The sequence below is a fragment of the Rhizobium sp. 'Codium 1' genome (assembly GCF_020889605.1).
GTDB classification, from domain to species: Bacteria; Pseudomonadota; Alphaproteobacteria; order Rhizobiales; family Rhizobiaceae; genus Allorhizobium; species Allorhizobium algae.
In genome coordinates this window covers 1-56424 of the sequence record NZ_JAJGPW010000003.1, presented here as the reverse complement: position 1 = coordinate 56424, position 56424 = coordinate 1, and the positions used below count along the sequence as shown (strand labels likewise).

General features: G+C 62.8%; 53 protein-coding genes and 1 tRNA gene (1 of these 54 only partly in view). 27 read left to right on the top strand and 27 right to left on the bottom strand.

Translation table 11 applies throughout. The features are described from left to right. A protein-coding gene (hpt, locus tag LJE98_RS09710; RefSeq protein ID WP_229575022.1) for a hypoxanthine phosphoribosyltransferase crosses the window boundary here: on the top strand, positions 1-350 show its 3' portion. Its footprint begins 193 nt before the window's first position; 350 of the gene's 543 nt are visible here — the last part of the coding sequence; its start codon lies off the left edge, out of view; its stop codon occupies positions 348-350. Positions 351-500: 150 nt separating this feature from the next. Continuing rightward, complete coding sequence (locus LJE98_RS09705; RefSeq protein ID WP_229575021.1) at positions 501-860, top strand: response regulator; 360 nt, start codon at positions 501-503, stop codon at positions 858-860. An 11-nt stretch (positions 861-871) separates the two neighbouring features. Here LJE98_RS09705 and LJE98_RS09700 read toward each other — a convergent pair whose 3' ends face one another. Further along, positions 872-1507, bottom strand: a complete 636-nt coding sequence (locus LJE98_RS09700; RefSeq protein WP_229575020.1) for a TetR/AcrR family transcriptional regulator — start codon at positions 1505-1507, stop codon at positions 872-874. Positions 1508-1576: 69 nt separating this feature from the next. Here LJE98_RS09700 and LJE98_RS09695 point away from each other — a divergent pair, with 69 nt between their 5' ends. Then, positions 1577-2299, top strand: coding sequence for an SDR family oxidoreductase (locus LJE98_RS09695; protein ID WP_229575019.1), 723 nt, complete (start codon positions 1577-1579; stop codon positions 2297-2299). A gap of 33 nt (positions 2300-2332) precedes the next feature. Here LJE98_RS09695 and LJE98_RS09690 read toward each other — a convergent pair whose 3' ends face one another. The 4 genes from LJE98_RS09690 to argH all read right to left on the bottom strand — a co-directional run bounded on the left by LJE98_RS09690 (position 2333) and on the right by argH (position 8111). Further along, complete coding sequence (locus tag LJE98_RS09690) at positions 2333-5005, bottom strand: TIGR02302 family protein (protein ID WP_229575018.1); 2673 nt, start codon at positions 5003-5005, stop codon at positions 2333-2335. Positions 5006-5139: 134 nt separating this feature from the next. Then, on the bottom strand, positions 5140-6408 hold the full coding sequence (lysA, locus tag LJE98_RS09685) for a diaminopimelate decarboxylase (RefSeq protein ID WP_229575017.1): 1269 nt from the start codon (positions 6406-6408) through the stop codon (positions 5140-5142). 13 nt (positions 6409-6421) lie between these two features. After that, a complete protein-coding gene (gene lptM / locus LJE98_RS09680; RefSeq protein WP_229575016.1) occupies positions 6422-6610 on the bottom strand; it encodes an LPS translocon maturation chaperone LptM in 189 nt (62 codons plus the stop codon). 97 nt (positions 6611-6707) lie between these two features. Beyond that, complete coding sequence (gene argH / locus LJE98_RS09675) at positions 6708-8111, bottom strand: argininosuccinate lyase (protein ID WP_229575015.1); 1404 nt, start codon at positions 8109-8111, stop codon at positions 6708-6710. Between the two features lie 24 nt (positions 8112-8135). Here argH and tlpA point away from each other — a divergent pair, with 24 nt between their 5' ends. After that, positions 8136-8801, top strand: a complete 666-nt coding sequence (gene tlpA / locus LJE98_RS09670; protein WP_229575014.1) for a thiol:disulfide interchange protein TlpA — start codon at positions 8136-8138, stop codon at positions 8799-8801. 23 nt (positions 8802-8824) lie between these two features. Here tlpA and LJE98_RS09665 read toward each other — a convergent pair whose 3' ends face one another. The 11 genes from LJE98_RS09665 to LJE98_RS09615 form a co-directional block, all read right to left on the bottom strand. Continuing rightward, positions 8825-9847 (bottom strand): sulfate/molybdate ABC transporter ATP-binding protein, encoded by a 1023-nt coding sequence (locus tag LJE98_RS09665; RefSeq protein WP_229575013.1) that lies wholly within the window; start codon positions 9845-9847, stop codon positions 8825-8827. Next, positions 9844-10734, bottom strand: coding sequence for a sulfate ABC transporter permease subunit CysW (gene cysW, locus LJE98_RS09660; protein ID WP_229575012.1), 891 nt, complete (start codon positions 10732-10734; stop codon positions 9844-9846). The genes LJE98_RS09665 and cysW overlap by 4 nt, the downstream gene beginning before the upstream one ends. Positions 10735-10737: 3 nt before the next feature. Continuing rightward, on the bottom strand, positions 10738-11559 hold the full coding sequence (cysT, locus tag LJE98_RS09655) for a sulfate ABC transporter permease subunit CysT (RefSeq protein WP_229575011.1): 822 nt from the start codon (positions 11557-11559) through the stop codon (positions 10738-10740). A gap of 68 nt (positions 11560-11627) precedes the next feature. Further along, a complete protein-coding gene (gene cysP, locus LJE98_RS09650) occupies positions 11628-12611 on the bottom strand; it encodes a thiosulfate ABC transporter substrate-binding protein CysP (RefSeq protein ID WP_229575010.1) in 984 nt (327 codons plus the stop codon). A 142-nt stretch (positions 12612-12753) separates the two neighbouring features. Next, on the bottom strand, positions 12754-13635 hold the full coding sequence (locus LJE98_RS09645) for a 3-hydroxybutyryl-CoA dehydrogenase (RefSeq protein WP_229575009.1): 882 nt from the start codon (positions 13633-13635) through the stop codon (positions 12754-12756). A 126-nt stretch (positions 13636-13761) separates the two neighbouring features. Further along, complete coding sequence (locus LJE98_RS09640; RefSeq protein ID WP_229575008.1) at positions 13762-14691, bottom strand: electron transfer flavoprotein subunit alpha/FixB family protein; 930 nt, start codon at positions 14689-14691, stop codon at positions 13762-13764. 148 nt (positions 14692-14839) lie between these two features. Continuing rightward, positions 14840-15589: an electron transfer flavoprotein subunit beta/FixA family protein gene (locus LJE98_RS09635; RefSeq protein ID WP_229575007.1), complete on the bottom strand. Its 750-nt coding sequence runs from the start codon at positions 15587-15589 to the stop codon at positions 14840-14842. A gap of 174 nt (positions 15590-15763) precedes the next feature. Then, positions 15764-16609, bottom strand: coding sequence for a rhomboid family intramembrane serine protease (locus LJE98_RS09630; RefSeq protein ID WP_229575006.1), 846 nt, complete (start codon positions 16607-16609; stop codon positions 15764-15766). Between the two features lie 1552 nt (positions 16610-18161). After that, the gene (locus tag LJE98_RS09625; RefSeq protein WP_229575005.1) at positions 18162-18740 is read right to left on the bottom strand and encodes a cob(I)yrinic acid a,c-diamide adenosyltransferase; all 579 of its coding nucleotides are present in this window, start codon (positions 18738-18740) and stop codon (positions 18162-18164) included. A gap of 4 nt (positions 18741-18744) precedes the next feature. Then, positions 18745-18942 (bottom strand): twin transmembrane helix small protein, encoded by a 198-nt coding sequence (locus LJE98_RS09620; RefSeq protein ID WP_229575004.1) that lies wholly within the window; start codon positions 18940-18942, stop codon positions 18745-18747. Positions 18943-18972: 30 nt separating this feature from the next. After that, positions 18973-19797, bottom strand: a complete 825-nt coding sequence (locus LJE98_RS09615) for an SDR family oxidoreductase (protein ID WP_229575003.1) — start codon at positions 19795-19797, stop codon at positions 18973-18975. 91 nt (positions 19798-19888) lie between these two features. On the opposite strand from LJE98_RS09615, the gene LJE98_RS09610 reads away from it, so the two are divergent. Next, positions 19889-20782 carry a YihY/virulence factor BrkB family protein gene (locus LJE98_RS09610; RefSeq protein WP_229575002.1) on the top strand — a complete coding sequence of 298 codons (894 nt, stop codon included), beginning with the start codon at positions 19889-19891 and terminating at the stop codon, positions 20780-20782. Here LJE98_RS09610 and gluQRS read toward each other — a convergent pair. Beyond that, a complete protein-coding gene (gene gluQRS, locus LJE98_RS09605) occupies positions 20753-21664 on the bottom strand; it encodes a tRNA glutamyl-Q(34) synthetase GluQRS (protein WP_229575001.1) in 912 nt (303 codons plus the stop codon). The two genes, LJE98_RS09610 and gluQRS, sit on opposite strands and share 30 nt — an antisense overlap. A 29-nt stretch (positions 21665-21693) precedes the next feature. Here gluQRS and LJE98_RS09600 point away from each other — a divergent pair, with 29 nt between their 5' ends. Both LJE98_RS09600 and LJE98_RS09595 read left to right on the top strand, forming a co-directional pair. Further along, positions 21694-22338 (top strand): DNA-3-methyladenine glycosylase family protein, encoded by a 645-nt coding sequence (locus LJE98_RS09600; protein WP_229575000.1) that lies wholly within the window; start codon positions 21694-21696, stop codon positions 22336-22338. 107 nt (positions 22339-22445) lie between these two features. After that, complete coding sequence (locus LJE98_RS09595) at positions 22446-23003, top strand: HNH endonuclease (protein ID WP_229574999.1); 558 nt, start codon at positions 22446-22448, stop codon at positions 23001-23003. A 16-nt stretch (positions 23004-23019) separates the two neighbouring features. Here the strand turns inward: LJE98_RS09595 and LJE98_RS09590 are convergent, their stop codons facing one another. The 3 genes from LJE98_RS09590 to LJE98_RS09580 all read right to left on the bottom strand — a co-directional run bounded on the left by LJE98_RS09590 (position 23020) and on the right by LJE98_RS09580 (position 25771). Next, entirely contained in the window at positions 23020-23532 is a 513-nt protein-coding gene (locus LJE98_RS09590; protein ID WP_229574998.1) for a disulfide bond formation protein B, read from the bottom strand. A 231-nt stretch (positions 23533-23763) separates the two neighbouring features. Then, the gene (locus tag LJE98_RS09585) at positions 23764-25296 is read right to left on the bottom strand and encodes a sensor histidine kinase (protein ID WP_229574997.1); all 1533 of its coding nucleotides are present in this window, start codon (positions 25294-25296) and stop codon (positions 23764-23766) included. Between the two features lie 390 nt (positions 25297-25686). Then, positions 25687-25771: transfer RNA gene (locus tag LJE98_RS09580), tRNA-Leu, on the bottom strand. Between the two features lie 236 nt (positions 25772-26007). Between LJE98_RS09580 and LJE98_RS09575 the strand changes: the two genes are divergently transcribed. Both LJE98_RS09575 and LJE98_RS09570 read left to right on the top strand, forming a co-directional pair. Further along, complete coding sequence (locus tag LJE98_RS09575) at positions 26008-26499, top strand: MbcA/ParS/Xre antitoxin family protein (protein WP_229574996.1); 492 nt, start codon at positions 26008-26010, stop codon at positions 26497-26499. A 192-nt stretch (positions 26500-26691) separates the two neighbouring features. Then, a complete protein-coding gene (locus tag LJE98_RS09570) occupies positions 26692-28326 on the top strand; it encodes an AMP-binding protein (protein WP_229574995.1) in 1635 nt (544 codons plus the stop codon). Positions 28327-28361: 35 nt separating this feature from the next. On the opposite strand, the gene LJE98_RS09565 is transcribed toward LJE98_RS09570, so the two are convergent. The 3 genes from LJE98_RS09565 to secA form a co-directional block, all read right to left on the bottom strand. Beyond that, positions 28362-29633: a GNAT family N-acetyltransferase gene (locus LJE98_RS09565; protein WP_229574994.1), complete on the bottom strand. Its 1272-nt coding sequence runs from the start codon at positions 29631-29633 to the stop codon at positions 28362-28364. A gap of 219 nt (positions 29634-29852) precedes the next feature. Then, complete coding sequence (locus tag LJE98_RS09560; RefSeq protein WP_229574993.1) at positions 29853-31052, bottom strand: acyltransferase family protein; 1200 nt, start codon at positions 31050-31052, stop codon at positions 29853-29855. Between the two features lie 101 nt (positions 31053-31153). Further along, positions 31154-33850 carry a preprotein translocase subunit SecA gene (gene secA, locus LJE98_RS09555; protein ID WP_229574992.1) on the bottom strand — a complete coding sequence of 899 codons (2697 nt, stop codon included), beginning with the start codon at positions 33848-33850 and terminating at the stop codon, positions 31154-31156. Between the two features lie 245 nt (positions 33851-34095). Here secA and LJE98_RS09550 point away from each other — a divergent pair, with 245 nt between their 5' ends. The 6 genes from LJE98_RS09550 to LJE98_RS09525 all read left to right on the top strand — a co-directional run bounded on the left by LJE98_RS09550 (position 34096) and on the right by LJE98_RS09525 (position 38119). Beyond that, positions 34096-34959: a peptidylprolyl isomerase gene (locus LJE98_RS09550; protein ID WP_229574991.1), complete on the top strand. Its 864-nt coding sequence runs from the start codon at positions 34096-34098 to the stop codon at positions 34957-34959. A gap of 64 nt (positions 34960-35023) precedes the next feature. Further along, entirely contained in the window at positions 35024-36265 is a 1242-nt protein-coding gene (argJ, locus tag LJE98_RS09545) for a bifunctional glutamate N-acetyltransferase/amino-acid acetyltransferase ArgJ (RefSeq protein ID WP_229574990.1), read from the top strand. Beyond that, complete coding sequence (locus LJE98_RS09540; protein WP_420710128.1) at positions 36234-37049, top strand: GNAT family N-acetyltransferase; 816 nt, start codon at positions 36234-36236, stop codon at positions 37047-37049. Before argJ ends, LJE98_RS09540 begins: the two co-directional genes overlap by 32 nt. Next, positions 37046-37459 carry an 8-oxo-dGTP diphosphatase MutT gene (gene mutT / locus LJE98_RS09535; RefSeq protein WP_229574988.1) on the top strand — a complete coding sequence of 138 codons (414 nt, stop codon included), beginning with the start codon at positions 37046-37048 and terminating at the stop codon, positions 37457-37459. Before LJE98_RS09540 ends, mutT begins: the two co-directional genes overlap by 4 nt. A gap of 98 nt (positions 37460-37557) precedes the next feature. Next, on the top strand, positions 37558-37878 hold the full coding sequence (locus tag LJE98_RS09530; RefSeq protein WP_229574987.1) for a hypothetical protein: 321 nt from the start codon (positions 37558-37560) through the stop codon (positions 37876-37878). Between the two features lie 67 nt (positions 37879-37945). Continuing rightward, on the top strand, positions 37946-38119 hold the full coding sequence (locus LJE98_RS09525; protein WP_229574986.1) for a Flp family type IVb pilin: 174 nt from the start codon (positions 37946-37948) through the stop codon (positions 38117-38119). A gap of 16 nt (positions 38120-38135) precedes the next feature. On the opposite strand, the gene LJE98_RS09520 is transcribed toward LJE98_RS09525, so the two are convergent. Beyond that, a complete protein-coding gene (locus LJE98_RS09520; protein WP_229574985.1) occupies positions 38136-39014 on the bottom strand; it encodes a methyltransferase domain-containing protein in 879 nt (292 codons plus the stop codon). Between the two features lie 81 nt (positions 39015-39095). Between LJE98_RS09520 and LJE98_RS09515 the strand changes: the two genes are divergently transcribed. From LJE98_RS09515 to LJE98_RS09495, 5 genes are read left to right on the top strand one after another with little or no spacing between them, the layout of a single operon-like run. Then, positions 39096-39872: a ComF family protein gene (locus LJE98_RS09515; protein WP_229574984.1), complete on the top strand. Its 777-nt coding sequence runs from the start codon at positions 39096-39098 to the stop codon at positions 39870-39872. 46 nt (positions 39873-39918) lie between these two features. Then, on the top strand, positions 39919-40173 hold the full coding sequence (grxC, locus tag LJE98_RS09510; RefSeq protein WP_229574983.1) for a glutaredoxin 3: 255 nt from the start codon (positions 39919-39921) through the stop codon (positions 40171-40173). A gap of 13 nt (positions 40174-40186) precedes the next feature. Then, positions 40187-41044, top strand: a complete 858-nt coding sequence (locus LJE98_RS09505; protein WP_229574982.1) for a carbon-nitrogen hydrolase family protein — start codon at positions 40187-40189, stop codon at positions 41042-41044. After that, entirely contained in the window at positions 41041-41469 is a 429-nt protein-coding gene (locus tag LJE98_RS09500; RefSeq protein ID WP_229574981.1) for a DUF1178 family protein, read from the top strand. The genes LJE98_RS09505 and LJE98_RS09500 overlap by 4 nt, the downstream gene beginning before the upstream one ends. Continuing rightward, positions 41466-42050 carry a DUF3291 domain-containing protein gene (locus tag LJE98_RS09495; RefSeq protein ID WP_229574980.1) on the top strand — a complete coding sequence of 195 codons (585 nt, stop codon included), beginning with the start codon at positions 41466-41468 and terminating at the stop codon, positions 42048-42050. Before LJE98_RS09500 ends, LJE98_RS09495 begins: the two co-directional genes overlap by 4 nt. Before the next feature lie 6 nt (positions 42051-42056). Here LJE98_RS09495 and LJE98_RS09490 read toward each other — a convergent pair whose 3' ends face one another. Both LJE98_RS09490 and ubiG read right to left on the bottom strand, forming a co-directional pair. Next, positions 42057-42608 carry a DUF924 family protein gene (locus LJE98_RS09490; protein WP_229574979.1) on the bottom strand — a complete coding sequence of 184 codons (552 nt, stop codon included), beginning with the start codon at positions 42606-42608 and terminating at the stop codon, positions 42057-42059. Continuing rightward, positions 42605-43360: a bifunctional 2-polyprenyl-6-hydroxyphenol methylase/3-demethylubiquinol 3-O-methyltransferase UbiG gene (ubiG, locus tag LJE98_RS09485; RefSeq protein WP_229574978.1), complete on the bottom strand. Its 756-nt coding sequence runs from the start codon at positions 43358-43360 to the stop codon at positions 42605-42607. Before ubiG ends, LJE98_RS09490 begins: the two co-directional genes overlap by 4 nt. A gap of 165 nt (positions 43361-43525) precedes the next feature. Between ubiG and LJE98_RS09480 the strand changes: the two genes are divergently transcribed. The 7 genes from LJE98_RS09480 to clpB all read left to right on the top strand — a co-directional run bounded on the left by LJE98_RS09480 (position 43526) and on the right by clpB (position 53889). Continuing rightward, positions 43526-44101 (top strand): SH3 domain-containing protein, encoded by a 576-nt coding sequence (locus LJE98_RS09480; protein WP_229574977.1) that lies wholly within the window; start codon positions 43526-43528, stop codon positions 44099-44101. Positions 44102-44358: 257 nt separating this feature from the next. Continuing rightward, on the top strand, positions 44359-45633 hold the full coding sequence (locus LJE98_RS09475) for an aspartate kinase (protein WP_229574976.1): 1275 nt from the start codon (positions 44359-44361) through the stop codon (positions 45631-45633). A gap of 87 nt (positions 45634-45720) precedes the next feature. Next, on the top strand, positions 45721-47988 hold the full coding sequence (ptsP, locus tag LJE98_RS09470) for a phosphoenolpyruvate--protein phosphotransferase (RefSeq protein ID WP_229574975.1): 2268 nt from the start codon (positions 45721-45723) through the stop codon (positions 47986-47988). Positions 47989-48014: 26 nt separating this feature from the next. After that, complete coding sequence (gene prfA / locus LJE98_RS09465; RefSeq protein WP_229574974.1) at positions 48015-49094, top strand: peptide chain release factor 1; 1080 nt, start codon at positions 48015-48017, stop codon at positions 49092-49094. After that, complete coding sequence (prmC, locus tag LJE98_RS09460; RefSeq protein ID WP_229574973.1) at positions 49091-49966, top strand: peptide chain release factor N(5)-glutamine methyltransferase; 876 nt, start codon at positions 49091-49093, stop codon at positions 49964-49966. The genes prfA and prmC overlap by 4 nt, the downstream gene beginning before the upstream one ends. Positions 49967-50297: 331 nt before the next feature. Then, positions 50298-51077 (top strand): DUF4167 domain-containing protein, encoded by a 780-nt coding sequence (locus LJE98_RS09455; protein ID WP_229574972.1) that lies wholly within the window; start codon positions 50298-50300, stop codon positions 51075-51077. A 208-nt stretch (positions 51078-51285) separates the two neighbouring features. After that, positions 51286-53889, top strand: coding sequence for an ATP-dependent chaperone ClpB (gene clpB, locus LJE98_RS09450; protein ID WP_229574971.1), 2604 nt, complete (start codon positions 51286-51288; stop codon positions 53887-53889). An 80-nt stretch (positions 53890-53969) separates the two neighbouring features. Here the strand turns inward: clpB and LJE98_RS09445 are convergent, their stop codons facing one another. Next, on the bottom strand, positions 53970-55913 hold the full coding sequence (locus LJE98_RS09445; protein ID WP_229574970.1) for a M23 family metallopeptidase: 1944 nt from the start codon (positions 55911-55913) through the stop codon (positions 53970-53972). Between the last annotated feature and the right edge of the window lie 511 nt (positions 55914-56424).

The window sequence follows — 56424 nt, the reverse complement described above, 5'->3', positions numbered from 1 at the left end:
AAGTCGAGTTCATCACCCTGTCCAGCTATGGCACAGGCACGGTCTCCCAGGGCGTGAAGATCATCAAGGACATCGACAGTGACGTGAAGGGGCGCAATATCCTCCTCATCGACGATATTCTCGAGTCCGGTCGCACCCTGCTATTCGCCAAGGAACTGATGTATGAGCGCGGCGCCGCCAGTGTCACGATCGCCGTTCTTCTCGACAAGAAAGTGAAGCGGAAAGAAGTATTTGAGGCCGATTACGTCGGTTTCGAATGCCCCGACTACTTCGTCGTCGGCTATGGCATGGACGTGGCCTATGCATTCCGCGAACTGCCCTTTGTCGGCGTGGTCACGGGCGACGCCTGACCCGTCCCGCAAGGGGACATCGCACCACCCGACGGCAGTGAGCTGTTAACCATCGCGCGGGACGAAGCGTCCCGCGTTTACCACTCGACAAGGAAAGTCTGGTGATTTGCCTCTCGCAAGGCTCAAAAGACGCGGGAGTAGTATTCAACCATGGCGAGAATCCTCATCACCGAAGACGAAGACTCCCTGCGCTCCTTCGTCGCCCGGGCGCTTCGCCTCGACGGCCATGAAACGCACGAAGCCGCCGATGGCGCCGAAGGCCTGGAAAAGCTTTCGGAAGGTGCCTTCGATCTTTTGCTGTCGGATATCCGCATGCCCGTGATGGACGGCATCGAGCTCGCCCATCGCGCCCATTCCGAATTTCCCGAGATGAAGATCCTGCTGATGACGGGCTATGCGGAACAGCGCGAGCGTGCCGACGACCTTTCGGCGAAGATCGTCGATGTCGTCTCCAAGCCTTTCGCCCTGCCTGATATCCGCAAGGCCGTGGCTTCGGCGCTCTCTGGCTGAAGTCCCCGGTCCTACCGAGGGCCTGACACTGCTTCGATATAGGCCCGGCACATGAGCGCGAGCTGTTGCATGATGCCGGCTGCCTCCTGGTCTGCGAGTTGCCGCTCGAAAGCATTGCGCACCGCACCGAAGATGGTCGTCACCAGCGTGCGATTGACCAGCGCCAGGTCCTGAAAGCAGCTGTCGCTGGCGCTTTCCAGCATCCCGGTCGTTGCGGAATCGACCCTTTGGGCGAAACTCTCGATCAGGGCAGAATTGTCGAGATCGGCAACCGAACGGTAGAGCGCACGCGTCACCTCCGGCCTTTCCGTCTTTGCCTGCCAATAGGTCTCGATCAGGGCCACGACCATCATGCCGGCCGACGCGCCGTGCTGCTGGCGGCAGGTGGCTTCGATCCTCTCGGCGAGAATGTCCAGGTAGCGCTCGTTGAGCGCATGGATCAGGGCCCGCTTCTGCGGAAAATACTGGTACATGGTGCCAACCGAGACGCCGGCGCGTTCGGCCACACGCGTGGTCGTCAGCCGCTGTGGTCCGTCGCTCAGCAAAACCTGAATGGTCGCCTCGTAGATCGCATCCACGGTCGCGGCCGCGCGGGCCTGACGCGGCCTTTTCCGGGGGGAAAGCGACTGTGGCGTGACCGGTGCCAAATGCGAATCCTCAAACTGAACGATCCTTCATATTATGCCGGCTCATCGTCAGCAACGGAAGGACCATTCATGACAGAAATATCGATTGCCCTCATCACGGGTGCAAACAAGGGGATAGGCCTGGAGATCGCGCGTCAGCTGGCCGCTTCAGGGGTGCATGTGATCATGGCCGCGCGTGACCCGCAGAAGCTTGCCGTTGAAGCTGAGCATCTCGCCCGGAGCGGCCGATCCGTCTCTGTCGTGCCGCTCGATCTCCTCGATCAGGCTTCCATCAGTTCTGCCGCACGGTCTGTCGCGGAGGAATTCGGCCGTCTCGACGTCCTCGTCAACAATGCCGGCATATTCGATTTCGCCGATGGCCCGCCGGATACGGCTTCGCTCGATGCCGTGCGCCGGGTCATGGAAACCAATTTCCTCGGCACGCTAGCTGTCACGCAGGCCATGCTGCCGCTGTTGCACAAGTCACAGGAGGCGCGGATCGTCAATCTGGCGAGTTCGCTCGGGTCGCTCCGTGTCAACAGCGATCCGACCTCGCCCTACTATGCTGCACGCTTCATCGGCTACAATGCCTCGAAGGCTGCGCTCAACATGCTGACCATCCAGCTGCATGAAATACTGAAGGACGCCGGGATCACGGTGAATTCCGTCAGCCCGGGTTTCGTGAAGACAGATCTGACCGGCCAAGGCTTCATGACGCCCGAAGAGGGGGCAAGGCTTCCCGTGCTGTTCGCCCTGGGCCAGAGGGGCGGCTCGGGAGGCTTTCACGAGCCGGACGGCGTGACACCCTGGTGACCAGGCGCCGTCGCTCCAGTGAGGCCTCAGGCCTCACTGGATGTCGAGCAGCCGTTCCAGGTAGCGCCGTTCGATCTCGGGGCTCGTGTTCTCGCCGAGCTTCTCGCGAATGGCTTCAAGGATCTCGCGGGCGCGCTGGACGTCGATCTCGTCGGGAACCTTGACCTGTTCGCCGAAGTCGGGGCCGCTCGTGGCACGTGGACGACCGAGCGGGTCGCGGCCGTCCTGGTTGCCCTGGCCTTGACCCATTTGCGGGCCCTGGCCGCCTTGGCCCTGCTGCGCCTGCATCATCTGGTTCATCATGTCGCGAGCGCCCTGGCGGAGCGCCTCCATGGCGCGTCCCTGGCCCTCGACGGCCGGGCCACCCTGGCCCTGGCCCAGCGCTTCGCCGGCGCCCTGCATTTCTCCTTGTGCCTCGCCGAAGCCCGGACCCGGTTCCATGCCGAGGCCCTTGAGGCCTTCCTGCAAGTCGCCGAGCTGCTGGCCGAGTTGGTCCTGTTGCTCGCGCAGCTGTCGCAGAGCTTCGCGCAGCTGCTCGGCGGTCATGCCGTCGAGGTTCTGCTGACCCTGCTCGCCCTGTTGCTGCTCGCCCTGTTGCTGCTCGCCCTGTTGTTGCTGGCCTTCGGCGCCCTCTTCACCCTGCTGTGGATCGCCGCGCTGCATGCGGTCGCGCAGTGCCTGATCGAGGCGAAAGGTCTCGTCCATCAGCCGCTGCTGCTGCTGCATGATCTCGCCGAGCTTGTCGATCTGGCGACGGGCCTCGCTGCTCTGCTGCTGCTGGCCCTGTTGCGGCCGGCCGGCCTGCAGGTTGTTCATCATGCGCTGCAGTTCGGACAACAGCTGCTGGGCCTGGTCGCGATTGCCGGAGCGGGCGAGGTTTTCCAGCTGGTCGAGCATGTTGTCGAGATCCTGCTGGCGCAGCATGTTTTGGGCATTCTGCTGCGGTTCGCCCTGCTGGTTGGGCATGCGCTCGGCCAGCGCCTGAAGAAATTCCTGCATCGCGTTGCGCAGCTCTGCCATCAGCCGCTGGATCTCCTCGTCGGAGGCACCATTTTCCAACGCTTCGGACAGGGCCTGCTGGGCGTCCCGCAGCCGGCGTTCGGCAAGCGAAAGGTCACCATCCTCGATGCCGAGTGCGATTTCCCAGAGATAGTCCGCCGTGTCCTTCAGCCGTTCTTCGCCGCGTGCCATGTTCATGCGCGCCCGCGCGCTTTCGAGCGCGATGAAGTTGCCGAGGTCGGGGATGGTCTCGTCGGCGCGCAGGACCAGTGCCTCGTTGAAGGCGATCGCCCGCGGCATCTGACGGGTATCGAGCGCAAAGACCTGCCGCTGCTCCGCGACCGAGGCCGCGAGCGGTTCGCTGAAATTGCGCGCGGGCAATTGCATCTCGATCGGCTCGCTGCGGCCCGTCTGACCGGCGCCGTCTGTTGCAACAAGCGTGATCTCCACCATCTGGCCGGCGAGCGGGTGTTCGGTGATGTTGCGGCTCGCAACCCCCTTGGTGTCGCGGGCATTGTGCCGCGGCAGGTCGAGCTTGTATTCGGGCAGGGGGTAGAGCGGTGTGGCGCCCGGCTGCTCCTCGACCGGCACGATCTCGGCATGCGCCTTCTGCAGGCCGTAATCGTCCCTGGCGATGAAGGCGATTTCGAGCGCGCCATTGATCGCGCGGCGCGGCACGCCGTCGAAAGCGATCTCGGGGGCCTTGTCCGGCGTAACGCCAATCGTCCAGAGGCGGTCGGCGACGCGCAGTTCGCCCGCTTCCGCAAGTTCCAGTTCATGGGTGCGCGCCGTCATGGATGCGCTGGGCGCCGGCGCTGGCGCTGGTGGGGTCGGGACGGTCGTCTGACTGCTGGCGTCCATCTCGGAGCCGGCCGTGAGCGTACCGGCCGCATCGTCCTTCTCCGCCACGTCGAGGACTGTGCCGTCCGACTGCTGAACAAAGAGAACCTTCTCGTCGGAAACTCCGCCGCTGATGCGGACAGTGACCTTGGATTTCTGCGGTACGGTGACGCCGGCCGTGTCCTGTGTGCCGAGGCCCGAAAGAAAGACCGGCGGCTGGCCGGTATAACTCGGAGGCGTGATCCAGGCGTCGATGCGGATCGATGGCGCCTCGCTCTCCGGCACATGCTGTCGGAAGGCATCGGCGATGGAGCCGGCGCCGTTGGAGCCGGAATAGGCAAGGGCGGTGACAAAGAGCAGCGCCGGCACGGCGCGCAGCGCGTAACGGTCGTGGCGGGCGATGTCCGGCTGCGGCAGGCCGGCGTCGAGAGCTGCAATCCGTTCGGCCATGCGCCGCTGGTGCTCCTGCCAGAGCGCCCGGGCAAAGGGCGTGTCGGCCGCGATCTGGTCGTCCTGCACCGCGACCGGCTGGTGGGCAAGGCCGTTGCGCTCTTCGAGCAGCCGGTCGGCCTCGGAGATGCTCGGCAGCCTGAGCTTCAGGAAGGGCAGGAACGAGCCGACGAAGGCAAAGACGAGGATGAAGACGATCGCGAGGCGAAGGATGTCAGGCACTTCGCGGTAGACACCGAACCAGGCGAGCGAGACGAAGAGGGCGGCGGTGCCTGCGACCGGCAGGAAGAGCGGCAGCAGGCGCTCGGCAAACAGCACGGAGCGGGCGAGCACACGTTTGAGACCGACGCGACGTGCGAGCGCCGGGTCGTCCTTGAAGGCGCCTTTCCTGTGGCCGGCCGGGCGGGAAGAGCTCATCCGTCTGGTCTCCGAGTTCGCCACGCGTCAGGCACGGCGGATTGTTCTCGAAGATAGCAGTCTTTGTGGCGAAGACGAGGGCGGCCGGGACGAGGCAGGAGTTTTTCCCGCCTCATCGCCGAATTGTGAATGGATCAGGCCAGCCAGTCCGGCACCGAATCGAGCGCGATCAGATCGTCATAGCTCGGGCGCGGGCGAATCACGTGGAAGTCGTTGCCGTTGACCAGCACCTCCGGCACCAGCCGGCGGGTGTTGTAGGTGCCGGCCTGCACGGCGCCATAGGCGCCAGCGGAGCCTACCGCGATCAGATCGCCCGGCTTCGGCATGGCCATCTCCCGGTCGAGTGCCAGATAATCGCCGGTCTCGCAGACGGGTCCCACGACATCAGCCTTGATGCGCGGGGCATTCGCTGCCGAAATCACGACAGGCTTGATCTCGTGATAGGCCTCGTAAAGCGTCGGGCGGATCAGGTCGTTCATCGCGCCGTCGACGATGACGAAGGTCTTGTCGCCGCCGTCCTTCACGTAGATGACCTCGGTCACCAGAATGCCGGCATTGCCGACGATCAGGCGGCCGGGCTCGGTGACGATCCGGCAATTCAGGCTTGACAGCTGGTCCTTGACGATCCGGGCATAGGCGTCCGGCTCAGGCGGCGGATTGTTGTCGTCCTTGTAGGGAATGCCGAGGCCACCGCCGACGTCGACATGTTCGATCGTGTGACCGTCGCCACGCAGCGTTTCGACCAGTTCACGCAACAGGCCGAAGGCGTCTTCGAAGGGCTGCAGATCGGTGATCTGGCTGCCGATATGCATGTCGATACCGGTTACCTGAATGCCTTCCAGGCTTGCAGCACGCGCGTAAACGGCACGGGCGCGCTCGAAGGAAATGCCGAACTTGTTTTCCTTCTTGCCCGTCGAGATCTTGGCATGGGTCTTGGCGTCGACATCCGGATTGACGCGGAAGGACACATGCGCCTTCTTGCCGGCCTTGATGGCGCGCTGGTTCAGCACTTCCAGTTCCGGCTCGCTCTCGATGTTGAAGCAGTAGATTCCGGCTTCGAGGGCCAAATCCATCTCGCTCGGTGTCTTGCCGACGCCGGAGAACATGATGCGGCTTGCCGGAATGCCGGCGGCCAGCGCGCGGCGGAGTTCGCCTTCCGAGACCACGTCCACGCCGGCGCCGAGGCGACCCAGCGTCTTCAGGACGGCCTGGTTGGAATTCGCCTTCATGGCATAGCAGACGAGGGCGTCGACCCCGTCGAAAGCCTTGGAGAAGACCTTGTAGTGGCGCTCCAGCGTCGCGGTCGAATAGCAGTAGAAGGGCGTGCCGACGGCACGGGCGATCTCGGGAATGGCCACGCCCTCGGCGTAGAGGACGCCGTCGCGATACTCGAAGTGGTTCACGGGTTCAGCCCTGTCAAAGAAGCGGATCGAGGAGGAAGGGGGTGTCAGGAGTCTTTTCTGCCTCGACACCGCGCTTGTTCTGCTGGTCGACCGGCGTGCTCGGCGGGTCGAGATCGCCCTTGCGGCCGCAGGCGGACAGGGCCAGCGAGGCGGCCAGCACCAGAGAGAGCGTGAGCGTCGTGCGTTTCAGCGAATTCACCATGACCCGGTCCATAGAAATGTTGTTGTTCTAGGCTCTAGCGAAAAAAGGGGCGCTTGTGCACCCCTCTTGTCGTGATGTGTCCCGCAAGTGCGGGTGATCAGTTGCGCGCCCGCCACCAGGCGATCTGCTTGCGCACTTCCGAAGGCGCCGTGCCGCCAAAGCTCTTGCGGCTGGCAACCGAGGCTTCCACGGTCAAGACGTTGAAGACATCCGCGGTGATTGCCGCGTTGATGCCCTGCAGTTCGTCCAGCGAAAGCTCGGCCAGATCGCAGCCCTTCTTCTCGGCCAGGGCGACCGCATTGCCGGTCACATGATGGGCATCGCGGAAGGGAAGGCCGGCTTCGCGCACCAGCCAGTCGGCGAGGTCGGTTGCCGTCGAATAACCGGTGCCGGCGGCAGCCTTCATGCGGTCGGTGCGGATCGTCATGTCGGTGACCATGCCGGTCATGGCGGCAATCGCCAGTTCCAGGCTTTCAGCGGCGTCGAAGACCTGTTCCTTGTCTTCCTGCATATCCTTGGAATAGGCAAGCGGCAGGCCCTTCATGACGGTCAGCAGCGCAATCAGAGAGCCGTTGATGCGGCCGGTCTTGGCGCGCACCAGTTCGGCCGCATCCGGGTTCTTCTTCTGCGGCATGATCGAGGAGCCGGTCGAGAAGGCGTCCGACAGGCGGATGAAGCCGAATTGCGGCGTCGACCAGATGACGATCTCTTCGGCAAGCCGCGACAGGTGCACGGCGGCAATCGAGGCGATCGAGAGGAATTCCAGCGCGAAGTCGCGGTCGGAGACCGTGTCGATCGAATTGCGGGTCGGTTCGCGGAAGCCGAGTGCGGCCGCCGTCATGTGGCGGTCGATCGGATAACCGGTGCCGGCGAGTGCCGCTGCCCCGATCGGGCTCTCGTCCAGGTGTTCGATCGCGTGGCGCACGCGCTGGCGGTCGCGGCCAAACATCTCGACATAGGCCATGCAGTGATGACCGAAGGTCACCGGCTGGGCCGTCTGGAGATGGGTGAAGCCTGGCATGACCGTGTCGGCATGTTCTTCGGCGCGGTCGAGGAAGGCCGCGATCAGGCCGGACAAGGCTGCTTCGGTCTTCTGCAGTTCTTCTTTGACCCAGAGGCGGAAGTCGAGCGCCACCTGATCATTGCGCGAGCGGGCGGTATGCAGGCGACCGGCGGCCGGGCCGATCAGGTCGGCAAGGCGCGCCTCGATGTTCATATGGATGTCTTCGAGCTTGCGCGAGAAGGTGAAGCTTCCGCTTTCAATCTCTGACAGGATCGTGTCCAGGCCGTGAAGGATCTTGTCTTTATCTTCGGCCGAGATAATGCCTTGGTGCGCCAGCATGGTCGCATGCGCCTTTGAGCCGCGGATGTCCTGGGCGTAAAGCTTCTTGTCGAAACCGATGGAGGCATTTATCTCCTCCATGATGGCCGACGGGCCGGAGGCGAAGCGACCGCCCCACATCTGGTTGGAGGATTTGGTGTCTTTGGTTGCCTCGGCCATGGAATGCCCGTCCTGGAGAATGACATGACAGAAAAAAGACCTGAGCGTCTCTTCCCCACCAAGCTGGTTGCGATCGCGGCGGTGGCCGGCATCGTCGCCGGCGCGGCTGCGGTATACGTGAAGCAGACCATGTCTGGCAATGCCGTGGAGACTGCAGATGCCGCGCAATGCGAGGGTTCCGTCGCCAGGGCGGAGACCCTTACCCCCTATCTGAAGGGCGATGTCGCTGCGATGATCCCCGTCAGCGAGCCGAAGCTCATCCAGGGGCTTACCTTCCAGGACAAGGCCGGTGCGCCCATGACCATGGCAAACTTCGCCGGCAAGACGGTTCTCATAAATCTCTGGGCCACCTGGTGCGTGCCCTGCCGCGAAGAAATGCCGGCGCTCAACAACCTGCAGGAGGCCGCCGGTGGCGATGCCTTCCAGGTGCTCGCGATCAATATCGATACCGGCGATGTCGAGAAGCCGCAGACCTTCCTTGAAGAGACCGGCGTCGATCAGCTTGGGCTCTACCGCGATGCCTCGATGGGGGTCTTCAACCAGTTGAAGCGCGAAGGTCTCGCCTTCGGCCTGCCCGTCACGCTGCTCGTCGATGGCAAGGGGTGTCTGCTCGGCAGCATGAACGGTCCGGCGGCCTGGGACGGTGCGGATGCCAAGGCGCTGGTGACGGCGGCAGCGACCGGAAGCTGATTGCTTCCGGTCCGGTCAGCGTCTCAATCTTGAAAAAGGCGTGGCCGCAGGATCTCGATGAAGCCCGACTGGCCCATCGTGGCTGAAAATTCCGGCGCGACGTCGAATTCGATGACGGTCCCGTCGGTGGTCCTGGACAGTACCCGTTTCGAGCCCGGACGGTCGAGAACGCGCAGAATGGTTGCGGCCACACCTTTGGAAGGGTCGTTGCTCCATTCGACGTCGGTCGGCCGAAACAGAAGCTCCGCCGGCCCATCCTTCAGGCCGTCGGCCGCATAGACCATGGCATCCACTTTTGCCTTGCCAGCCGCAACAGTGGCTTTCAGCGCGTTTGTGTCGCCGAGGAAACGCATCACGAAGGCATTGGCGGGCTGGCGGCAGACCTCTTCCGGCGTGCCCTGCTGAACGATCTTGCCCTTGTCGAGGATGACCACGCGATCGGCGAGGTCGAGGGCCTCTTCCTGGTCATGGGTGACGAAGAGGGTGGTGATGCCAAGCTCGTCATGGATGGAGCGCAACCAGCGGCGCAGGTCGCGACGGACATTGGCGTCCAGCGCGCCGAAGGGCTCGTCGAGCAGCAGAACGCGCGGATCGACGGCGAGTGCCCGGGCAAGTGCCACGCGCTGCCGCTGGCCGCCGGAGATCTGGCCCGGGAAGCGCTCACCCAAACCGGCAAGCTGCACAAGGGCCAGCAGTTCATTGACGCGCTTGTCGATGTCGGCATTTGACCGCTTGACCTTCGATACCTTCATGCCGAAGGCGATGTTTTCCGCCACCGTCATGTGCGGGAAGAGCGCATAATGCTGGAAGACGAAGCCGACGCCGCGGTCGCGCACCGGAATGTCCGTCGCATTCTCTTCGCCAAAATGGATCTGGCCACCATCGGCGAATTCCAGGCCGGCCACCATGCGCAGAATGGTCGTCTTGCCGGAACCGGAGGGACCGAGCAATGCCACCAGTTCGCCGCTCTTGATGTCGAGCGAGACGCCATGCACGGCGCGGAAGGTTTCGAAGGTCTTGACGACCGTGTCGAGGCGAATGTTCACGAATTCATCTCCGAAGTATTGCCGGCAAGCGTGGCGGGACGGTTTCGGCGTCCTGCCCCCTGGCGTTCGAGCAGAACCTTGGCCACGAGCGTGACAAGGGCCAGAGCGGCGAGGATCGAGGCGGCCGCGAATGCGCCGACGGCATTGTAGTCCTGGTACAGCAGTTCGATATGCAGCGGCAGCGTATTGGTCTGGCCGCGGATATTGCCCGACACGATCGACACGGCGCCGAATTCACCCATGACGCGGGCATTGCAGAGCACGACGCCGTAGAGCATGGCCCATTTGATGTTGGGCAGCGTCACCGACATGAAGGTGCGCAAACCGCCCGCGCCAAGCGAGGTGGCCGCCTCCTCGAGATCGCGCCCTTGCGCCTGCATCAGCGGGATCAGCTCGCGTGCCACGAAGGGTGCCGTGACGAACATCGAGGCGAGCACGATGCCCGGCAGGGCGAAGAGGATCTTCAGGCCGGCACTGTCGAGGGCGGGGCCGAAAATGCCCTGCAGGCCATAGACAAAGAGATAGGCGACGCCTGCCACGACCGGCGAGACGGAGAAGGGGATCTCGATCAGGATGGTCAATATCCGCTTGCCGCGAAAATCGTGTTTGGTGATCGCCCAGGCGGCCGCCACCCCGAAGATGGTGTTGAGCGGCACCGCGATCAGGGCCGTCAGGACCGTCAGTCCTATCGCGTGGCGGGTATCGGCGTCTGCGATCGTCTGGAGGAAATAGGGAAGCCCCTTGGAAAACGCCTGGATGCCAATGACCGCCAGCGGTGCGACGATGAAAAAGGCCACCAGCAGCAGGACCAGGCCGATCAGGGTGTATTTGAAGACGGGCGCATCGCCGACACGGGGCGGGCGTCGTGTGGTCGTGACATGGCTCATGGCTCAGCCTTTCACCGTGTAGCGCAGCGCGCGGGCCTGCAGGTAGTTGGTGACAGCCAGCATGACGAAGGCGGCGATCAGCATGACAGAGGCGATCGCGGCAGACGCCGGATAGTCGTATTCCTCAAGCCGGATGAAGGCGAGAAGCGCCGTGATCTCGGTCGAGAAAGGCTGGTTGCCGGCGATGAAGATGATTGCGCCGAATTCGCCCAGGCTGCGGGCAAAGGCCAGCGAGGTGCCTGCGAGAAGGGCGGGCGTCAGCAGCGGCAGGATCACACGGCGGAAAATCGACACGTCACTGGAGCCCAAGGTCTGGCCGGCCTCTTCGAGCGCCGGGTCAAGCTCTTCCAGCACCGGCTGCACCGTGCGCACGATGAAGGGCAGGCTGGTAAAGGCCATGGCGACCATGATGCCGAGCGGCGTATAGGCGACCTTGATGCCGATTTCGCCGAGCGCCGAACCGAACCAGCCGTTCGAGGCAAACAGCGTCGTCAGCGAAATGCCGGCAACCGCCGTCGGCAGGGCAAAGGGTAGGTCGACGAGGGCGTCGACAATGCGGCGCCCGGGGAACCGGTAACGCACGAGGACCCAGGCAAGCGCCAGGCCGAAGACAAGGTTGAACAGGGTCGCGATCAGGGCCGAGCCGACCGTCACGACATAGCTCGCCACGGCGCGCTCGGAGGAGACGATACGCCAGTAGTCCGATGGTCCAAGGCTCGCCGCCTTGAAGATCAGGGCCGCGAGCGGCAAGAGAATGATGATCGCGGCATAGACCAGGGTGATCCCGAGGGACAGTCTGAAGCCGGGCAGTACGCGGCGTTTCAACGGTGTCGTCCTTTCATGAGAAAACCGGCGGAGAATCCGCCGGTCCTGGATTTGATCGGAGGCCGTTCTTAGCGGCTGCCATAGATCCCATCAAGGATGCCACCTTCGGCAAAGTGCTCCTTGGAGACCTTGTCCCAGCCGCCGAAGACATCCTCGACAGTGACGAGACGGATTTCGGGGAACTGGTCCTTGTATTCGGCGGCAACCGCCTCGTCATGAACGCGGTGACCGAAATCGGCGGCAATCTTCTGGCCTTCCGGCGAGTAGAGGAAGTCGAGATACGTCTTGGCAAGCGCTTGGCTTCCCTTGGCATCGGCAACCTTGTCGACGATCGCCACCGGGAATTCGGCGAGCAGGCTCACCGACGGCACCACCTGCTGGAACTTGTCCTCGCCATACTGCTTGGCGATCGACTTGGTCTCGGCTTCAAAGGTGATGATCACGTCGCCGGTCTCGCGCTCGACGAAGGTGGTGGTTGCGGCGCGACCGCCGGTGTCGAAGACCGGCACGTTGTCGAAGATCTTGTCGACGAATTCCGTCACCTTGGCCTCGTCGCCTGCGAATTTCTCCTTCGCATAGGCCGTTGCCGCCAGATAGGTGTAGCGGGCATTGCCGGATGTCTTCGGGTTGGGGAAGATCACCTTGACGTCATCGCGGGCGAGGTCGTCCCAATCCTTGATGTTTTTCGGATTGCCGGCGCGAACCAGGAAGGACGGGAAGGAATAGAAGGGCGAGGCGCTGTTGGGGAACTCGTTCTTCCAGTCTTCGGAGACGAAGCCGTTCTTCACGAGAAACTCGATGTCGGTGACCTGGTTGAAGGTCACGACGTCGGCTTCCAGACCCTCGACAATCGCGCGCGCCTGCTTGGAGGTGCCGCCATGCGACTGGTCGATCGTCACGCCCGGATTGGCCTTGATGAAGGCCTCGTTCTCCGCGGCGAAGATCTCGCGGGCAATGTCATAGGAAGCGTTGAGCAGCTTGTCGGCGGCGCCGGCCGAAACCGGCAGAGAGAGGGCGGCGAGCGCTGCGCTGACGAGGAGAAGGCGTTTCATGAACTTGAGCTCCGGAATGCGGGATCGGTATCGAGCCCGCAAACTAGAGTGTCGGTTCAGCACTTCCGAGGAATGGCCGACCAATGATTACCCCGAGGGGCAAATATCTTTCCGTCGGATCGTGCCCCGCCGGAATGGTCCGTCAGCGGGTCGGAATCGGCACTTCGCCGCGATAGTCGTAGAAGCCGCGGCCGGACTTGCGACCGAGCCAGCCTGCCTCGACATATTTGACCAGCAGCGGGCAGGGTCGGTACTTCGAATCCGACAGGCCCTCATGCAGCACCTGCATGATCGAAAGACACGTATCGAGGCCGATGAAATCGGCAAGCTGCAGCGGCCCCATCGGGTGGTTGGCGCCGAGCTTCATGGCCGTGTCGATGGCTTCCACCGAGCCGACACCTTCGTAAAGCGTATAAATTGCCTCGTTGATCATCGGCAGCAGGATGCGGTTGACGATGAAGGCGGGAAAATCTTCCGCCACCGTAATCGTCTTGTCGAGCGAGGAGACGAACTCCTTGGCTGTCTTGAAAGTCGTCTCGTCGGTCGCGATACCGCGCACCAGCTCGACGAGCTTCATGACCGGCACAGGGTTCATGAAGTGGATGCCCATGAAACGCTCCGGCCGGTCTGTGGCCGAGGCGAGGCGTGTAATCGAGAGCGACGAGGTGTTGGTCGCGATCAGCGCCTCGGGCTTCAGCACCGGGCAGAGGGCCGCGAAGATCTTGCGCTTGACCGTTTCGTCCTCGGTCGCTGCCTCGATGACGAGATCCGACGGAGCGAGGTCGTTGACGTCGGAGCTGCCGGAAATCAGCGCGAGGGCGGCCTTGCGGTCCTCGTCCGTCATCTTGCCGTTGGTCACCTGGCGGGCGAGGTTGCCGTTGATGGTGGCGAGACCTGCCTCGATCCGCTCCTTGGAGAGATCGTAGATCGTGACCCTGTAGCCGGCGGCGGCGGAGACCTGTGCGATGCCGCAGCCCATCTGGCCGGCACCCACGACACCCACATTGCTGATCTTGTCCGTCATCGTCTCGCTCCTCACCCGTTCCAGTCTTCACCCGCAAATATGCCGGACCCGCTTATCGCGGACCCGGCTGATTGATAGACCGCAAAGGGGTCTTTGACCAGTCCTTTCGCAACTGCGAGATGGCGCTCAGAGCGCCTTCTCGAGCTCCGGCAGGGCTTCAAAAATGTCGGCGACGAGGCCGTAATCGGCGACCTGGAAGATCGGCGCTTCCTCGTCCTTGTTGATTGCGACGATGACTTTCGAATCTTTCATACCGGCGAGGTGCTGGATGGCGCCCGAGATGCCGCAGGCGATGTAGAGCTGCGGGGCGACGACCTTGCCGGTCTGGCCGACCTGCCAGTCGTTCGGTGCGTAGCCGGCATCGACGGCCGCGCGGGACGCGCCGACGGCAGCGCCCAGCTTGTCGGCGACGGGCAGGATCACTTCCTGGAACTTCTCCGAGGAGCCAAGGGCACGACCACCTGAAATGATGATCTTGGCAGAGGCGAGTTCCGGACGGTCCGACGACGAGAGAGCGTCGGAAACATGGGTGGAGACGCCAGGGTTCGCAGCCGCCGGGATTGTCTCGACCGCCGCCGAACCACCGTCACCGGCGGCAGTGAAGGACGCGGTGCGCACCGTGATCACCTTCTTGGCATCGGTCGACTGGACGGTCTGGATGGCGTTGCCGGCATAGATCGGCCGCTTGAACGTGTCGGCGGAGACGACCTCGGTGATTTCCGACACCTGCATGACGTCGAGAAGGGCGGCCACGCGCGGCATGACGTTCTTGCCGACCGAGGTCGCAGCCGTGACGATCGTGTCATAGGAGCCGGCGAGCGAAACGATGAGAGCCGCCAGCGGCTCTGCCAGGTTGTTGCCGAGCGACGCGTCGTCAGCCAGCAGCACCTTGGAGACGCCCGAGAGCTTTGCAGCCGCATCGGCGGCAGCCTTTGCGCCGGAACCGGCGACCAGCACATGCACGTCGCCACCGATCTTGGTGGCGGCCGTCAGCGCCTTCGCGGTCTGTTCGGAGACGGTCGCGTTGTCGTGTTCTGCGAGAAGAAGAATAGCCATGGTTCAATCCTCGAATAGGTTTCCGTGGAAATCCGTCAGGCCGAGCCGAAAAGCGCGGGGTGCGAGAACCGGAGGGACGCGTACTTCACGTACGTGAGCACCGGAAGCGCAGCGACCCGCCCTTTGCAGGCGGGCCTCACGGATTTCATTAAAGCACGCCGGCTTCGTTCTTGAGCTTGTCGACCAGTTCGGCGACGCTCTTCACCTTGATGCCTGCCTTGCGGCCACCCGGCTCCTCGGTCTTCAGAACCTTCAGGCGCGGGGCAACGTCGACGTCGAAATCGGCCGGAGCCTTCTTGTCGAGCGGCTTCTTCTTCGCCTTCATGATGTTCGGCAGCGAGGCATAACGCGGCTCGTTCAGGCGCAGGTCGGTGGTGACGATCGCCGGCAGTTTCACGTCGATGGTCTGCAGACCGCCGTCGACTTCGCGGGTCACGGTTGCCTTGTCGGCACCGAGTTCCAGCTTGGAGGCAAAGGTCGCCTGTCCCCAGCCGAGGAGTGCTGCCAGCATCTGGCCGGTCTGGTTCGAATCGTCGTCGATCGCCTGCTTGCCGACGATCACGAGGCCCGGAGCTTCCGCTTCGACCACGCCCTTCAGCAGCTTGGCGACAGCGAGCGGCTCGACGGCTTCGTCTGTTTCGATCAGGATGCCGCGGTCAGCGCCCATGGCGAGCGCGGTACGGATGGTTTCCTCGGCCTTGGCAGGGCCGATCGAGACGATCACCACTTCCTCCGCCTTGCCGGCTTCCTTCAGGCGCAGAGCCTCCTCGACGGAGATCTCGTCGAAGGGGTTCATGGACATCTTGACGTTGGCCAGCTCGACGCCGGAACCATCAGGCTTGACGCGGATCTTGACGTTGTAATCCACAACCCGCTTGACTGGGACGAGTATCTTCATGGGTTCCTCTCTTCAAAGCTTCCGCCGGAAAATGCGCTCATGTGCGCTTCCCCGTTTGTCGATTGGCGACATCGATACGCATTTTTTCCCCAAACACAACGATCGATACCGTTTGGCCGACAGCAATAGTTGACGTTGACGTGCACGTCAATATGCCGAGGCCGCGACCTCTTGTCATCGTCCCCAGTGGGTGACGGGGCGTGTGGGCTTCCGGCTCCCGGTTTCCGGCGGTTTCTCCTCATGCCGGGCCCGCGAGGCAGAGGCGGGTGTACCCCAGGGACCTCCCGTTCCGGCATCGACGGACGGGGCTTCATGTTCCACAGCCTTGGGCGTGACGATCGCGCGATCGAAGAGCGGCACGCCTGGACGTCGCAAAAAGAGCACCAGCACGGCGCCTGCCAGGATGCCGCCGACATGGGCACCCCAGGAGACATTGCTGTTGCCGTCGATCACCAGCATGACGAATTGTTGCCCGACCCAGAAGAGGAGCGGGATGAAGGCCGGCAGCGGCAGGGGAAACCGCATGAAGACCAGCACCCAGACGCGCACCTTCGGATGCAGCATCAGATAGGCGGCAACCACCCCCGACACGGCGCCGGACGCGCCGATCAACGGCGCCTGGCTCACGGGCAGAACCAGCCCATGCACGAGCGCGCCGGCTGCGGCGCAGGCGAGGTAGAAGAACAGGAACTTGAAGTGCCCCATGGCATCTTCGACATTGTCGCCGAAGACCCAGAGGAAGAGCATGTTCGAGCCCAGATGCAGCCAGCTGCCATGCAGGAAGGAATAGGTGAGGTAGGTTGCACTTTCCGGCACCAGCACCAGCCGCGGATCGAGTTCAGCGATGTTGAAGGCAACGGCCGGGATGAAGCCCATGCCATAGACCCCGATCTCGTAAAGCGCCTCCGGCGCGAGGGTCGCCAGCGCATGGGTCACGACATTGGCGAGGATCAGCCCCAGCGTCACATATTGCTTGCGAATATGTTTGAGCGCGTTTCGGTCATGCAGGGGAATGAACATCGCGCCTCGTCGGGTTTGGCCGGGGTGGGGTGGACGGATGCTAGCGCAGGATGGAGTGCGGGGACAGGGGGAGTTGCGGTGTTAGCGGCGGGCACCGCCTCGTCGGCGCCGAACCTCCCCCCAAGCGGGGGAGGACGGAAAATCGAAGGCTTGAGGTTAGCGCAAGCCGCCTAAGCTTCAGATTTTCCTGCAGAGGGGCACGGTTCCCTAGGCGACTACCTCACCGAGCCCCTCTCTTGCGAAATCTCTAGGTTTGGCCCTGATCGGGCATCCCGAGGCTTGTGACTGGATCCTCGGGTCATCCTCGGTGAAATCCGAACCGAGGATGACGCCGGGTGGGGAAGCCGCAGGTATTCCTCTACCGTTCCCAATCGCACGAGTCCTGAGGAGAATACCATTTCCCTCCCCCTAACCTCCGTCATCCTCGGGCTTGACCCGAGGATCCAGACACAGGCCTTCCCACGCCAGACGGATCACGAGAAAATGCCGCTCCTGCTGGAAAAAAGGGGGACGACTTCTAAAAATCCCCCAACAGAATCAACGAAACAAGATTTTTTCATCCCCGCCCATTTTTCCGCTCGTAGACTCATCCCCGTCCCGCCCTCGGATACACCTGACGATGCGATGTCAGGCGAGGCGGGGCCGGCGCCGGGGGCGAGTACTCTCGCAGGCACAAACCCCCGGCCCGCTGCAACGGTCTCCCTCCGGACGAAGGGCTGGACTAAGGTGACGGGGTCGGATGCGCCCCAAAACCTGGATACCCTGATCGGAAGGACGTGCCTCAGAGGCACACAGACAAGGCGCCCACGTCGTCGCGAACTTGACCGATGGCGGGGCGGACAAAACGGCGGGGATGCGCGCCGGGCCGCAAATGGCCAGACGATCATCCCCCGGGCGAGGGTCCCGGTCGGATTGGTGCACCATCCGGCGGGAACCTCCCGGGCCACCGGCCAGGCTATGGCAGACACTTCTTCGGGAGGACTCTGCCAAAGCCGGACCCGCGCCCGGTCATCCCTGGAACGCAAGTTCCAAGGACCGTCGCCGCCTTGCCAGAGAGACGCATGCAGCGGGACAAGACGCCGAACGGGGCGCCGGAAGGAGCCACATAAAACACCTTAGACAGGTTGCTTCTGGCGCCTCGTCCGACCCTCGGGTTCAACCCGAGGAAAGTTTCAGCCCACCCGGAGGGAGCGGTCCCGACCGGCGGCGAAGCTTGGGTTATTTGACAGTTCAGTTTCTGGAGCGGGGGAGCGCGGGCCGCCAGCGCGGAGCCCATCTCTCCCTTGGTGGGGAAGCTTCGAAGCGGTGGCCGAAGGCCAGAAATCGATCCGGTGAATGGATTTCAGCGAACGAAGGCCTGAGCGCGACGCCGTGCGAAGGCAGTGAAACGGCTTAGGCGAGCGTAGGCCGCCTGGACATTAGAAATCGCAAGTGAGGGAAGCCGTTCGTCGTGCCCGCAACGTCGATCCCCTCAGCAAAATCTGCGATCTAGCCCTGATCGGGCACAGCCCTCGATTTTGCAACTCTCCCGCAAGGGGAGATCTGTCGATTCTTACCTGTTCTTCCCCGGCACCCAGAGAATATCCGCCTTGCCGCCATCATTCGCATGGCGTGCCGCGACGAACAGAAAGTCCGACAGCCGGTTCACATATTTCAGCGCCGGCTCGCCAACATCCTCGCCCTCGAAGCGCGACAGTTCGACCATGATGCGCTCCGCCCGGCGGGAGGTGGTGCGGGCGAGGTGCAGATAGGCGGCGGCGGGCGTACCACCGGGCAGGATGAAGGATTTGAGCGGGTCGAGGTCGGCGTTCAGTTGGTCGATTTCCTTTTCGATCCGGTCGACCTGGGCCTCGATGACGCGGAGCGGCTCGTAGGAGAGCACTTCGCCGGTTTCCGGGGCGGCCAGATCGGCGCCGAGGTCGAAGAGATCGTTCTGGATGCGCATCAGCATGGTGTCGAGCTCGGGCATGTCTGCCGTATGGAGCCGGGCAATGCCGATCGCCGAATTGGTCTCGTCGATCGTGCCATAGGCGTCGACGCGCAGGTCGTGTTTCAGGCGGCGCGGGCCGGTGACCAGTGCCGTGGTGCCGTCATCGCCGGTGCGCGTGTAGATCTTGTTGAGCTTGACCATGGGTTTACCGTCCGCCGCCGGTCAGCCAGAGCGTCAGCATGATCAGCGCAAGCGCGATCGCCTGCAGAACGATGCGTGCCTGCATGAGCTTGTTCGACGTGTTGCCGTCTCCGCCCTTCAGCATGTTGAAGAGCCCCCGGACGAGAACGAGAGCGACGAGCCCCATGACGATGATGGCGAGGACATAGGTGAATGTGGACATTGCGATGGAAGAACCTTTGTTCGTCGCCGGTCAGTCCAGCGAGCGCATCAATCGATAGAAGAGGTCGGCCGGCAGCCAGCGCTTGATGAAGGCCCCCTGCCTGGCCGGCTTGGTCACGAGATAATGTGGGCGGGCGCGCCGGGCGGTCAAGGCATGGGTGAGGACTTTGTAGACGGCATCCGGCCCGAGTTTGTGGCGGTTCACGGGGCCTGTGCCATCAAGTCGCGCCAACTGCCGGCGGTACTCCTGGGCATGCACGGAGTTTTCGAGATCGATGGCCTGGCGGATATGGGTGAGCGCACTGGCGGTGAAGCGGCTCTCGATCGGGCCGGGCTCGATCAGGCTCACCTGCACACCGGAGCCTTCAAGCTCCATCCGCAGCGTCAGCGACAGGCCTTCCAGCGCGAATTTCGAGGCGGTGTAAGCGCCGCGCCAGCGATAGGGGATGATGCCGAGGATCGAGGAGCATTGCACGATGCGACCCGACCCTTGCGCCCGCATCGCCGGAATCACCCGGCGGGTGAGGTCGTGCCAGCCGAAGAGATTAGTTTCGAACTGGGCCCTGAGCGCGTCCGTCGGCAGATCCTCCACCGCGCCCGGCTGGCCATAGGCGCCATTGTTGAAGAGGGCATCGAGCCGACCACCGGTTCGCTCGAAGACGGTCGCCACGAGCGCCTCGATGCTGCCAGGATCGGTGTAATCCATGAGCAGCGCCTCAAGTCCTCTGGCTTCCAGAGCCGCGAGGTCCTCCCGCTTGCGCACGGTCGCAAAAACCCGCCAGCCATCGCCCTTCAGGGCCTCCGCACAATAGGCGCCAATGCCGGACGAACAGCCGGTGACGATGATGCTCTTCACAGGCTATACCTCGTCTTTCCTGTACAAACGGCGATCGGTTTCCCATATTCGGCCGCAGCCTGCAATCGTGCGTGTATTCCGAGGAGACTTGATGCCGACTTTCCTGCGTATGCTCTACAAGGTCGGTTTCGATGCGTTCTGGCACTTCACCGAGGACGACGGCTGGGCCATGGCGAGCCATGTGGCGCTGTCGGCCATTCTCGCGCTCTTCCCCTTCCTGATCTTCGGCACGGCGCTCGCAAGCTTCCTCGGCGCTGACCAGTTCGCCGAGACGGCAGTGCATCTGATCTTCGACACCTGGCCGGAAACGATCGCCAAGCCGCTGTCAGACCAGGTCGTCGAGGTGCTGACCATTCCCCGCGGCGGCCTGTTGACCATCTCGGTGCTGGCGGCGGCGTATTTCGCCTCGAACGGGGTGGAGGCGCTCAGGGTTTCTCTCAACCGTGCCTACCGGGTCGCCGAGACGCGACCCTGGTACATCACCCGCCTGATGAGCCTCGGCTTCGTCCTGGCGGCGGTCGTGGTGCTGGCGGCCATCAGCGCTCTTCTGGTCGCGGTGCCCGTGGCACTCGCCTATGCGGAAAGGCTCTTTCCTTTTCTGAAAAACTTTCTCGCCACCGTCGCCAACTGGCGCATCTACGGCACGGTGGCCTTCCTGGTTGTCACGCTTGTCGTGTTTCATCTCGGCCTGCCCGACGGGCGCAGGCGGCTGATCGATGTGCTGCCCGGCGTGCTGCTGACACTGGCGCTCTGGCTCGTCGGGGCCCTGCTCTTCGCCTATTACCTCGCCTCCTTCGCCAACTACGCCGCGACCTATGCCGGTCTCGCCTCGATCATGATCGTGCTGGTCTTCCTCTACATGGTCGGTGCGATCTTCATCATCGGGGCGGAGTTCAATGCGGCCCTGCTCAAATTCCGAGTGGTGCCGGTGAAGGGCGGGCCTGCGGGCGGGATCTCAAATCCCGACCATGGCGCGGATATCTGACGGCGTCCGCCCTTCGGCCCAGAGCGCTGCCAGTGCGGTGTCACCAAGGCTCTTCGACAGTTTGCGGCCGTCCGGCCCCGATATCAGCCGGTGGTGGTGATAGACCGGTGTCGGCAGGCCGAGCAGGGCCTGCAAGAGGCGGTGCACGGAGGTTGCGTGGAAGAGGTCGAGACCGCGCACGACATGGGTCACCCCTTGGGCCGCATCGTCCACGGTGACGGCCAGATGGTAACTCGCCGGCGCATCGGAGCGCCAGAGCACCACATCCCCCCAGGCGGCCGGGTCGGCTTCGATCTCCCCCCGCGGCCCGTCGCCGGTTTCCTCCCAGGTGAGCCGCTTGCCAACGAGGGCGCGTGCCTTGTCGATGTCGAGCCGCCAGGCATGGCGCTCTGTGGTCGCCAGTCTTTCAGTTCTCTCGGCCTCGGAGAGGAAGCGCTCCTCTGTCGGATAGAGCGGTGCACCGTCAGGATCTCGCGGCCAGATGGCGCCCTCGCGCTCATGGGCCGAGACGCGGGCCTTCACCTCGCCGCGCGAGAGGAAGGCGGGATAGATGAGGCCCATGGCCTGCAATCGGTCGAGCGCTTCCCGGTAAAGCGGAAAATGCTCCGATTGGCGGCGGGCAGGGGTTTCAAAGGGGATCCCGAGCCAGGCAAGATCGTCGAAAACGGCCTGTTCGAGTTCCCTGCTGCAGCGGGCAAGGTCGATATCCTCGATGCGCAGCAGGAGGCGGCCACCCATTTTTTCAGCCATGTCAGCGTTCAAGAGGGCCGAGAGTGCGTGGCCGAGATGCAGGCGCCCATTGGGGCTCGGCGCAAAGCGAAAGACGGGGGCATCGTGGCCCACGGTTTGACGTGACGGTTCGGTCATGCTTTTCCTTCGCATGAGAGTGGAATGAGGAAAAGGGGACGGATTTGACGACGATCCGATGCGAGGCAGATCTCGCTGCGGGGCTTTCCCTTTTGCTGACACGCGATCCGCGGCTCTGTGCAATCGCGGACGCCTGCTCTCCCCTGCCACTCCGGCTGTCGGCGCCGGGCTTTGCGGGGCTTGCCTCGATCATCGTTTCCCAGATGGTGTCGCGGGCCAGTGCCGATGCCATCTGGCGGCGGATGACGGCAGTGCTTGGCAACCGGCCGCTGGCGGAGGACTATCTCGCGCTCGGCCCGGAACTCGTGGGCACATTCGGGCTGTCGCGCGGCAAGGCGCAGGCGCTCGAAGCCGCGGCCAAGGCCGATCTCGGCGGGCCCTTCCGGCTCGACGAACTGGCGGACATGCCAGCGGACGCCGCGATCGCCGCGCTGACGGGACTGAAAGGGGTCGGCCCCTGGACGGCCGAGGTCTACCTGATGTTCTGCGGTGGTCATCCCGACATTTTCCCGGTCGGAGATGTCGCGCTCCGGATCTCGGTCGGCGATGTTTTCTTCGCCGGTGAGCGGCCCTTGCCGGAGCAGGTGGCCGAGCTTGCCGAGGTCTGGTCGCCGGTGCGCTCGGTCGCAGCCCGGCTGTTCTGGGCGCATTATGCACGCATCACCGGACGCGTGGCGTTGCCGCGATAGGGGGCGCACCTGAAGGTCGCAACACGGCTCAAAGATTCAGGCTTCACAATGCTGTAACAACGGACCTAATATAGAAGGGCAGATGCCGAATCGATCAGGAGTTCGCCTTGACGATTGCAGTTTCTCCCCAGGCCCTGCCGGCGCTCGTCCTGAACGCCGACTACCGGCCACTGAGTTATTATCCCTTGTCGCTCTGGTCCTGGCAGGACGCGATCAAGGCGGTCTTCCTTGACCGTGTGAACATCATCGCCGAGTACGAACATTCCGTCTGCTCGCCGAGTTTCTCGATGCGGCTGCCGAGCGTGGTCAGCCTCAAGACCTATGTTCAACCGACCCGGAACCCGGCCTTCACCCGCTTCAATGTCTTCCTGCGCGACAGGTTCGAATGCCAGTATTGCGGCTCGCCCGACGATCTGACCTTCGACCATGTCATCCCGCGCGCCCATGGCGGAGAGACGACCTGGGATAACGTCGTCGCAGCCTGTTCGCCCTGCAATTTGCGCAAGGGCTCGAAGCTGCCCAAGCAGGCCGGCATGGTTCCGCATCAAAGGCCGTACCGCCCGACGGTGCAGGACCTGCACAACAATGGCCGGCTCTTCCCACCGAACTATCTGCATGAAAGCTGGGTCGATTATCTCTACTGGGATACCGAACTGCAGCCGTAAGGCTCCGTTATCTGCCTCAGGCCGTGGGTTTGCGCAGCGCGCCCCAGAGCGCGACGGCAGCAAGCGCTGCGCTGGTCAGCACATTCCAGCCGGCAAAGGACAGGCCCAGCACCCTGAGCGTCGCCTCGGTGCAGGACGGCGCCTTGGTCGCGTTCAGCGCTTCCAGGACATTGACCGGCGTATCGCCACCGGTCGCGCCGATCGAGCAGGTGGCGGGGCCATCCCAGAATTTCCACTCGACGCCGGAATGATAGATGCCAAGGCCCATGCCGACCAGCATCAGCAGTGCTACCGAAATCAAGAGGAGCTTGGTGACGACAGGCGGCAGGCGGAAGACGGCGGAGAGAACGGCGAGGAAACCGACGCCGATACCAATGTAATAGGGATTGCGCTGCAACAGGCAGAGCGCGCAGGGCACATAGCCGCCGATATGCTCGAAGCCGAGGGCCGTGCCGACGACGATCGCCATGCCTGAGGTGACGAGAACGGCCGCCGCGCGGTCGGGGTGGCGATTGAGAATTGCGAGCATCGGATCTGGCCTGCGGCTGATTTCTACGTCGCCGGCATCAGCGCCGGACCTGCCGGGTTCTATTGCGTTTGCGAAAGCGTGTAAATCACCGGTGGCCGGGACCACCAGTGCAAGTCTGCGTGATGCAAGGCCAGCGCCATCCGGCTTGCCGGCCTCGCCGCATCTTTCGGTGTCGTGGCTGGCGTCCTGAAAACTGGCTGGCGCTCGGCGGATGTCACCGCAAGCCGTGACCTAAAGCAGCTTCAGTTGCGCCGTAAAACAGGTGCCGTCGCTGCCATCCAGCGTATAGCTGCCGTCGAGTTGGCGAAGGGAGCCTTCCATAAGCTTGGTTCCGGTGCCTTTCACTGCAGTCGCCGGGTCGAAGCCGATGCCATTGTCCGAGATCTTCAGCGTCGACATGTCGTCGGTCTCACCCTTGCGAAGACTGATCTCGATCCTGCCGCTTGCGGGGGTCTCGAATGCGTATTTGAGACTGTTGCTGACAACCTCGTTGATGAGAAGCGCGAGGGCTGTCGCCCGGTCGTTGGAAACGCTTGAGGGTGCAAGATCGAAGTCTACATGCACGCCACCACCATAGGCGCCAATCACGTTTTCCGTGACGCGTCGGATGAGCTGTGCGGCATCGAGAGCAGCATAGGCATCGTGCTGGTAAATGAGTTCGTGCACGGCGACCATGGCCTTGATGCGGTCTGTCAGCGCCTGCGATTGTTCTCCAGGCTTGAGATGGACACGAATCAGGGACATGACCGACTGAAGGTTGTTCTTCACCCGGTGATGGATTTCTCGAAGCAGAAGCTCGTTCTTGTCCAGCGCGGTCTGAAGTGCTGCAGCCTGTGCGTCCTGAATGCGCAGAAGGCTCCTGATACGGAGTGCCGCGCCGAACGAGCCGAGACAGGCAAGCGCGGTCACGACCGACAAGATCGCGATGTTGTGCCAGAAGGGCCGCATGAGCAGACCCAAGTCCGCAGCGGCAAGGGCAACGAAAGGTGTACCTTCCACCTGCCTGTAGCCGACGATCCGTCTCACGCCGTCAAGCGGAGACGCCTCAGCTATGTATGTGCCCGTCGGTGCATTCTTGAGGTAATCCGTAAACAGGACATAGTCACTCATGTCGAGGCCGGCTTTCGGCTTGGGGTAGCGCGCAACCAGCTGCCCGTCCTCCCGGATGAAGCTGACAGCAAAATTGCCACCGAGATTGACGGCTTCCCAAATCGGCTTCATCAGCTCGGTCGAGAGCGACACGGTCACGACACCCGCAAAAACGCCTCCTTCTTCAAACCGACGGCTGAACACAAAAATCTGATCGCCATCCAGGCGGCTGATCAGGAGGGAGGAGACGTAATCCTCACGGCCTGCCGCCAGAGCCTTGAAGTATTCTCGATCACGGATGTCTATGGGCTTCAGATTGGGATCTGTAGAGTACAGGGTCTTTCCGTCCGCTGCGACCACGTAAGCCTGGACCGTCCCGGGCAACCCCTGCAGGGTGCCGCGGATGTCTTGCACCGCGCCAACCCGCAACGGTGCCCGACCGCTTTCCACGAGGTCAACCAGTCGCCCTGTTGCCTGGGCTCCGAACTCATAGATCCATTTTGCATGGGTCGCGACGACAAGGCTTGACGTGGAGACGCGGTCTTCCGCCGCTTTGACAGTCGCGTGGTAAGATTGAAAGGCCCAGGATGACGCCAATGCGATAAAGCCTGCCCACGCAACCACAATTGCCATGACGACGAATTTTTGGGCCTTGCCCGGTGCATATCGCTCCATAAATCATCCCGGCCCTGCGGTGCAGCTCACCGTGGAGACTGCCGCGAATTGTTCTCATAATTCTCGATAGGTAGGGCATGCTGAGGGTCCTATCAACCAGAGATGATCGGTGACCAGCACATAGAGCAATTTGGCAAACCTCTTGGCATTTGACGGTGTTCGAGCGGCGCAAGAATCATTGGCCGCGGCCCGCTCTGGCGCCCTGTCTGCATGCAACATTCGCAGCGATTTCTTGCCGAGGCGCGAGGAAGGCGGCTTGAGAATAAGGCGCAACCAGCGGGTCGATTGGCGCATTCGCCCAACCAGGCGATACACCCAGCGCGACAGACGGGTGGGAGAACCAGGCTCGAGCCGCTTTCCGACTGAGGTCGGGAGAATTTCGTTGAAAAATGGTGCCCCATGCCGGAATCGAACCAGCACTCCTTTCGGAACTCGATTTTGAGTCGAGCGCGTCTACCAGTTCCGCCAATGGGGCACGGTCTGGACGCAGGCGACTTACCATGGGCTGCGGCGAGCTTGCAAGGGGTGTCGAATGCCGTTTCTGTGGGGATCGTTTGGGCGCCGACGGGCCTGGTTCCAGACCGGGCTGATTGCGTAGCGTGTTGAAGCGACTTTGCCGGAATGCTAGACAAGGCGCGACCCGCACGAGCAGTCCTGTGGGGGGCCTGGCGTGTCGTCGGGACGATTTCACATCCACGGAAAGCAAGACGCATGACCACTCCGGCCAAGAAGATCCGCATCCCCCAGTCCGTCAAGCAGGTTGTCGTGGATGCTACGCTGTTGCCGAAGGCTCCGGCACAGCCCGTTTCTGCCAAGGGCAAGCGCAAGACAAAGGCTGCGGCGCCAGTGGTTGCCAAGCCGGCCGCTGCCGTCGATGGCACGGCGAAGGTCAACATCGTGGCGCCGGTCGCGCCGCAGGTGGCGGCCATGCGGCAGAAGTTGAAGCAGCAGTCGGTCCAATCGCAGATCGCGCGGGTCGATGCCGCGATCGAGGCGGGTACGGTTTCGCCGGCGGATGCCAAGGCCCTGGTGCTGGCGCTGGCGATGAGGCGGCTCGGTTCGCAGGACGCGGCCGAAAAGTGGTATCGCAGCCAGCATCTTGAGGCTTTCGGCGGTCGCACACCGGCCCAGATGGTGCGCGGCGGAGAATTGAAGGCGCTGGTCGCGCTGATGCGGGCGGAAGCGGCGCAGAACAAGACCTGACAGACGGGGTGGCATCGGCCGCCGCCCGAGGGGTCCAGGCGATTTTCCCTTGAAGCGACCGCGACTTGCGGCGAGCCACCACCCACTTTCCGGTGAGGCGTTTGCGCGTGATTTACGCTATAACCAGCCGCTCATTGTGCATCTGCGAGATGAGTGCTAGCTGAGACAGCATGAGGATCCGGAATCTCAGCCATGCTGCTTGAGCCGCGCGACACTTTCGAGGCGCTTCGCCGCGATTTCCATTGGAATATTCCCGCCGATTTCAACATCGGGCGCGTGGTCTCCGACGACTGGGCCGCCAAGGCGCCAGAGCGCATCTGCCTTCAACATTTCTCGCCCGATGGCGACCACCTCACGATGACCTATGGCGTGCTTGCGGCGCATTCCTCGGCGCTCGCGCATGGATTGACGGATCTCGGTGTTCTTGCCGGTGACCGGGTGGCGCTGCTTCTGCCGCAATGCTTCGAGACCGTCATCGCGCATGTCGCGATCTACAAGATGGGTGCGATCGCCTTGCCGCTGGCGCTGCTTTTCGGCGAGGAGGCGCTGGAGTACCGGCTGCGGGACGCCGGTGCGCGGGTCGTGATCACGAATGGTTTCGGCTTGCAGCGGCTGAAGACAATCAAGGCGCGCCTGCCGGAACTGCAGACGGTGATTTCGATCGATGGTGCCGGTCCCGACATTGTCGGTTTCCATGCGGTGATCGACAGCAAGCCATCCGTGTTCGAGATCGCCGGGAGCGGGCCCGATATGCCGGCGTTGATGATCTATACCTCGGGCACAACGGGGCCGCCGAAGGGCGCTTTGCACGGTCATCGCGTACTGGCTGGCCATATTCCGGGTTTTCAGCTGGCGCATGACTACCTGCCGCAGCCCGACGACAGGGTCTGGACGCCCTCGGACTGGGCCTGGGCGGGCGGTTTGCTCAATGCCTTGCTGCCGGCGTTGATGCTCGGCGTGCCGGTCGTTTCGTCGCCAGCGCAGAAATTCGATCCGCATATGGCATTCCGGATCATGGCCGAAATGAAGGTCCGCAACGCGTTCATTCCGCCGACGGCCCTCAGGTTGCTGAAGGCCGTGGAGCGGCCGCGCGAGGCTTACGACCTGGTGCTGCGCAGCATAGGCTCTGCAGGGGAATCGCTCGGGCGCGAGACCTATGAATGGGTGAAGTCCGCGCTGGGGATCGTGCCAAACGAATTCTATGGCCAGACGGAGTGCAATTTCGTGCTGTCGTCAGCCGCCCATCTCGGCGTCACCAAGGGTGGCTTCATTGGCAAGGCAGTGCCGGGGCACGAGGTCGCGATCATCGATGCCGGGGGCCGCGAAGTGCCGGTCGGTGAGACGGGTCAGGTGGCGATCCGGCGACCCGATCCCGTGATGTTCCTCGGTTACTGGAACAATGCGAAGGCGACGGCGGACAAATTCGTCGGCGACTGGATGAAGACGGGCGATCTCGGCCGGCAGGACGAGGACGGCTACGTGCAGTTCTTCGGCCGCGACGACGACGTGATTACGTCGTCGGGCTACCGGATCGGGCCGGCCGAGATCGAGGATTGCCTGATCGGCCATCCGGCGGTGCGGCTTGCGGCTGTGATCGGCAAGCCGGACGTGCTCAGAACCGAGATCGTCAAGGCTTTCGTCGTTGTGCAGGCGGGCCACGAGCCGGGACCGGCGCTTGCCGCAGAGGTTCGCGACTGGGTGAAGAACCGGCTGTCGATGCACGAATATCCGCGCGAGATCGAATTCGTGGCGGAGCTGCCACTGACCACCAGCGGCAAGGTGATCCGCAGGCTGCTGCGGGACCAGGAAATCGCCAGGGCGAGCTGAGCCGGGGCGGGTGCCGTGTTCCGACGAGCCCCTGATCAGCCGCCGAAGCGGCGATTGAGAACCTTGTCGCGCAGGATGCGGGCGATGTTGCGGGTGTTGCGGTACATGTGCAGCTGCGCGCCGACCTGGCGCACGTCGCGGTCGGCATTGGGCTTCAGGCCGACCACCAGCGTGCCCATGGCTTCACGTTCCTTCCAGAAGCGGCTCATGATCGGATGATCAGGCACGGCACAACTGTCCGTGCGCTGGATGTTGGCGTCGTCGAGGTGCCATTCGGTGAGATCAGCCATCAGGAGCTTGCCCGGTGAGAAGCGGGCATAGGTCTCGTCATAGGCCGTCTTCCAGGTATAAGCCTCGCCCGCCATGATGAAGACCACCATGGAGGCGATGGCGCGGCCTTCCAGGTCGAGCGTGTGGATGCGGACCGCGTCGGCTTCGGCCAGATTGGTGATGGCTTCTCGGGCAAAGGCGGCGCGCAGGCGGTCGTTGACCATGGCGGAGCGCTTGCGCCCCTTCCAGCCGCTCGCTTCCAGCGCCAGGAATTCTTCCATGCGGGCGCGGATCTCTTCCGGCTGGCGGGCGACGTTGTAGGTCACGGAACCCTGCTCCGAGAGGAGCCGGAACTGGCGGCGCATCTCGCGCAGATGGTTCTTGTTGAGGGCCGCCTGCAAATAGTTCGGGCCGTCCTCGTAACTCTGCAGCATGGGGCGCTGGTATTCGTTGGTGACTGTCAGCGGCAGGTCGCGGGCGAGCGCCACGGCACGGGCGAGCTGGGCGAAACGGCCTTCCAGGCGCAGATCCGGAATGACGAGCAGGGCCGGCAGGCGGGCTTCGGGGCGGGCCAGCGCTTCGAGCAGGTTGTCGATCGTCTCGGCGGCCCCTTCCGCATCGACCAGGGGCGTGCCGAGCGGACCGAAGGGATTGGCCCAGACGCGGATGATCGAGGGGCCGACGGAGAAGCCTGGTTTCTCGACCGAGAAGGGGAAAAGCAGGCGCAGGCGCGAACGGCGTTCGTCTTCGTCGCGCACGACGGCAAAGCGGACCTGGCGCTCTTCCAGCCGCGGCATGGCAGGGGCGAGGAAACGCGGGGCAAAGAAGACATTGGGCTCCATGACGCGATAGGTCAGGTATTCGAGTTCGTCCTGGAGTTCATAACCCATCTGGCCGGGATAAACGCTGAGACGACGACCGGGGCGGCCGACCGCGACTTCCATCTCGGCAACCGGCGCCGGAGCGCCGCCTGCGAGACTTCCCACCAGTCGATTGGCGTCGCTGTTCATGCTCTCGTTGTAGATGCGTTCTGTCATGGGCGGACGGCCTCCCGCCGGGGCGTCAGGTCACGCGGATCGGCAAAGTCCCTCGCTGCCATGCGCCGGGCGCGGGCCGTCTCGTCCTCGGCCAAGAGCGCACGGACCAGACGCGGGCCTGCGGGCAACCATTTTTCCGCGCTTTCCAGAACAGTCATCGGTACGGACGCAATACTTCTCGCTGGGTCGGATATGGGCTCCAGTGATGACAGATCAGGGTTAACGAAGTGTGGTGATGCGGACCTGCTGGCTGTCGGTGTCGCGTGGCGTGCGAGGCACGCCGTTGAAGAGGAAAAGTGCCAGCGGGGAGCGCCGGATGAGGCGGTGCGCCGCATAGGAGAGCACTGACGTCGCGATGCAGACCACAGCGAACTCCGCGACGGGCGGCCAGGTAGTGAGGAGAAAGAGGGTCGACAAGGCGTAGATGATGGGGTGATGCAGCAGGTAGATGCTGAAGGAGGCATCGACGATGCGATCTATGCGCGGGTCGCCACGGTTCCAGAAGCGCCGGGCGATGCCGATCACAACGAAGCTGGCAAGGAGGGCCGCTGCACCATCCACGGCGTTGTAGGCGATTTCGAGGTCTGTCGTGGTCCGCCCGCGCAAGAGGGAAGCGGAAACGGCCGTGATTCCGGCGAGTGTGGGAAGTGCCCAACCCTTTTGCCAGACGAAAAGCGCTCGGACGTCGGGCGCGCCTCTCAGGGCAACGCCGATCAGAAAGAACGGCAGATAGCGGAGATAGGGATCAATGCCATGGGCGAGGAGATAGGGCAGGGTGCCGTCGCTTGCGAGCATGGCTTGATGCGAGAGATAGACCACAATCTCCCATGTCGCGAGGACCATGAGCAGCATTGCGAGCGCGGCGTGGGGGTGTCCTGCGCAACGAAGACGAAGAGCGGCAAGCCCATCGGCGATCGGCCCCTGGCGGATCCATGGCTGCAGCAGGACCAGCAGGAGACTGTAGGCCAGCAATGCCGGTAGAAACCACAGGTGCATGATCCAGCCGAAGCCCGGATGGGTGACGTCTTCTGCAGCGCGGCCGAGCGCAGTTGCCATCGGCATAACACCGGTCACGGCTTCATTGAGGTCGATCAGGACGATCTGCAAGGGGGCCAGCAGCGCAAGGCCAGTCAGGAAGGGAATGCCGAGCCGCGTCAGGCGGCTGCGAAGCCAAAGGGCCGGGGGCCTTCGCTCCAGCATCATGGCGGCGAAATAGCCGGCGACGATGAAGAAGGCCGGCATGCGGAAGGTGACGAAAACGCCGCTCACAAAAGTGAGAAATTCGCTCTTATCCGGCGACTGAATGTCCCACAAAACGCGTGTGTTGTAGGCCATTGCGGCGTGATAGGGGATGCCGAGAAGCATCAGAAAAGCGCGCAGCGAATCCCAATGGTGCTCCCGCGCTGACCCAGCCGACATCCTGTCCTCCGAAAGAAAGGGGAACCGGGCCGGATGGCGCGGTTCCCCTCAACAGGCAGAAGCTGCCAGCGAAAGATTGAGAAAGCCTCAAGGCCTCACGATCAAGCCTCAAGCACGCCGTGGCAATGCTTGTATTTCTTGCCGGAGCCGCAGGGGCAGGGTTCGTTGCGGCCGATGGCGCCCCAGGTCTTGGGGTCCTGCGGGTCGCGATCCTGCGGCGGCACCTGGGCACCGTCGGCAAAATCGTCCTCGCCAGTGGTGGCGTCGACGTGATGGCCGGTCATTGGCGGCGGGGTCGGGGCCGGCGGTGCTTCGCGCACGAGTTCGACGCGCGACATCTGCGTGGTCACGGCATCGCGCAGGTTGGCGAGCAGGGCCTGGAAGAGTTCAAAGGCTTCGGCTTTGTATTCCTGCAGCGGATCGCGCTGGGCATAGCCGCGGAAACCGACGACCGAGCGCAAATGATCGAGGTTGACGATGTGCTCGCGCCACAGATTGTCGATGGTCTGCAGAACGACCGAGCGCTCGACATAGGCCATCAATTCCGCGCCGAAACGCTCGGCCTTGTCGGAATAAGCCTTGTCGGCGGCTTCCATGAGGCGGTTGTAAATGTCGTCCTCGGCGATGCCTTCCTCGGCGGCCCAGGCGTCGACCGGCAGGTCGAGGTTCAGCGTGGCTGCAACCTTCTGCTTGAGGCCGGCAACGTCCCACTGTTCGGCATAGGCGTTCGGCGGCACATGGATGGCGACCATGGTCTCGATGACTTCGTGGCGCATGTCGGTCACGGTGGTCGAGACATCTGTCGAGTCCATCAGCTCGATGCGCTGCTCGAAGATCACCTTGCGCTGGTCGTTGATGACGTCGTCATACTTCAGAAGGTTCTTGCGGATGTCGAAGTTGCGGGCTTCGACTTTCTTCTGAGCGCGTTCGAGCGCCTTGTTGATCCAGGGGTGGACGATGGCTTCGCCGTCCTTCAGGCCGAGCTTCTGCAGCATGCCGTCCATACGGTCGGATCCGAAGATGCGCATTAGATCGTCCTGGAGCGACAGGTAGAATTTCGAGCGACCCGGGTCGCCCTGACGACCGGAACGGCCGCGCAGCTGGTTGTCGATACGGCGGCTTTCGTGACGTTCGGTGGCGATGACGTAGAGGCCGCCGGCTTCGAGCGCCTTCTGCTTGAGGGCTGCGATCTCCGCCTTGATGGTTTCGGCTTTGGCCTCGCGTTCCGGACCCGGCTCCATTTCGGCCAGTTCGTGTTCGAGGCGCATGTCGAGATTGCCGCCGAGCTGGATGTCGGTACCGCGGCCGGCCATGTTGGTGGCGATGGTGACGGCGCCGGGCACACCGGCCTGGGAGACGATATAGGCCTCCTGTTCGTGATAACGGGCGTTCAGGACCTTGAAGTCCTTGAATCCGGACTGGCTCAGCATGTTGGCGAGAAGTTCGGACTTTTCGATCGAGGTGGTGCCGACGAGAACGGGCTGGTTGCGATCGCTGGCGGCCTTGATCTCCTCGATGATCGCCTTGAACTTTTCGTCGACCGTCCGGTAGACCTCGTCGTCCTCGTCAATACGCTGGATCGGAAGGTTGGTCGGGACTTCGACCACTTCGAGGCCGTAGATGTTGGCGAATTCTTCGGCTTCGGTCGCTGCCGTTCCGGTCATGCCGGCCAGCTTCTTGTACATGCGGAAGTAGTTCTGGAAAGTGATCGAGGCGAGTGTCTGGTTCTCGGGCTGGATCTGGACCTTTTCCTTCGCTTCCAGTGCCTGGTGCTGGCCTTCCGAATAGCGGCGGCCCGGCATCATGCGGCCGGTGAATTCATCGATGATGACGATTTCGCCGTTGCGGACGATGTAGTCCTTGTCGCGCAGGAAAAGCTTGTGGGCCTTCAGCGCATTGTTGATGTGATGGACGATCGCGACGTTTTCTACGTCGTAGAGGCTCTCGCCCTTCAGAAGTCCGGCCTCGCGGAGGAGATTTTCCAGCTTCTCCGTGCCGACTTCGGAGAAGTTGGCCGAGCGCTGCTTTTCGTCGATTTCGTAGTCTTCTTCCGACAGCAGCGGGATGAAGGCATCGATCGTGGTGTAGAGGTCCGAGCGATCGTCGAGCGGGCCGGAGATGATCAGCGGGGTACGCGCCTCGTCGACAAGGATCGAGTCCACTTCGTCGACGATCGCGAAGTTGTGGCCGCGCTGCACCATCTGGCCGCGCTCATACTTCATGTTGTCGCGCAGATAGTCGAAACCGAGTTCGTTGTTGGTCGCATAGGTAACGTCGCAGGCATAGGCCGCGCGGCGCTCGTCGTCGCTGAGCCCATGCACGATGACGCCCGTGGTCAGCCCGAGGAAGCCGTAGAGCTTCGACATGGTGGCCGCGTCGCGGCTGGCGAGGTAATCGTTGACGGTGACGACGTGTACGCCCTTGCCGGCCAGCGCATTCAGGTAGACCGCCAGCGTGGCAACAAGGGTTTTGCCTTCGCCGGTCTTCATTTCGGCAATGGAATTGTCGTTGAGGATCATCGCGCCGACCAGCTGGACGTCGAATGGACGCATGCCGAGCGCGCGGCGGGAGCCTTCGCGGGCAACCGCAAATGCGGGGACGAGGATATCGTCGAGCGTCTTGCCGGCGGCAAGCTCCGCGCGGAATTCGACGGTCTTTGCCGCGAGCTGTTCGTCGGTCAGCGTCCTCAGCTTTTCCTCAAGCGCCCCGATTGCAGCGACGCGGGGATTATAGGAACGCACGCGGCGCTCATTCGACGAGCCGAATATTTTGCGCGCAAGTCCACCAAGACTGACCATATCGATGGTCCTTTCTGACCTTCGTCATATCGTTGATGTACCCATCGGAGCACACTCGGCGCAGACGAATAGGCACAATGCGTCCTGAAACTGCTCTGGACGCGAGGTTGCGTGACAGATAAGAGGGGGGTCGAATGATGTCAACGGCGCAGGCAGGTCGCAAATCCCCCCGGTCGCCGGGCATCTGACAATCTTTTGCCCGATTCGAACGGTCTTCAAACGGTTCATCATCCGAAAGGTCTTTCATGCTCCGCCTCAATAAAATCGTGCTTGCCGCCTGCGTTTCCCTCTCTGCTCTCTACGGTGCGGCTTCCGCACAGGACGCGACCGTGGTCGCCAAGGTCGGTGATGTCGAAATCACCCAGTCCGAACTCGACCTTGCCATTGCAAACCTCGATCCGCAGCTCGCGCAGCTTCCCGATGAGCAGAAGAAGGTCGCGGCCCTCTCCGGCGCCATCGATGTGAAGCTGCTTGCCGCAAATGCGACCGCCGACGGCCTGCAGGACGATCCGGAATACAAGCGCCGCCTGGCCTTCATTGCCGAGCGCGAATTGCACAATGCCTTCTTCAAGAAGAACGTCGTGGATGCTGTTACCGCCGACGAAGTGAAGGCGCGCTACGACAAGGAAATCGCTGCACTTCCGAAGCAGGAGGAAGTGCGCGCCCGCCACATCCTGGTGAAGACCGAGGAAGAGGCCAAGCAGATCATCGCCGATCTCGACGCCGGCAAGGATTTCATCGAAATCGCCAAGGAAAAGTCAACCGACCCGAACAAGACGGAAGGCGGCGATCTCGGCTATTTCACCAAGGGCCGCATGGTCCCGGAATTCGAGGAAGTCGCCTTCGCGCTCGAAAAGGGTGCCTATACGAAAACCCCGGTTCAGACCCAGTTCGGCTTCCACGTCATTCTTCTCGAAGACAAGCGTGATGCGCCCCCGCCGGCCTTCGAGGCCGTCGAGCAGCAGGTTCGCCAGCTGGTCATGCGCGACAAGTATCTCGCACTGATCGAAAAGGCGAAGGCCGAGCAGACGATCGAGATCGTCGACGAGGCGCTTCGCAAGGGTTACGAAGACGCCAACAAGGCAGAGCAACAGCCAGAGCAGCAGTAAGCTCCTTCATCCGAATCCATCTTCAGGCCCGCAGTTTGCGGGCCTTCCATTACGGGCCGCAGCCATGTCTTCCAGCATTTCTCCCCTCGCGCCGAAAACCTATGCCGACATGCCCGTCATCCGCGGTGTGCGGATGGCGACGGCTGCCGCAGGCATCAAGTACAAGAATCGCACCGACGTGCTCCTGATGGCCTTCGACCAGCCGGCATCCGTCGCTGGTGTCTTCACCAAGTCGAAGTGCCCGTCGGCGCCGGTCGATTTCTGCCGGCAGAACCTCGCGCATGGCATGGCGCGCGGCGTCGTCGTCAATTCGGGCAATGCCAATGCCTTCACCGGCGCGAAGGGCAAGGCTGCGACAGAACTGACCGCGAAGTCGGCGGCCGGGGCGCTGGGCTGTGGCGAAAACGAAATCTATCTCGCATCGACCGGCGTCATCGGCGAGCCGCTGGATGCAACCAAGTTTTCCGGCGTGCTGGACCAGATGGCGCAGCAGGCGAGGGGCGACACCTGGTTCGAGGCCGCCAAGGCGATCATGACCACGGACACCTATCCGAAGGTTGCGACGCGTAGCGCCGATATCGATGGTGTGACGGTCACGATCAACGGGATTGCCAAGGGTGCCGGTATGATCGCGCCCGATATGGCGACCATGCTCTCCTTCGTTGTGACCGATGCCGACATCGCGCCTCATGCCCTGCAGGGGCTTCTCTCTGAAGGTGTCGAGCCGAGCTTCAATGCGATCACTGTCGACAGTGACACTTCGACATCCGACACGCTGATGCTGTTTGCGACCGGTGTCGCCTCTGGCGACGGTCAGGCCAGGATCGAGCAGGCAGACGATGCGCGCCTCGGCGCGTTTCGTCTGGCACTCAACGACCTGTTGAAGGATCTGGCGCTCCAGGTCGTTCGCGATGGTGAAGGCGCGCGCAAGATGGTGGAGATCACCGTCAAGGGCGCGGAAAGCGACCTCGCGGCGAAGAAGATCGCGCTGTCGATCGCCAATTCGCCGCTGGTCAAGACTGCAGTTGCGGGCGAGGATGCCAATTGGGGCCGTATCGTCATGGCGGTGGGCAAGTCCGGCGAAATGGCCGATCGCGACCGGCTTGCCATCTGGTTCGGTGACGTGCGCGTCGCCGTCAACGGCGAGCGGGACCCGGCCTATTCCGAGGAGGCGACGACGGCCGTGATGGAGCGGGAGGACATTCCCGTTACCGTGGATATCGGTCTCGGCTCCGGCAAAGCCACAGTCTGGACCTGCGACCTGACGAAGGAATATGTCGCCATCAACGGCGACTATCGGAGCTGACATCCGAATGCATGCAATGGTAAGCAATCCCAACCTGCCGCTCGTCCGGCGCCTTGAAGCGGTCGGTTTTCGCGCCTGGCCGGCGAGCAGTGTCATCTATGACGGCAGCTGGCAGGTTCGCTTGACCGGCGGTCATCCCGGCAAGCGGCTGAACTGCATCGTGCCGCTCGACCCTTCCGACAGCCGCGACATCGCGATCCGGATCGAGAAGGCGGGCAAACGCTTCGAGGCGCATGGACGGCCACTGCTGGTGCGCCAGACGCCATTGTCGCCGAAGCCGCTGATCGACTTTCTCGCGGCCGATGGCTGGGAGCGTTTCGAGGAGGTGGTGACGATGACCGCCGATCTCGGCCACATGACGTTCCCAGACACGCTGGACCACCTGCCGACGCAGGATGTCGGGCGCTATGTGGATGCGGATATCGCGGTGCATGGCGGCGATGCGTCCCTGAAGCCGGCGCTCGCGGAAATCATCACCGGCATCAAGCCGCCATCCGGACTGTTCGTCATCGAGGATGCAGCCGAGGGGCCGCTGGCGGCTGCTCTCTGCGTTCAGGACAATGATCTCGCAGGCATCATGTCGCTCGCGGTCAGGGCGGACCGCCGCCGGCAGGGGCTTGGGATCGAGATCCTGAGTTCGGCGCTTCGCTGGGCCCGGATGCGCGGTGCGCGGACAGCCTGGCTGCAGGTGGTGGCCGAGAATGCGCAGGCATTGGCTCTCTACCGCAAGATGGGTTTCGAGGAGGCCTATCGCTACGCCTACTGGCGAAAGGCGTCCGCATGACCGAGGTGAAGAAGCCCATCCTGCTGGTCGTGGCCTGTGCGCTCGTCGATACGGACAACCGGATCCTGCTGGCGCAACGTCCCGAGGGCAAGTCCCTCGCGGGCCTCTGGGAATTTCCCGGCGGCAAGGTCGAGGCCGGAGAGACGCCGGAGGAAACGCTGGTGCGCGAACTCGAGGAAGAACTCGGCATCAAGACCAAGGTCGCCTGCCTCGCGCCACTGACGTTTGCCAGCCATACCTATGAGAGTTTCCACCTCCTGATGCCGCTCTATGTCTGCCGTCGCTATGAGGGCATTCCGCAGGGGCGGGAGGGGCAGGCGATCAAGTGGGTCAAGGCCAAGGCGCTTCGCGACTATCCGATGCCGCCGGCGGATGAACCGCTCATTCCGGTTCTCCAGGATCTTCTCTGACAAAACGCTCATCAACGCAGCGTCGTTAATCAAAAGTTTATACCCGCCACCGCAATATACCCTCTGTTCATGCGTCGAACACGTGTGTGGAGCGGAATATGGCAAACGAGGATTTCTGGAAGGCCGCACGGTCTCGAGAGCGGTCTTCGATCAAGACGGGCAGGACCGGGGTCCTCAACATCGCGCTGCTGTTCGGCACGGCTGCGATCGCGCTTTCGCTCGTTCTGACGCCGATGCTTGCGTCCAAGTCCGATCGCAAGACCCTGGCTTTCCAGCCGGACGAATTCGACATGATCACCACCGGTTCCATCCCGAAGGACGACAGCGGCAAGCGATACACGATCCGTCGCAGCGTGCTGCAGGAGACACCGGGTTCGGTGTGTATCGTCGACGGCTATGCTTCGGGCCAGGCCTGCTGAAGACGAATGAAAGGGCCGGCATTCGTAGGGGTGCGGTGCCTGGGATCACATCAACGAGGGGGTGAGAATGCGCCTTTTCCGCCAATTGCTCTCGGACCTTCGTGGGGCCACGGCCATTGAATACGGCCTGATTGCCGCGATCATGAGCGTCGCTCTGATCAGCGGCTACGGCGCCTTCACGGGCGCGTTGATGGGAACCTTCAACACCGTCGGGACTGAAGTCACCAACGCCGGAAAGTAATCCGAGCGCGGCTCGATCACGTGGTGCGCCTGGTTGGGTCGAGAGCGTCGGCGAGGCGCATCTTGGCCGAGCCGGGCTTCAGCGGCTTCTGCTGGCTTTCATGCGGTGCCCATCCCGAAACGAAGATGATCGCGAAGGTGGCGCGGATGCGGCCGTCCGGGTCGGAAAATCGCTCGGCATAAAGTTCGGCCGCCCTGAGGAAGAAGCGGCGGGAAACCGGGCGGCGGCTGCGGCCCTGCAGCGGGTTCGCCATGCCCATGGCTTTCAGATCCCGCATCAGGGCGAAGATATGATCGTAGCGCACGGTGAAGGTTTCCTCGTCGATGACGGGAAGCGCGAAGCCGGCACGCTGGAGGAGTGAGCCGACATCGCGGATATCGGCGAAGGGCACGACGCGGGGGCTCGCACCGCCATAGATCTCCGTTTCCGCCGCCAGCATGACTTCCCGGAGTTCCGTCAGCGTTCCTGCTCCGGGGATCGCGGCCAGAAGCAGGCCATCGGGCTTGAGGGCGCGGCGCATCTGGATCAGCACCCCGGGTGTGTCATTGGTCAGATGCAACGCCAGCGGCGAGAGAATGAGGTTCACCGATTGCGCCTCGAGCGGAACGCTCTCGTAATTCGCGACGGCCACAGCCTGCCCGTCCTCGCCGAAGGCCGCATCGGTTTCGATCCGGCGCAGCCGCTCGATCTTGCCCGTCGCCAACGCTGCCTTTGCCGCAAGACCGGTTCCACCGAAAAGTTCGACGGCGTCCTCGAAGCGGCGCTCGACCAGGGCCAGCCGATCGGCGAGTTCGCGCGCGGTCAGGTCCAGCAGAAAATCGCTGCCAGGGGCGTTGCGGGCGAGCGCTCGGGCGCGGTTGCGGGCGATCAGGGCTTCGTCGAACAGGTCATTCATGGCGGCATTCCCGGTTTTCGGCAGGGCTCTCACAAGATTTCCCGCATTGGCTGAACGCCGACGTGGGCGTAAAGTCGATGCATGTGGGCTCACTTAGTGCAGAAATCTGCATCCGTCAGCCGGTATCGTGCCGGAGCGGTGCTGCGTGGCTTGTTTCATGTCATCTATCCACCGGCCTGCGCCCATTGCCACATCCATGTGGCCAGCCACCACGCGCTCTGCCCACGCTGCTGGGGCGAGATGCGGCTGATCGAGAAGCCCTATTGTCCTGTTCTCGGTCTGCCTTTCGCGCATGACCCGGGCGAGGGCATGGTGTCGCCGCAGGCGATGGCCCATCCGCCGGTCTTCGACCGGTTGCGATCCGTGGCTTTGCATGAAGGGGTGGCGCGGCACCTCGTGCATGGCCTCAAATATCGCGACAGGGTGGACCTGGCGCCGATGATGGCGGGCTGGATGTTAAGGGCGGCCTCGGCCGAGGTGGCCGAAGCGGACGCGATCGTCGCCGTGCCGCTGCATCGGATGCGGATATTCCGGCGGATGTTCAATCAGTCGGCGGAACTCGCCCGACATCTGTCCGCGCAATCCGGCAAGCCCTTCTTGGCTGAGGCGCTGGTGCGGCGCAAACGGACCCGCCAGCAGGTGGGGCTGACGGCGAACCAGCGGTCGCTGAATGTGCGGGGCGCCTTCGGTGTGCCGGAGGGCAGAGAGGATCTCGTTTTCGGCAAGCGGATCGTGTTGGTCGACGATGTCTACACGACGGGAGCGACAGTGAGTGCCGCAACGACTGCCCTGAAAAAGGCAGGCGCTGCGGATGTCACTGTTTTGACCTTTGCAAGGGCACTCACCGGGCCTATATGAGGGGATCAACCCCCTATCTACCCGACGCTTTCCGGCGGAGAACTTCATGGCTGACGTCACGATCTACACACGGCAATTCTGCGGCTACTGCGCCAGCGCCAAGGCCCTGCTCGACAGCAAAGGCGTCGCCTATGTCGAGCATGACGCGACAGGCAAGCCGGATCTGCGTGAGGAAATGATCGCCAAGTCCGGCCGCAATACTTTCCCGCAGATCTTCATCGGCAGCCGGCATGTCGGTGGCTGCGACGACCTGCATGCACTCGATCGGGCCGGCAAGCTCGATCCGCTTCTCGCAAAGTAAGGACTGATTGTTCATGGTGTTCAAGGCTGCCGCCGTCCAGATGTGCTCCGGGATCGATCCGGAGAAGAATGCCGAAAGCATGGCACGGCTCGTGCGCGAGGCCGCTCGTCGCGGGGCGATCTATGTTCAGACGCCTGAAATGACGGGCGCGGTGCAGAAGGATCGTGCCGGTCTTGCCGCCGTGCTGCGCGACGAGGAGACGGATCTCATCGTCCAAAAGGCTTCGGAGCTCGCCAAGGAGCGCGGCATCCATCTGCATGTCGGTTCGACCGCCATCAAGCTTGCCGATGGCAAGATCGCCAATCGGGCCTTCCTGTTCGGACCCGACGGAAAGAAGATCACATTCTACGACAAGATCCACATGTTCGACGTCGATCTCGACAATGGCGAGAGCTGGCGCGAAAGCTCTGTCTATCGTCCCGGCGAGCGGGCCGTTGTTGCGGACCTGCCCTTCGCCAAGCTCGGCTTCGGTGTCTGTTACGACGTGCGCTTCCCGCATCTGTTCCGGGCCGAAGCCATGGCCGGTGCCGAAATCCTGACCACGCCGGCGGCCTTCACCAAACAGACCGGCGAAGCGCATTGGGAGATCCTGCTTCGGGCGCGGGCGATCGAGAACGGCGCCTATGTCATCTCGGCCGCCCAGGCGGGCGTGCATGAAGACGGCCGCGAGACCTTCGGGCATTCGATGATCGTCGATCCCTGGGGCAAGGTGCTGGCGGCTGCCGGCGGTTCGGGCGAAGACGTGGTGGTGGCCGAGATCGATCTCGAGGCGGTCAAGACCTGCCGGGCGAAAATTCCGAACCTCAAGAACGGCCGCGACTTCCAGCTCGATATCGCGCCAGTCCTCGCCAAGGGAGGCGTCACGGTTTGATCCGCTATTCGCTCAGCTGCGAGAAGGCGCATGAATTCGAGGGCTGGTTTTCGGAAAGCGCCGATTTCGACCGGCAGAAGGCATCGGGTTACCTGACCTGTCCCGTCTGCGGATCCGCGGACGTGTCCAAGGTGCTGATGGCGCCTGCGGTTTCCACGGCGCGGCAGAAGGAAGACACCCAGGCGCTGGCGGTGTCGACAGCGCAGAAGCAGGCCTTGGTGAAGCTCAAGGACGCCATCCGCGAAATCCGCGCAAGCAGCGAGGATGTGGGCGAGAAGTTTCCCGAGGAGGCTCGCAAGATCCACTACGGGGAAACGGAAGCCCGGGGGATCATCGGCCAGGCCTCGCCAGTGGAGGTGAAGTCGCTGATCGAGGAAGGCATCGAGATCGCGCCGCTGCCGGTCTTGCCTGATGATGTGAATTGACGGCGGGCTCCCATCATCTGGCGGTCTACAATTTCGGCATTCATGTCGACAGTTCAGAGAGCGTTGCGGTGCGCGGCTTCGCTCTGCGAGAGCCCTTGAATTTTGCGGCAGCAGAGCGGGCACCCGGTTTTATCGCGCGGTCCGGATATCAGGGCGTTCCCGGGCCTCGTAGCTGGGGGCAGCTCGTCTTTCCGCGCTTCTTGTCCCAGCACAGCGGTGGTGCCGGCGTCTCGCAGCTCTCGCTCTGGCGGGATCTCGAGAGTTTGATGGCTTTCACATATACCGGCGTGCATGCGGACGCTCTCAAGCATGCAAGGCACTGGAACGTGGTGCAGGAATGGCCGCCGATGGTGCTCTTTTGGGTGCCTGCAGGCCAGCGACCGGAATGGAAGGACGGGGTCGAGCGGCTGGAGATGCTCGTTGACCACGGCAGCGGACCGCAGTGTTTCACCTTCAAGGAACCTTACGGTCCGCACCGTATGCCGACGGCAGTCGACCGTTCATTGGTCAAGCAGTTGGCAGCGGGGAATGTAGCGGCGCAAGGCGGGCTGCTTGATGCAGTCCTCAAGCTGCCCGTCTAAGACCGGTTAGCCCTGGAAGCCACCACCGTCCAGAAAGGCCTGCTCGTCCGGTGTCGTCGTCCGGCCAAGGGCGGCATTTCGGTGGGGGAAACGCCCGAACCGGGCGATGACGTCACGGTGCGTGACCGCATAATCGAGATAGTCTTCCGGCCCGCCCCTCTCCGCTAGCGCCTTGAACAGAACTACGCTCCGTTCCTGCTCTGCGAGATCTTCGGCATGCTCGAAAGGCAGATAGAAGAAGGCGGCAAGGTCCGGCTCTGTTGCCGCGTCATGGCCGAGTTCAATCGCTCGCCGGGCCAATGACAGAGCCAATGGATCGGTGGCGAAGGCATGCCCCGAGTTTCGGAACAGATTGCGTGGAAACTGATCAAGCAGGATTATGAGGGCCAGAGCGCCCTGCGGCGTGTTCATCCAGTCGGCGAGTTCGTTGCGGGCGGCGCGAAAATGCAGGCGCTCGAAGGCCTCGCGAATGCTCGTGTCGAACGCATCATCCTTGGAGAACCACTTCTGCCGGCCTGCCTGCTTCCAGAAGTCGACAACGGATTGCGGCGAACTCATGCTGCGTCCCCCGGACGGCTGGCGAGCATCATGTAGTTCACGTCGATATCGGCCGAGAGGTTCCACTGGTTCTGCAGCGGATTGAAGAAGACGCCCTTGCGCTCGATGATCTGCATGCCGCTTGCCGAGAGCGGACGCTCGATTTCCTCGGGTCGCACCAGCTTCTCGTACTGATGGGTGCCACGGGGCAGCCAGCGGAGCACATATTCGGCGCCGACGATGGCGAGGGCGGCTGCCTTCAGCGTGCGGTTGATTGTGGAGACCAGCATGAGGCCGCCGGGCCGGACCATGGAAGCGCAGGTCGAAAGGAAGAAATCCACATCCGCGACGTGTTCGACGACTTCCATATTCAGTACGATGTCAAAGGTCTCGCCCTGGGCTGCCAGTTCCTCTGCCGTCACGGCCCGATAGTCGACTTCCACGCCGCTCTGGGCGGAGTGGGTCATGGCGATCTTGATGTTCTTCTCCGAGGCATCGGCACCGAGCACGCTCGCGCCCATGCGGGCGACGGGCTCGGACAGAAGGCCGCCGCCGCAACCAATGTCCAGCACGCGCAATCCCTCAAGCGGACGGGCGCTTCGCAGGTCGCGGCCGTAATGCTCGACCACCTTGTCCCTGATATAGGCGAGGCGAACCGGATTGATCTTGTGCAGCGGCTTGAACTTGCCGGTCGGATCCCACCATTCCGCGGCCATGGCGGAAAAGCGGTCGACTTCGGCCTGATCGATGGTGGTGCGTGCCTCTGCACTCATGACGGAACCTCCTGCAACGATTGGCCATGAAGTCGTCCCGATGGCTTGCAAAGTCAAGGGCAGGGACGTCGCAGTGACAACTGCTCGAGGAACCTCCATCGAGGCCAAACGTTGAGGCGTGAATCGCAGCCCTGGCCGGCTGGCGGTGAAAGGAGATCGAAGATCATGAAAAGAATGTGGTTCATCGCAGCGTTTGCCGTCTCTGCGGGGGCGCTGCCGGCGGTGGCCGAAGCGGCCGTCGCCTTCTCGACAGCCAATGTCAACATGCGGTCAGGGCCGAGCACACGTTATCCTGCCGTCATTGTTGTGCCCGCAGGCAGTCGTGTCGACATCCGCGGCTGCATGTCCAGTGCCAACTGGTGCGATGTGGCGTTCGCCGGCTATCGTGGCTGGGTCTCGGGTTCCTATCTGCAGACCACCTATTCGCAGCGCCGCGTCAGCGTCGGGCCACAGTATTACCGGCCGCTCGGCATTCCGACCGTGACCTTCAGTATCGGCCGCTATTGGGATGACCATTATCGCGGGCGCCCTTTCTACCGCGATCGTGATCGCTGGCGGGATGGTGACGATCGCCGGGACGGGGATCGCGATCGTGACCGCCGTGCAGAAAGCGATCGGCGCGGACGCGAGGATGATCGCCGCGTCCGCCGAGACTTTGAGCCGCAGGACGATCGGGACCGGCATCCTGTCTTTCGCATGATGCGGGAGCGTTGCGAGCGGGATCCCAGCGCCTGCCGCTGACATCCTGACAGCCAGCTTGAACTTTCGAGGGGGCCCCATGGCCCCCTTTTCTTATGCCCGCGTCTCGAGCGGGCCGCCTTCACCATGCCGATCTGCAAGACAAAAATGCCGGCCACGCCGTACCGTTTGGGGGGCAAGTGGCCGTTGCGCCCCTCGGCCAGATAGACTAAAAGCCCGGCCAGCTTGCGGCTTTGTGCCCAGGCGATCGTTTTCGTGCCGGAGTTCCGGCGTCTTTCAAGGGCATATGGTTCAAGTCTATGGCTCGCATCGTCATGAAGTTCGGCGGGACATCCGTCGCCAATCTGGATCGCATCTATAACGTCGCGCGTCATGTGAAACGCGAAGTGGATGCGGGTCACGAAGTGGCCGTGGTCGTCTCGGCGATGTCGGGCAAGACCAATGAGCTGGTCGACTGGGTTCAGACCATGCCGAAGGTGGCCGGTGCCGACTCGCCGTTCTACGATGCGCGCGAATATGATGCCATCGTCGCATCGGGCGAACAGGTGACATCCGGGTTGCTCGCCATTGCACTCCAGTCGATGGGCGTCAATGCCCGGTCCTGGCAAGGCTGGCAGATCCCGATCAAGACCGACAACGCTCATGGCGCGGCCCGCATCCAGGAGATCGACGGCGCCGACATCATCCGCCGCATGGGCGAGGGCCAGGTCGCCGTCGTTGCAGGTTTCCAGGGCATCGGTCCTGACAATCGCATCGCGACGCTCGGTCGCGGTGGCTCGGATACCTCGGCCGTCGCGATTGCCGCCGGTGTGAAGGCCGATCGCTGCGACATCTATACCGACGTCGACGGCGTCTACACGACCGATCCGCGCATCGAGCCGAAGGCGCGGCGCCTGAAGAAGATCGCTTTCGAGGAAATGCTCGAAATGGCCTCGCTCGGCGCCAAAGTTCTTCAGGTCCGTTCCGTCGAGCTCGCCATGGTGCACAAGGTTCGCACCTTCGTGCGCTCCAGCTTTGAAGATCCCGATGCACCGGGCATGGGCGATCTGTTGAACCCGCCCGGTACGCTGATTTGTGATGAGGAAGAGATCGTGGAACAGGAAGTCGTCACCGGTATTGCCTATGCCAAGGATGAAGCCCAGATTTCGCTGCGCCGACTGGCCGACCGGCCGGGTGTGTCGGCCGCGATCTTCGGACCGCTCGCCGAATCCCACATCAATGTCGACATGATCGTCCAGAACATCTCGGAAGACGGTTCCAAGACCGACATGACCTTCACGGTTCCCTCCGGTGACGTGGACAAGGCGCTCGCCGTTCTCGGCTCCAACAAGGAGAAGATCGGTTTCGACGTCGTCCAGAGCGAGAAGGGTCTCGTCAAGGTTTCCGTCATCGGCATCGGCATGCGCAGCCATGCAGGCGTCGCGGCAACCGCATTCAGGGCGCTGGCGGACAAGGGCATCAACATCAAGGCGATCACGACCTCGGAGATCAAGATCTCCATCCTGATCGATGGCCCCTATGCCGAGCTCGCTGTTCGGACTTTGCATTCCTGCTACGGTCTGGATAAGAATTGATTCCTGAGAGCGGACACGCGTGACCCGACCCCCTGAAAAGGCAAGGGTAACAATCCGCTGACCAATGGGAAGTGGAGCAAAAACGCGATGAGAGACCTTTCTGCGGGTCCCCGCGTCCTGCTCAAGCGGCTGCGCGAACTGATGGCGGAGCCGCTCGAGCCGCAGGAGCGACTGGACCGGATCGTTCGCCAGATCGCGAACAACATGGTCGCAGAGGTGTGCTCCGCCTATGTTCTCCGCTCGGACGGCGTCCTCGAACTTTATGCGACCGAAGGTCTGAACAAGGATGCGGTGCACCTTGCCCAGCTGAAGATGGGCCAGGGTCTGGTCGGCACGATCGCGGCTTCGGCCCAGTCGCTCAATCTTTCGGATGCCCAGGCGCATCCGGCCTTCCGCTACCTGCCGGAAACCGGCGAAGAGATCTACCATTCCTTCCTCGGCGTGCCGATCCTGCGGGCCGGGCGAAGCCTTGGCGTCCTTGTCGTGCAGAACAAGGCGCAACGCAATTATCGCGAGGACGAGCTCGAAGCGCTGGAAACGACAGCGATGGTGCTCGCCGAGATGATCGCCACCGGCGAATTGAAGAAGATCACCCGGCCGGGGCTGGAGCTCGACCTGACCCGGCCCGTCTCGATCGAGGGTGACAGCTATTCCGAAGGCATCGGCCTCGGTTACGTGGTGCTGCACGAGCCTCGCATCGTCGTCACCAATCTCCTCAACGAAGACAGTGAGAAGGAAATCCGCAGGCTGGCCGATGCGCTGGGCTCGCTCAGGATCTCGATCGACGACATGCTGTCGCGGCGCGAAATCTCCATGGAGGGCGAGCACCGCGACGTCCTGGAGACCTACCGCATGTTTGCCCATGACCAGGGTTGGGTGCGGCGCATGGAAGAGGCTATCCACAATGGCCTGACGGCGGAGGCGGCTGTCGAGAAGGTGCAGAGCGACACCAAGGCGCGCATGATGCGCCTGACGGATCCTTACCTGCGCGAGCGCATGCATGATTTCGACGATCTTGCGAACCGGTTGCTGCGCCAGTTGACCGGGTTTTCGCCGCACAGCGCGGCTGAAGGTTTCCCGAACGACGCCATCGTCTTTGCCCGTGCGATGGGTGCGGCGGAACTTCTGGATTATCCGCGCGCCAACCTGCGCGGCCTCGTGCTCGAGGAGGGCGCTGTCACAAGCCATGTCGTCATCGTTGCGCGGGCCATGGGCATTGCGGTCGTCGGTCAGGCGGCGGGGGCGGTGGCGCTGGCTGAAAATGGCGATCCTGCCATCATCGACGGTGACGACGGCAAGGTGCATGTCCGTCCCGTGGCGGACCTGCAGCGGGCCTATGAGGAAAAGGTCAAGCTCCGGGCCAAGCGGCAGGAACAGTTCCGGGCGCTGCGCGACGTCGAACCGCTGACGAAGGACGGACATCGGATCAAACTGCAGATGAATGCCGGCCTTCTGGTCGATCTGCCACAGCTTGCAGATTCCGGTGCCGACGGGATCGGGCTCTTCCGAACCGAACTGCAGTTCATGATCTCTTCGACCATGCCGAAGGGCGAGGAACAGGAGAGCTTCTATCGCAATGTCTTGAAGCAGGCCGCCGGCCGTCCGGTGACATTCCGCACGCTCGATATCGGCGGTGACAAGGTCGTCCCCTATTTCCGGTCCCAGGAAGAAGAGAACCCGGCGCTTGGCTGGCGGGCGATCCGCCTGTCGCTCGATCGTCCGGGGCTGTTGCGGACACAGCTGCGCGCACTGCTCAAGGCGGCCTCCGGCGTCGAGCTTAAGATGATGCTGCCGATGGTGACCGAAGTTTCGGAGATCCGGCAGGTGCGCGAGCTGATGCAGAAGGAGATCCAGCACATCTCGAAGTTCGGTCATCAGCTGCCCAAGAAGCTGCAGTTCGGGGCCATGCTGGAAGTGCCGGCGCTCCTCTGGCAGCTCGACGAGCTGATGGACGAGGTCGATTTCGTGTCTGTCGGTTCGAACGACCTGTTCCAGTTCGCCATGGCGGTCGACCGGGGCAATGCGCGGGTATCCGATCGTTTCGATGTGCTCGGGCGGCCTTTCCTTCGCATTCTACGCGACATCGTTCGTGCCGGCGAGCGGAACAAGACGCCCGTGACGCTGTGCGGCGAGATGGCCTCGAAGCCTCTTTCGGCCATGGCACTGCTCGGAATCGGCTTCCGCTCGATCTCGATGTCACCGACGGCGATCGGTCCGGTCAAGGCAATGTTGCTCGGCCTCGACGTCGGCCAGCTGACGGAGGTCCTGACGGCTGCGCTTGACGACGACACCCCGGGCGTGTCAGTGCGCGACCTGCTTGTCCGCCATGCGGAAGTGAACAAGATCCCCGTCTGAGACCGACGACTGACCTGGAGTAAAGGGTGGCGAAGCTTCCTGTCGAAAAAATGCGCGAGCTCGAACGCCGGTTCGGCGAGATCGAGGCGCGAATGTCGGCGGGTCCGGCGGCCGACGTCTATGTGAAGCTCGCATCGGAATATTCCGAACTCGAGCCCGTGGTGAAAAAGATCCGCGAATACCAGTCCGCGATGGACGAGGCGGGGGATCTGCGCGCCATGCTGGCCGACAGGACGACCGATCGCGAGATGCGCGATCTGGCCGAAATGGAGCTGCCGGAGCTGGAGACGCGGATCGAGGCGCTCGAAAACGAGATGCAGATTTTGCTTCTGCCGAAGGACGCTGCCGACGAAAAGAGCGCAATCCTCGAAATCCGCGCGGGCACGGGCGGATCAGAAGCGGCGCTCTTTGCCGGCGATCTCTTCCGCATGTATGAGCGTTTCGCCTCGACCAAGGGCTGGAAGGTGGACGTGCTCTCCGCGAGCGAGGGCGAAGCCGGCGGCTACAAGGAAATCATTGCGACGATCAGCGGGCGGGGCGTGTTCTCCAAGCTGAAGTTCGAATCCGGTGTGCACCGCGTGCAGCGCGTGCCGGAGACGGAAGCGAGCGGGCGTATTCACACGTCGGCCGCCACCGTCGCGGTTCTGCCGGAAGCCGAAGATATCGACATCGAGATCAAGCCCGAGGATATCCGCATCGATACGATGCGTGCATCTGGCGCGGGTGGACAGCACGTCAACACGACGGACTCGGCCGTGCGCATCACGCACCTGCCGACGGGGCTGATCGTGACGTCCTCGGAAAAATCGCAGCACCAGAACCGCGCCAAGGCGATGCAGGTGCTGCGCTCCCGGCTCTACGACATCGAGCGGCAAAAGGTGGACAGCGAGCGGTCTGCGAACCGCAAGAGCCAGGTCGGCTCGGGGGACCGTTCGGAGCGAATTCGCACCTATAACTTCCCGCAGGGGCGAGTGACGGACCATCGGATCAACCTGACGCTCTACAAGCTCGACCGGATGATCGAAGGCGATCTTGATGAAATGCTCGATGCGCTGATTTCCGACTATCAGGCCGGCCAGCTTGCGCAGCTGGGTGAGGCCCAGTGAGCGGGGCTGTGCCTTCCGCCCGATCCCTGATTGCTGATGCGCGCCGGCGTTTCGAGGCGGCCGGACTTGGCGATCCAGCAACAGATGCCAGGGTGCTGGTCTGTGGCCTTCTCGACATTCGTCCGACCGCGCTGCTTCTCGAAGGCGACAGACCGGTAGCGCCCGACACAGTGGCACAGGTGGAAGACGCCATCACGCGCCGGATCCGGCATGAACCAGTGCACCGAATTCTCGGCCGGCGCGAATTCTACGGTCTCGATCTGGCACTTTCCGCCGGGACCCTGGAGCCACGTCCGGATACGGAGATCCTGGTTGACGTGATCTTGCCACAACTTCTCGATATGGTGACCAAAGGTTTGAAGCCGCATATCGTGGATCTCGGCACGGGAACCGGAGCAATCGCCCTGGCATTGCTGCATGAATGTCCGCAAGCCGATGCTCTTGGCATCGATATTTCCCAGGATGCGCTGAGGACGGCGACCGGAAATGCCGAGCGCAACGGGCTCGGATCGCGTTTCGCCACGCGGCTCGGCCCCTGGTTCGACCAAACACCGGAGCGTTTCGACATCATCGTCTCCAACCCGCCCTACATCCGGAGTGATGTGGTGACGGGTCTGGAGCCGGAAGTCGCAAATTTCGATCCGATGGCCGCGCTGGACGGGGGACCGGACGGCCTGGAGGCCTATCGTTGCATAGCGGCAGAGGCGCGAGACCATCTCGAGGATCATGGGCTGGTCGGTCTGGAAATCGGTTTCGACCAGCGGGACGACGTCGTGCAAATCTTTGAAGGGGCTGGGTTTTCTCTTCTCGAGGAGCGTCGGGACTATGGTGGCAATGACCGCGTCCTGGTGTTTGCGCCAAGGCTTGATTAGCCGGTTTGCTGCGGTTGCTAAGGATAATTGCCGGAAAGCCAGAAAAAGGCTTGGATTTCCGGATGAAGCGTAATAGTTTGCGGGCACGCAACGGGCGGCGGGGAAAGAACGAAGATTCGTTCACGACTGGGCCGGCTTCGAAAAAGGTTCGCTTTCGAACTCCGCGAAGCACGACAGGACCGATGCGTAGCTCAGTAAACTCGACTTTCACCAGCGGCGAGCAAGGCGAGAGCGCGGTCTGTCGGCGGCGCGCATAGACTTGGTCCGGTTCAACCAGAGCCAATGACGTTGCCCTTTATCAGCACAACAAAGACATTCAGGTGAAGCATCTATGAGGCCAGGACAGCAGAACAAGCGTGGTCGGGGGCGTAACAACAATAGCGGCGGTGGCGGCGGCGGTGGAAACAACAATTTCAACCGCAAAGGCCAGAACCCGCTTACCCGGACCTATGACAGCTCCGGCCCCGATGTGAAAATCCGCGGTACCGCTCAGCACGTTGCCGAGAAGTATTCGACTTTGGCACGCGACGCGCAAAGCGCAGGTGATCGCGTCATGGCGGAAAACTACCTGCAGCATGCCGAGCACTACAACCGCATCATCGCGGCTGCCCAGGCGCAGATGCAGGAGCGTTTCCAGCGCGACGACCGCGATGGCGGCGAGGACCGTGACGACCGCCAGGACTATAACGAGCGCGACGGCGAGGATTTCGACGGCTCGGACGAAAACACCGGTCAGAATGGTGATCGTGGTGGTGATCGCGGGAACCAGCAGGCGCCGCAGCAGCAGCCCCGCCCGCAACAGCAGAACCGTCCGCAGCAGCAGAACCGGCCGCAACGTCAGCCAGAGCCGCAGCCGCAGCCGGAAATCGCCGGCTCGGGCCCGCAGCCCGTCATCGAGGACATGCCGGTGGAAGCTGCAGCCGCCGCTGCCGAAAGCGCAGCAGACGCCGGTGGCGAACGCCAGCCGCGACGCCGCACCGCTGGCAACCGTCCGCGCCGTCAACCGCGCCGCGCCGCGGGTAGCGACGAAGGTGGTGACGCTGGCGGAGAGACTGGTGGAAACGGCGAAGGTGGCGAAGCCCCCGTTCTCGCCGAGGTTGATACCGAATGAGCTTTTCCGGCTCGATTTGACGATTGCAAAACTCCGGGCTCTGGCCCGGAGTTTTTCGTTTAACTGCCTCTTTAAAGGGCAAAATCGCGCTCCCATATCTCGTTTGAGGGAGCGGTAAGCGCTCCGGGGTCCGCCGCCAGCGGGGGCCTCATCCACACCATCCGACCTGTGCCGAATGCGGGCAGGGCGGAGACAAGGGAGAGTGACGATGAATATCGAGAAATATTCCGAACGCGTGCGCGGTTTTCTGCAATCCGCGCAGACCCATGCCCTGTCGGAAGGGCACCAGCAATTCACGCCGGAACATGTGCTGAAGGTTCTGCTCGATGACGAACAGGGCATGGCGTCTTCGCTGATCAGCCGTGCCGGTGGCGATGCCAAGGCCGTGCGGATCGCCAATGATACGGCTCTTGCCAAGCTTCCCAAGGTGTCTGGCGGCAATGGACAGGTCTATCTGGCCCAGCCACTCGCCAAGGTGTTTTCGACGGCAGAAGACGCTGCAAAGAAGGCCGGTGACAGCTTCGTCACGGTCGAGCGCCTGCTGCTCGCGCTTGCGATCGAATCCTCCGCCTCGACATCGGCCTCCTTGAAGAAGGGGGGCGTGACGGCGAATGCGCTGAACCAGGTGATCAACGAGATCCGCAAGGGCCGAACCGCCGATGGTGCCAATGCCGAGGCCGGTTTCGACGCGCTGAAGAAATATGCGCGCGACCTGACCGAGGAGGCACGCGAAGGTCGCCTCGATCCTGTGATCGGCCGAGACGACGAGATCCGTCGCACGATCCAGGTCCTGTCGCGCCGGACCAAGAACAACCCTGTCCTGATCGGTGAACCCGGCGTCGGCAAGACGGCGATTGCCGAGGGCCTTGCCTTGCGCATCGTCAACGGCGACGTGCCGGAAAGCCTGAAAGACAAGAAGCTGATGGCGCTCGATATGGGCGCGCTTATCGCTGGTGCAAAGTATCGCGGCGAGTTCGAGGAACGTCTGAAGGCCGTGCTGAACGAGGTCCAGTCCGAAAACGGCGAGATCATCCTGTTCATCGACGAGATGCACACGCTGGTCGGTGCCGGCAAGGCCGATGGCGCGATGGATGCCTCCAACCTGCTGAAGCCGGCGCTTGCGCGCGGCGAGCTGCATTGCGTCGGGGCGACCACGCTCGACGAATACCGCAAGCATGTCGAGAAAGATGCGGCGCTCGCCCGGCGCTTCCAGCCGGTCATGGTCAACGAGCCCAATGTCGAGGATACGATCTCGATCCTGCGCGGCCTGAAGGAGAAATACGAGCAGCATCACAAGGTGCGGATCTCGGATTCGGCCCTTGTCGCGGCAGCCACATTGTCGAACCGCTACATCACCGACCGGTTTTTGCCCGACAAGGCCATCGATCTGATGGACGAGGCGGCATCGCGGCTGCGCATGCAGGTGGACAGCAAGCCGGAGGAACTCGACGAACTCGACCGTCGCATCATGCAGCTGAAGATCGAGCGCGAGGCGCTGAAGAAGGAGACAGATGCAGCGTCTGCCGACCGGCTGACCCGGCTCGACACCGAACTGACCTCGCTTGAGGAAGAAGCCGACGCCCTGACGGCCCGCTGGCAGGCGGAAAAGCAGAAGCTGGGCCTTGCCGCAGACCTCAAGCGCCAGCTGGACGAAGCCCGGAACGAACTTGCGATCGCGCAGCGTCAGGGCGAATTCCAGCGGGCCGGTGAACTCGCCTATGGCATGATCCCGAAGCTCGAGAAGGAACTGGTGGAGGCGGAAGCGCAGGACGGGTCCGGCCCCGGCAACATGGTCCAGGAAGTCGTCACCCCCGACGGCATCGCCCATGTCGTATCCCGCTGGACCGGCATTCCGGTCGACAAGATGCTGGAAGGCGAGCGTGAGAAGCTGCTCAGGATGGAAGACGATCTGGCCAAGTCCGTTGTCGGCCAGGGGGATGCCGTGCAGGCGGTTTCGCGTGCGGTCCGCCGCGCCCGCGCCGGCCTGCAGGATCCGAACCGGCCGATCGGCTCGTTCATCTTCCTCGGTCCAACCGGCGTCGGCAAGACCGAGCTCACGAAGTCGCTGGCGCGGTTCCTGTTCGATGACGAGTCGGCCATGGTTCGCCTCGACATGTCCGAATACATGGAGAAGCACTCGGTCGCCCGGCTGATCGGAGCGCCTCCGGGTTATGTCGGTTACGAGGAAGGCGGGGCGCTGACCGAAGCGGTGCGGCGCAAGCCCTACCAGGTCGTGCTGTTCGACGAGATCGAGAAGGCGCATCCCGACGTTTTCAACGTTCTCCTGCAGGTGCTCGACGACGGGCGCCTCACCGACGGACAGGGCCGCACCATCGACTTCAAGAACACGATCATCATCATGACCTCCAATCTCGGGGCCGATTATCTGACCGGTCTCGGCGAGGATCAGGATGTCGATCAGGTGCGCGATCAGGTCATGGACGTGGTCAAGGCCTCGTTCCGGCCGGAATTCCTCAATCGTGTCGACGAGATCATCCTCTTCCATCGTCTGCGCAGGACGGAAATGGGGGCGATTGTGGATATCCAGATGAAGCGGCTCTTGTCCCTGCTTTCGGAGCGCAAGATCCGCATCGATCTCACGCCGGATGCGCGTGCCTGGCTCGCCGACAAGGGTTATGACCCGGTCTACGGGGCACGACCCTTGAAGCGGGTGATCCAGAAATATCTCCAGGATCCGCTTGCCGAACAGATCCTCTCGGGTCAGGTGCTGGACGGATGCGAGGTTACGATCGAAGCGGGCAGCGACCGGCTGCTGATCACGCCCAAGGCTCCGGTGAGTGCCGCAGCCTAACGGAGCTTCCGGGCAGAATGAAAAAACGGCGGTCCTTGGGGCCGCCGTTTTGCGTTGGCTTGATGGGGCTGTCTTTTGCCTCAGCGGCTCGCAACCTGGGCGGGGCGACCGCCCGACTGCAGCATCGTGTCGATGCGCTGCCTCTCCTGCTGGAAGGCGGCGAGCACCGGCCCATCCAGGGCCTTGCCGCCCGGCAGACGGACCTTCATCGCATCCACCTTGGTGCCATTGACGATCAGCTCGTAATGCAGGTGTGAACCGGTCGAGGAGCCGGTCGAGCCGACATAGCCGATGACCTGGCCCTGCTTCACCTTGGCGCCGGGCGTGATGCCCTTGGCGATGCCGCTCTGGTGGTTGTAGGAGGTGACGTACCCATTGGCATGGCGGATCATGGTCTGGTTGCCATAGCCGGAGGCCCAGCCGGCCTTTTCAACGGTGCCGTTGCCCGAGGCAATGATCGGCGTGCCACGGGGGGCCGCCCAGTCGACGCCGGTATGCATGCGCGAATAACCGAGGATCGGGTGACGGCGCATGCCGAAGCCCGAGGTGAAGCGGCCGTTCGGAACGGGATTGCGCAAAAGGAACTGGCGGATCGACTTGCCGTTTTCGTCGAAGAAATCGATCGAACCGTCCTGCGGGTCCTGGAAGCGATAGAACTGGGTGATCGTGTCGCCGAACCGTGCCCGCACATAGAGGAGTTCGCTATCGTCGGTCGCCCGGCCCTCGTCGTCCGTGACCGAAAACACGGCTTCGAGCATGTCGGACGGCTTGAGCTGCGCCTGGAAGTCGACATTGGCTGCGAGCAGGCGGACGACCTGGGCGGTGAGATCCTGGTTCATTCCATAGGAAAGCGCCGCACGGTAGATCCCGTCATAAACACGCGGCAGGTCGCGGCCCGACATCATGGCCGGCTGCGAGCTGTCGAAAGCACCCGAGATCGCGTCGAGTTGCGGCGGCTCCGCGCCCTCGACCAGCCGGCCGACATCGTTCACGGCGAGTGTCGCGATATGATCCGTGCGGTGGTAGAGCGAGAAGCGAACCAGCCGGACCTCCTCGCCGCGCTGGAGGAGCCCGACCCGGATGATGTCGCCTTCGGTGAGCTCCTCCTCCTTCATGAAGGGCGCCAGAGCTTCGGCGACATCCTCGGCCTTGGATTCCGGATAGCCGGCTGCCGTCATCAGGCTCACCACCGACTGGGGGCGGCGCGCCGGCAGAATGTCGTCGGCATATTCCGGGGTCATCGGCGTGATGATTTCCGCTTCGGCCACACTCATGTTTTCTTCGAGGATACGGGCAGAGAGGCCGACGGCGAGATCGAGGCCGGTGTCTTCGGTGTCGAAGCGGCGGGGGTCGATGTAGTAGAGCGCGGCGACCTGGATGTCGCCATCGGTGAGGACCGAGCCGTTCGAACGCACGTTTTCCTCGACCTCGTCAAAGGTCATCTCGCCGACGAGCGGCTTGTCCGGAACGGTGGGGAAGGGGCTCGACTTGAGGATGACTTCGGATTCGACGTCGGAGCCGTAAAGCGAACCGGTGCGATTGGCGACGGACGGCGTGGCCTCGTCCGTGGCAAAGATCGCAAGAGGATCGAACTTCGGATAGCGCTCCTGATTGGCGTAGTCGGCGGCAAGCACCATCTTCACATGGGCAAAGGGCAATTTGCGAACCACCTCGCGCTCGCCATCCTTGAAGACGGTGGGAACGTCGAGGATCGCCTTGTCGACGGGTCGGGCCGCAATTTTCGGTGCGAAGATGCGCGCCCCGCGAACCGTGTCGTCTGCCGGGGTGGTCGCATCATCCGGCGGGGTGAGGGCAAAGGCTTCCGCGGGGATGGCGAGCTGCTGGCGCCCGTCGAGCGCGGCAAACAGGGCCACACCCATCAGGATGCAGGAGGTGATGCCCGTCAGGAAGGTGCCCGAGAGCCAGCGCAACGAGATTTCACGGCGATCGGGCGCCCGAAGTCCATCCGCCAGGATCGGAGGCTCGCCACCGAGCGAACGCATCAGGTCACGGTCTGTCGTCATTCCGATTTGCTGCCCGTCTTGCTGTCCATATTGCTTGATGCGGCGTCGGGGCTGGGCCCCGGCCTGTCGATGAACTGGATCACGCTGCTCATGTCTCATGTTTTGGACCAACCCGTCAAATCGGCGGGGAGGAGAGCCCCTTCAGATCAGCCAAATAAGGAATTAGCGCGGCACGCGCGCCCGCACGCATGTAAGGGATGCCGCAAGGCCTCTCCCGCAAGGGGCAAGAGGGCCGGTTGGTGCGTGAGCAAAGCGCTGTTTGGCAGCCGAATTCTGAACGCAAAACAGGGGCGAATAGAAAAACTACATTTTTTCAATGCCTTGTCGCTTTTCTGAAATTTTATCGGAGAAGCCTGTTGACTGGTTGGAGAAGCGAATCTATACATCCGCTCACTGACGAGGGCGGCGGCGCTGCTAGCGACGAAGTCCTTCGTTCTTGAAAATCTCTGAAAATTGGCTGAGACGCTGGTTTTTTTGCCCGACTTGGGTTGGGCGGGATTGGATTATTGAC

Excerpts from the sequence above, each read along its gene's own strand:
- ubiG (WP_229574978.1), bottom strand. The coding sequence starts at position 43,360 with ATGAGTGCAGAGGCACGCACCACCATCGATCAGGCCGAAGTCGACCGC.
- argJ (WP_229574990.1), top strand. The coding sequence starts at position 35,024 with ATGTCTTCCAGCATTTCTCCCCTCGCGCCGAAAACCTATGCCGACATG.
- LJE98_RS09565 (WP_229574994.1), bottom strand. The coding sequence starts at position 29,633 with ATGACAGAACGCATCTACAACGAGAGCATGAACAGCGACGCCAATCGA.
- LJE98_RS09530 (WP_229574987.1), top strand. The coding sequence starts at position 37,558 with ATGGCAAACGAGGATTTCTGGAAGGCCGCACGGTCTCGAGAGCGGTCT.
- LJE98_RS09585 (WP_229574997.1), bottom strand. The coding sequence starts at position 25,296 with ATGGAGCGATATGCACCGGGCAAGGCCCAAAAATTCGTCGTCATGGCA.
- LJE98_RS09490 (WP_229574979.1), bottom strand. The coding sequence starts at position 42,608 with ATGAGTTCGCCGCAATCCGTTGTCGACTTCTGGAAGCAGGCAGGCCGG.
- secA (WP_229574992.1), bottom strand. The coding sequence starts at position 33,850 with ATGGTCAGTCTTGGTGGACTTGCGCGCAAAATATTCGGCTCGTCGAAT.
- LJE98_RS09620 (WP_229575004.1), bottom strand. The coding sequence starts at position 18,942 with ATGTCCACATTCACCTATGTCCTCGCCATCATCGTCATGGGGCTCGTC.
- LJE98_RS09475 (WP_229574976.1), top strand. The coding sequence starts at position 44,359 with ATGGCTCGCATCGTCATGAAGTTCGGCGGGACATCCGTCGCCAATCTG.
- grxC (WP_229574983.1), top strand. The coding sequence starts at position 39,919 with ATGGCTGACGTCACGATCTACACACGGCAATTCTGCGGCTACTGCGCC.
- ptsP (WP_229574975.1), top strand. The coding sequence starts at position 45,721 with ATGAGAGACCTTTCTGCGGGTCCCCGCGTCCTGCTCAAGCGGCTGCGC.
- LJE98_RS09690 (WP_229575018.1), bottom strand. The coding sequence starts at position 5,005 with ATGAGCTCTTCCCGCCCGGCCGGCCACAGGAAAGGCGCCTTCAAGGAC.
- LJE98_RS09455 (WP_229574972.1), top strand. The coding sequence starts at position 50,298 with ATGAGGCCAGGACAGCAGAACAAGCGTGGTCGGGGGCGTAACAACAAT.
- LJE98_RS09560 (WP_229574993.1), bottom strand. The coding sequence starts at position 31,052 with ATGTCGGCTGGGTCAGCGCGGGAGCACCATTGGGATTCGCTGCGCGCT.
- LJE98_RS09610 (WP_229575002.1), top strand. The coding sequence starts at position 19,889 with ATGCCGACTTTCCTGCGTATGCTCTACAAGGTCGGTTTCGATGCGTTC.
- LJE98_RS09630 (WP_229575006.1), bottom strand. The coding sequence starts at position 16,609 with ATGTTCATTCCCCTGCATGACCGAAACGCGCTCAAACATATTCGCAAG.
- argH (WP_229575015.1), bottom strand. The coding sequence starts at position 8,111 with ATGGCCGAGGCAACCAAAGACACCAAATCCTCCAACCAGATGTGGGGC.
- LJE98_RS09480 (WP_229574977.1), top strand. The coding sequence starts at position 43,526 with ATGAAAAGAATGTGGTTCATCGCAGCGTTTGCCGTCTCTGCGGGGGCG.
- LJE98_RS09635 (WP_229575007.1), bottom strand. The coding sequence starts at position 15,589 with ATGAAGATACTCGTCCCAGTCAAGCGGGTTGTGGATTACAACGTCAAG.
- LJE98_RS09550 (WP_229574991.1), top strand. The coding sequence starts at position 34,096 with ATGCTCCGCCTCAATAAAATCGTGCTTGCCGCCTGCGTTTCCCTCTCT.
- LJE98_RS09695 (WP_229575019.1), top strand. The coding sequence starts at position 1,577 with ATGACAGAAATATCGATTGCCCTCATCACGGGTGCAAACAAGGGGATA.
- LJE98_RS09525 (WP_229574986.1), top strand. The coding sequence starts at position 37,946 with ATGCGCCTTTTCCGCCAATTGCTCTCGGACCTTCGTGGGGCCACGGCC.
- LJE98_RS09540 (WP_420710128.1), top strand. The coding sequence starts at position 36,234 with ATGTCGCCATCAACGGCGACTATCGGAGCTGACATCCGAATGCATGCA.
- mutT (WP_229574988.1), top strand. The coding sequence starts at position 37,046 with ATGACCGAGGTGAAGAAGCCCATCCTGCTGGTCGTGGCCTGTGCGCTC.
- tlpA (WP_229575014.1), top strand. The coding sequence starts at position 8,136 with ATGACAGAAAAAAGACCTGAGCGTCTCTTCCCCACCAAGCTGGTTGCG.
- LJE98_RS09625 (WP_229575005.1), bottom strand. The coding sequence starts at position 18,740 with ATGGTCAAGCTCAACAAGATCTACACGCGCACCGGCGATGACGGCACC.
- LJE98_RS09570 (WP_229574995.1), top strand. The coding sequence starts at position 26,692 with ATGCTGCTTGAGCCGCGCGACACTTTCGAGGCGCTTCGCCGCGATTTC.
- LJE98_RS09520 (WP_229574985.1), bottom strand. The coding sequence starts at position 39,014 with ATGAATGACCTGTTCGACGAAGCCCTGATCGCCCGCAACCGCGCCCGA.
- LJE98_RS09445 (WP_229574970.1), bottom strand. The coding sequence starts at position 55,913 with ATGACGACAGACCGTGACCTGATGCGTTCGCTCGGTGGCGAGCCTCCG.
- LJE98_RS09515 (WP_229574984.1), top strand. The coding sequence starts at position 39,096 with ATGTGGGCTCACTTAGTGCAGAAATCTGCATCCGTCAGCCGGTATCGT.
- LJE98_RS09590 (WP_229574998.1), bottom strand. The coding sequence starts at position 23,532 with ATGCTCGCAATTCTCAATCGCCACCCCGACCGCGCGGCGGCCGTTCTC.
- clpB (WP_229574971.1), top strand. The coding sequence starts at position 51,286 with ATGAATATCGAGAAATATTCCGAACGCGTGCGCGGTTTTCTGCAATCC.
- LJE98_RS09505 (WP_229574982.1), top strand. The coding sequence starts at position 40,187 with ATGGTGTTCAAGGCTGCCGCCGTCCAGATGTGCTCCGGGATCGATCCG.
- LJE98_RS09640 (WP_229575008.1), bottom strand. The coding sequence starts at position 14,691 with ATGGCTATTCTTCTTCTCGCAGAACACGACAACGCGACCGTCTCCGAA.
- LJE98_RS09705 (WP_229575021.1), top strand. The coding sequence starts at position 501 with ATGGCGAGAATCCTCATCACCGAAGACGAAGACTCCCTGCGCTCCTTC.
- cysP (WP_229575010.1), bottom strand. The coding sequence starts at position 12,611 with ATGAAACGCCTTCTCCTCGTCAGCGCAGCGCTCGCCGCCCTCTCTCTG.
- gluQRS (WP_229575001.1), bottom strand. The coding sequence starts at position 21,664 with ATGCGAAGGAAAAGCATGACCGAACCGTCACGTCAAACCGTGGGCCAC.
- LJE98_RS09575 (WP_229574996.1), top strand. The coding sequence starts at position 26,008 with ATGACCACTCCGGCCAAGAAGATCCGCATCCCCCAGTCCGTCAAGCAG.
- LJE98_RS09645 (WP_229575009.1), bottom strand. The coding sequence starts at position 13,635 with ATGACGGACAAGATCAGCAATGTGGGTGTCGTGGGTGCCGGCCAGATG.
- cysW (WP_229575012.1), bottom strand. The coding sequence starts at position 10,734 with ATGAGCCATGTCACGACCACACGACGCCCGCCCCGTGTCGGCGATGCG.
- lptM (WP_229575016.1), bottom strand. The coding sequence starts at position 6,610 with ATGGTGAATTCGCTGAAACGCACGACGCTCACGCTCTCTCTGGTGCTG.